At 67.2% G+C, this 56703-nt stretch carries 55 protein-coding genes (1 of these 55 only partly in view); 19 read left to right on the top strand and 36 right to left on the bottom strand.

All coding sequences use genetic code 11. The features are described 5' to 3' along the window. From BST15_RS07145 to BST15_RS07120, 6 genes are all read right to left on the bottom strand, one after another. Positions 1-780 carry the 5' portion of a GNAT family N-acetyltransferase gene (locus BST15_RS07145; protein WP_046187741.1) on the bottom strand. The gene continues 87 nt to the left of window position 1, outside the view, so only the first 780 of its 867 coding nucleotides appear in the window; it begins with the start codon at positions 778-780; its stop codon lies off the left edge, out of view. 171 nt (positions 781-951) lie between these two features. Then, positions 952-1680: an SDR family NAD(P)-dependent oxidoreductase gene (locus BST15_RS07140; protein ID WP_046187740.1), complete on the bottom strand. Its 729-nt coding sequence runs from the start codon at positions 1678-1680 to the stop codon at positions 952-954. Further along, a complete protein-coding gene (locus tag BST15_RS07135; protein ID WP_046187739.1) occupies positions 1677-2423 on the bottom strand; it encodes an SDR family oxidoreductase in 747 nt (248 codons plus the stop codon). Before BST15_RS07135 ends, BST15_RS07140 begins: the two co-directional genes overlap by 4 nt. 91 nt (positions 2424-2514) lie before the next feature. Further along, positions 2515-5295: an ATP-binding protein gene (locus BST15_RS07130; RefSeq protein WP_264002438.1), complete on the bottom strand. Its 2781-nt coding sequence runs from the start codon at positions 5293-5295 to the stop codon at positions 2515-2517. A gap of 11 nt (positions 5296-5306) precedes the next feature. Continuing rightward, positions 5307-6263, bottom strand: a complete 957-nt coding sequence (locus BST15_RS07125; RefSeq protein ID WP_046187738.1) for an electron transfer flavoprotein subunit alpha/FixB family protein — start codon at positions 6261-6263, stop codon at positions 5307-5309. Between the two features lie 38 nt (positions 6264-6301). Then, on the bottom strand, positions 6302-7093 hold the full coding sequence (locus BST15_RS07120) for an electron transfer flavoprotein subunit beta/FixA family protein (protein WP_046187737.1): 792 nt from the start codon (positions 7091-7093) through the stop codon (positions 6302-6304). A 197-nt stretch (positions 7094-7290) separates the two neighbouring features. Between BST15_RS07120 and BST15_RS07115 the strand changes: the two genes are divergently transcribed. From BST15_RS07115 to BST15_RS07100, 4 genes are read left to right on the top strand one after another with little or no spacing between them, the layout of a single operon-like run. Further along, positions 7291-8088 carry a methyltransferase domain-containing protein gene (locus tag BST15_RS07115; protein ID WP_046187736.1) on the top strand — a complete coding sequence of 266 codons (798 nt, stop codon included), beginning with the start codon at positions 7291-7293 and terminating at the stop codon, positions 8086-8088. Next, positions 8085-9620 carry a 1,4-alpha-glucan branching protein domain-containing protein gene (locus tag BST15_RS07110; protein WP_046187735.1) on the top strand — a complete coding sequence of 512 codons (1536 nt, stop codon included), beginning with the start codon at positions 8085-8087 and terminating at the stop codon, positions 9618-9620. Before BST15_RS07115 ends, BST15_RS07110 begins: the two co-directional genes overlap by 4 nt. A 55-nt stretch (positions 9621-9675) precedes the next feature. Then, complete coding sequence (locus tag BST15_RS07105; protein ID WP_046187734.1) at positions 9676-10920, top strand: glycosyltransferase family 4 protein; 1245 nt, start codon at positions 9676-9678, stop codon at positions 10918-10920. A gap of 10 nt (positions 10921-10930) precedes the next feature. Continuing rightward, positions 10931-12064 carry a Zn-dependent alcohol dehydrogenase gene (locus tag BST15_RS07100; protein WP_046187733.1) on the top strand — a complete coding sequence of 378 codons (1134 nt, stop codon included), beginning with the start codon at positions 10931-10933 and terminating at the stop codon, positions 12062-12064. A gap of 15 nt (positions 12065-12079) precedes the next feature. On the opposite strand, the gene BST15_RS07095 is transcribed toward BST15_RS07100, so the two are convergent. Together BST15_RS07095 and BST15_RS07090 are read right to left on the bottom strand one after the other, a co-directional pair. Then, positions 12080-13864: a flavin-containing monooxygenase gene (locus BST15_RS07095; RefSeq protein ID WP_234708180.1), complete on the bottom strand. Its 1785-nt coding sequence runs from the start codon at positions 13862-13864 to the stop codon at positions 12080-12082. A gap of 74 nt (positions 13865-13938) precedes the next feature. Further along, a complete protein-coding gene (locus tag BST15_RS07090; RefSeq protein WP_046187732.1) occupies positions 13939-14535 on the bottom strand; it encodes a TetR/AcrR family transcriptional regulator in 597 nt (198 codons plus the stop codon). A gap of 53 nt (positions 14536-14588) precedes the next feature. On the opposite strand from BST15_RS07090, the gene BST15_RS07085 reads away from it, so the two are divergent. Next, positions 14589-15176 carry a TetR/AcrR family transcriptional regulator gene (locus BST15_RS07085; protein ID WP_046187794.1) on the top strand — a complete coding sequence of 196 codons (588 nt, stop codon included), beginning with the start codon at positions 14589-14591 and terminating at the stop codon, positions 15174-15176. Here BST15_RS07085 and BST15_RS07080 read toward each other — a convergent pair. Beyond that, entirely contained in the window at positions 15173-15496 is a 324-nt protein-coding gene (locus BST15_RS07080; protein WP_046187731.1) for a TfoX/Sxy family protein, read from the bottom strand. The two genes, BST15_RS07085 and BST15_RS07080, sit on opposite strands and share 4 nt — an antisense overlap. Further along, complete coding sequence (locus BST15_RS07075) at positions 15496-16368, bottom strand: alpha/beta fold hydrolase (RefSeq protein WP_046187730.1); 873 nt, start codon at positions 16366-16368, stop codon at positions 15496-15498. The genes BST15_RS07080 and BST15_RS07075 overlap by 1 nt, the downstream gene beginning before the upstream one ends. Before the next feature lie 60 nt (positions 16369-16428). Here BST15_RS07075 and BST15_RS07070 point away from each other — a divergent pair, with 60 nt between their 5' ends. Continuing rightward, on the top strand, positions 16429-17088 hold the full coding sequence (locus tag BST15_RS07070; protein WP_046187729.1) for a winged helix-turn-helix transcriptional regulator: 660 nt from the start codon (positions 16429-16431) through the stop codon (positions 17086-17088). Here BST15_RS07070 and BST15_RS07065 read toward each other — a convergent pair. Further along, positions 17051-17998: an alpha/beta hydrolase gene (locus BST15_RS07065; protein WP_046187728.1), complete on the bottom strand. Its 948-nt coding sequence runs from the start codon at positions 17996-17998 to the stop codon at positions 17051-17053. The two genes, BST15_RS07070 and BST15_RS07065, sit on opposite strands and share 38 nt — an antisense overlap. Continuing rightward, entirely contained in the window at positions 17998-19467 is a 1470-nt protein-coding gene (locus tag BST15_RS07060) for an aldehyde dehydrogenase (protein ID WP_046187727.1), read from the bottom strand. Before BST15_RS07060 ends, BST15_RS07065 begins: the two co-directional genes overlap by 1 nt. 92 nt (positions 19468-19559) lie before the next feature. Here BST15_RS07060 and BST15_RS07055 point away from each other — a divergent pair, with 92 nt between their 5' ends. Next, positions 19560-20540 (top strand): LLM class flavin-dependent oxidoreductase, encoded by a 981-nt coding sequence (locus tag BST15_RS07055; protein WP_046187726.1) that lies wholly within the window; start codon positions 19560-19562, stop codon positions 20538-20540. Positions 20541-20575: 35 nt separating this feature from the next. Continuing rightward, positions 20576-21412: a class I SAM-dependent methyltransferase gene (locus BST15_RS07050; protein ID WP_046187725.1), complete on the top strand. Its 837-nt coding sequence runs from the start codon at positions 20576-20578 to the stop codon at positions 21410-21412. A gap of 16 nt (positions 21413-21428) precedes the next feature. On the opposite strand, the gene BST15_RS07045 is transcribed toward BST15_RS07050, so the two are convergent. The 3 genes from BST15_RS07045 to BST15_RS07035 are packed head-to-tail and all read right to left on the bottom strand — an operon-like array spanning position 21429 to position 23717. Continuing rightward, positions 21429-21827 carry a PPOX class F420-dependent oxidoreductase gene (locus tag BST15_RS07045; RefSeq protein WP_046187724.1) on the bottom strand — a complete coding sequence of 133 codons (399 nt, stop codon included), beginning with the start codon at positions 21825-21827 and terminating at the stop codon, positions 21429-21431. Then, entirely contained in the window at positions 21824-22966 is a 1143-nt protein-coding gene (locus tag BST15_RS07040; RefSeq protein ID WP_046187723.1) for an FAD-dependent oxidoreductase, read from the bottom strand. The genes BST15_RS07045 and BST15_RS07040 overlap by 4 nt, the downstream gene beginning before the upstream one ends. 10 nt (positions 22967-22976) lie before the next feature. Continuing rightward, entirely contained in the window at positions 22977-23717 is a 741-nt protein-coding gene (locus BST15_RS07035) for an acyltransferase (protein ID WP_046187722.1), read from the bottom strand. 91 nt (positions 23718-23808) lie between these two features. On the opposite strand from BST15_RS07035, the gene BST15_RS07030 reads away from it, so the two are divergent. Continuing rightward, positions 23809-25107, top strand: a complete 1299-nt coding sequence (locus BST15_RS07030) for an outer membrane protein assembly factor BamB (protein WP_046686346.1) — start codon at positions 23809-23811, stop codon at positions 25105-25107. A gap of 3 nt (positions 25108-25110) precedes the next feature. Here BST15_RS07030 and BST15_RS07025 read toward each other — a convergent pair whose 3' ends face one another. The 8 genes from BST15_RS07025 to BST15_RS06990 all read right to left on the bottom strand — a co-directional run bounded on the left by BST15_RS07025 (position 25111) and on the right by BST15_RS06990 (position 32959). Next, a complete protein-coding gene (locus tag BST15_RS07025; protein ID WP_046187720.1) occupies positions 25111-25809 on the bottom strand; it encodes an esterase in 699 nt (232 codons plus the stop codon). A 76-nt stretch (positions 25810-25885) separates the two neighbouring features. Further along, entirely contained in the window at positions 25886-27091 is a 1206-nt protein-coding gene (locus tag BST15_RS07020) for a THUMP-like domain-containing protein (RefSeq protein WP_157861714.1), read from the bottom strand. Beyond that, the gene (locus BST15_RS07015; RefSeq protein ID WP_046187718.1) at positions 27088-28056 is read right to left on the bottom strand and encodes a class I SAM-dependent methyltransferase; all 969 of its coding nucleotides are present in this window, start codon (positions 28054-28056) and stop codon (positions 27088-27090) included. The genes BST15_RS07020 and BST15_RS07015 overlap by 4 nt, the downstream gene beginning before the upstream one ends. Before the next feature lie 84 nt (positions 28057-28140). Continuing rightward, a complete protein-coding gene (locus tag BST15_RS07010; RefSeq protein WP_046187793.1) occupies positions 28141-29259 on the bottom strand; it encodes a histidine phosphatase family protein in 1119 nt (372 codons plus the stop codon). Positions 29260-29399: 140 nt separating this feature from the next. Continuing rightward, positions 29400-30410, bottom strand: a complete 1011-nt coding sequence (locus tag BST15_RS07005; protein ID WP_046187717.1) for a histidine phosphatase family protein — start codon at positions 30408-30410, stop codon at positions 29400-29402. A gap of 112 nt (positions 30411-30522) precedes the next feature. After that, positions 30523-31269, bottom strand: coding sequence for an enoyl-CoA hydratase (locus tag BST15_RS07000; RefSeq protein ID WP_083070878.1), 747 nt, complete (start codon positions 31267-31269; stop codon positions 30523-30525). Next, positions 31269-32090 (bottom strand): NUDIX hydrolase, encoded by an 822-nt coding sequence (locus BST15_RS06995; protein ID WP_046187715.1) that lies wholly within the window; start codon positions 32088-32090, stop codon positions 31269-31271. Before BST15_RS06995 ends, BST15_RS07000 begins: the two co-directional genes overlap by 1 nt. Beyond that, positions 32087-32959: an ABC transporter ATP-binding protein gene (locus BST15_RS06990; RefSeq protein WP_046187792.1), complete on the bottom strand. Its 873-nt coding sequence runs from the start codon at positions 32957-32959 to the stop codon at positions 32087-32089. Before BST15_RS06990 ends, BST15_RS06995 begins: the two co-directional genes overlap by 4 nt. A gap of 146 nt (positions 32960-33105) precedes the next feature. Here BST15_RS06990 and BST15_RS06985 point away from each other — a divergent pair, with 146 nt between their 5' ends. Next, positions 33106-34500: a PE-PPE domain-containing protein gene (locus tag BST15_RS06985; protein WP_046187714.1), complete on the top strand. Its 1395-nt coding sequence runs from the start codon at positions 33106-33108 to the stop codon at positions 34498-34500. A gap of 11 nt (positions 34501-34511) precedes the next feature. On the opposite strand, the gene serB is transcribed toward BST15_RS06985, so the two are convergent. Together serB and ctaD are read right to left on the bottom strand one after the other, a co-directional pair. Continuing rightward, complete coding sequence (serB, locus tag BST15_RS06980; RefSeq protein WP_046187713.1) at positions 34512-35738, bottom strand: phosphoserine phosphatase SerB; 1227 nt, start codon at positions 35736-35738, stop codon at positions 34512-34514. 52 nt (positions 35739-35790) lie between these two features. Continuing rightward, positions 35791-37515 (bottom strand): aa3-type cytochrome oxidase subunit I, encoded by a 1725-nt coding sequence (gene ctaD, locus BST15_RS06975; protein ID WP_046187791.1) that lies wholly within the window; start codon positions 37513-37515, stop codon positions 35791-35793. Positions 37516-37677: 162 nt separating this feature from the next. Between ctaD and BST15_RS06970 the strand changes: the two genes are divergently transcribed. Next, entirely contained in the window at positions 37678-38739 is a 1062-nt protein-coding gene (locus tag BST15_RS06970) for an iron-siderophore ABC transporter substrate-binding protein (RefSeq protein ID WP_046187712.1), read from the top strand. Positions 38740-38862: 123 nt separating this feature from the next. Next, positions 38863-39915: an NAD(P)-dependent alcohol dehydrogenase gene (locus BST15_RS06965; protein WP_046187711.1), complete on the top strand. Its 1053-nt coding sequence runs from the start codon at positions 38863-38865 to the stop codon at positions 39913-39915. Between the two features lie 96 nt (positions 39916-40011). On the opposite strand, the gene BST15_RS06960 is transcribed toward BST15_RS06965, so the two are convergent. Next, positions 40012-41265: a CynX/NimT family MFS transporter gene (locus BST15_RS06960; protein WP_109370677.1), complete on the bottom strand. Its 1254-nt coding sequence runs from the start codon at positions 41263-41265 to the stop codon at positions 40012-40014. Between the two features lie 48 nt (positions 41266-41313). On the opposite strand from BST15_RS06960, the gene BST15_RS06955 reads away from it, so the two are divergent. Then, positions 41314-41988: a FadR/GntR family transcriptional regulator gene (locus tag BST15_RS06955; protein WP_046187710.1), complete on the top strand. Its 675-nt coding sequence runs from the start codon at positions 41314-41316 to the stop codon at positions 41986-41988. Positions 41989-41993: 5 nt separating this feature from the next. Here BST15_RS06955 and BST15_RS06950 read toward each other — a convergent pair whose 3' ends face one another. Both BST15_RS06950 and nrdF (BST15_RS06945) read right to left on the bottom strand, forming a co-directional pair. Beyond that, entirely contained in the window at positions 41994-42407 is a 414-nt protein-coding gene (locus BST15_RS06950) for a DoxX family protein (protein ID WP_046187709.1), read from the bottom strand. Positions 42408-42446: 39 nt separating this feature from the next. Then, complete coding sequence (nrdF, locus tag BST15_RS06945; protein ID WP_109370678.1) at positions 42447-43421, bottom strand: class 1b ribonucleoside-diphosphate reductase subunit beta; 975 nt, start codon at positions 43419-43421, stop codon at positions 42447-42449. 223 nt (positions 43422-43644) lie between these two features. Here nrdF (BST15_RS06945) and BST15_RS06940 point away from each other — a divergent pair, with 223 nt between their 5' ends. Then, positions 43645-45039 (top strand): cellulase family glycosylhydrolase, encoded by a 1395-nt coding sequence (locus tag BST15_RS06940; RefSeq protein ID WP_052751349.1) that lies wholly within the window; start codon positions 43645-43647, stop codon positions 45037-45039. A gap of 9 nt (positions 45040-45048) precedes the next feature. On the opposite strand, the gene BST15_RS06935 is transcribed toward BST15_RS06940, so the two are convergent. After that, positions 45049-45783: a TetR/AcrR family transcriptional regulator gene (locus BST15_RS06935; RefSeq protein ID WP_046187708.1), complete on the bottom strand. Its 735-nt coding sequence runs from the start codon at positions 45781-45783 to the stop codon at positions 45049-45051. A 66-nt stretch (positions 45784-45849) separates the two neighbouring features. Here BST15_RS06935 and BST15_RS06930 point away from each other — a divergent pair, with 66 nt between their 5' ends. Both BST15_RS06930 and nrdF (BST15_RS06925) read left to right on the top strand, forming a co-directional pair. Next, positions 45850-47031 (top strand): NAD(P)/FAD-dependent oxidoreductase, encoded by a 1182-nt coding sequence (locus BST15_RS06930; protein WP_046187707.1) that lies wholly within the window; start codon positions 45850-45852, stop codon positions 47029-47031. A gap of 374 nt (positions 47032-47405) precedes the next feature. Continuing rightward, positions 47406-48365 carry a class 1b ribonucleoside-diphosphate reductase subunit beta gene (gene nrdF, locus BST15_RS06925; protein ID WP_046187706.1) on the top strand — a complete coding sequence of 320 codons (960 nt, stop codon included), beginning with the start codon at positions 47406-47408 and terminating at the stop codon, positions 48363-48365. A 13-nt stretch (positions 48366-48378) separates the two neighbouring features. On the opposite strand, the gene BST15_RS06920 is transcribed toward nrdF (BST15_RS06925), so the two are convergent. Next, positions 48379-49092, bottom strand: coding sequence for a LysR family substrate-binding domain-containing protein (locus BST15_RS06920; protein WP_046187705.1), 714 nt, complete (start codon positions 49090-49092; stop codon positions 48379-48381). A 28-nt stretch (positions 49093-49120) separates the two neighbouring features. On the opposite strand from BST15_RS06920, the gene BST15_RS06915 reads away from it, so the two are divergent. Together BST15_RS06915 and BST15_RS06910 are read left to right on the top strand one after the other, a co-directional pair. Further along, positions 49121-49507, top strand: coding sequence for a DUF5997 family protein (locus BST15_RS06915; protein ID WP_046187704.1), 387 nt, complete (start codon positions 49121-49123; stop codon positions 49505-49507). Between the two features lie 159 nt (positions 49508-49666). Continuing rightward, entirely contained in the window at positions 49667-50053 is a 387-nt protein-coding gene (locus BST15_RS06910) for a hypothetical protein (RefSeq protein ID WP_046187703.1), read from the top strand. A 51-nt stretch (positions 50054-50104) separates the two neighbouring features. Here the strand turns inward: BST15_RS06910 and BST15_RS06905 are convergent, their stop codons facing one another. From BST15_RS06905 to BST15_RS06885, 5 genes are all read right to left on the bottom strand, one after another. Then, the gene (locus tag BST15_RS06905; protein WP_082103978.1) at positions 50105-50488 is read right to left on the bottom strand and encodes a VOC family protein; all 384 of its coding nucleotides are present in this window, start codon (positions 50486-50488) and stop codon (positions 50105-50107) included. Between the two features lie 134 nt (positions 50489-50622). Next, positions 50623-50970 (bottom strand): GIY-YIG nuclease family protein, encoded by a 348-nt coding sequence (locus BST15_RS06900; protein ID WP_198528275.1) that lies wholly within the window; start codon positions 50968-50970, stop codon positions 50623-50625. A gap of 100 nt (positions 50971-51070) precedes the next feature. Continuing rightward, entirely contained in the window at positions 51071-53242 is a 2172-nt protein-coding gene (gene nrdE, locus BST15_RS06895) for a class 1b ribonucleoside-diphosphate reductase subunit alpha (protein WP_046187701.1), read from the bottom strand. Then, the gene (nrdI, locus tag BST15_RS06890; protein ID WP_046187700.1) at positions 53209-53667 is read right to left on the bottom strand and encodes a class Ib ribonucleoside-diphosphate reductase assembly flavoprotein NrdI; all 459 of its coding nucleotides are present in this window, start codon (positions 53665-53667) and stop codon (positions 53209-53211) included. The genes nrdE and nrdI overlap by 34 nt, the downstream gene beginning before the upstream one ends. 56 nt (positions 53668-53723) lie before the next feature. Beyond that, positions 53724-53963: a redoxin NrdH gene (locus tag BST15_RS06885; protein WP_046187699.1), complete on the bottom strand. Its 240-nt coding sequence runs from the start codon at positions 53961-53963 to the stop codon at positions 53724-53726. A gap of 557 nt (positions 53964-54520) precedes the next feature. Between BST15_RS06885 and BST15_RS06880 the strand changes: the two genes are divergently transcribed. After that, positions 54521-55699 (top strand): AAA family ATPase, encoded by a 1179-nt coding sequence (locus BST15_RS06880; protein ID WP_046187698.1) that lies wholly within the window; start codon positions 54521-54523, stop codon positions 55697-55699. Between the two features lie 13 nt (positions 55700-55712). On the opposite strand, the gene BST15_RS06875 is transcribed toward BST15_RS06880, so the two are convergent. Then, positions 55713-56588 (bottom strand): SDR family oxidoreductase, encoded by an 876-nt coding sequence (locus tag BST15_RS06875; protein WP_046187697.1) that lies wholly within the window; start codon positions 56586-56588, stop codon positions 55713-55715. Positions 56589-56703: the final 115 nt, after the last annotated feature.

Below are 56703 nucleotides of genomic sequence, written 5' to 3'. Positions count from 1 at the left end.
GGTGTCGGCCTCGCTGCGGCGCAGCAGGGCCGGAAAGTCCCCCACCCCGAAGTCCGGGTCGTGGGCCGGGTCACCGCAGACCCGTGCGCCCAGCCGAAGGTAGCCGCGCAGCAGCGGCGGCATGCTGGGGCGAGCCGGGGGCGCGATCTCATCGAGGCTCTTGCCGTCGACCACCACCTGCCGATAGGGGGTGACGCGGTGCGGAGAGGCGTGGCGCCGCCGTACGAAGTCACGGACCCCGCGAATCTGGCTGCCCGGAGCACCCTCGCCGCGTACCGGCACCGACACACAACCGGTGATGTAGTCGTACTGGTAGCGATCCAGATAGGCCAGGATCCCCGCCCACATCAACAGCACCACGGCGCCGTTGCGGTGACCGGGGCGCACCACGGCACGTCCCATCTCGACCAGGGACGGTCGCAGCGGATCCAGCGCGGTGACATCGAATTCGCTTGCACTGTATAGACCTCCGGCAGCGATCGCGCCGGTCGGCGGCAGCATGCGGTAGCAACCGACCAGGTCACCGCTGACCTCGTCACGCACCATCAGGTGGTCGCAGTACTCGTCGAATCGGTCGGCGTCCCGGCCGGGATGCTCGTCGGTGTCACTCAGGCAGAAGCCCGGCTCGGTGCTGAACACCTCGTACCGCAGCCGCTGCGCGGCCTCGATCGTGGCCGGGTCAGTGGACAGCAGTAGCGAATAGCGCGGATTGTCGGTCCCGGACGTGGCGGGAGAGTCGGTGGCGGGCTCAGGGGCGATGAGAACAGAACCAGTGCTCACACTCAGACACGGTCGCGTAGCCAAGCAGCGACCAGGCAAGCACCGCATGACTTGTCGGTGCACGCTTGGTGACGACTTGTGCTGCCGCAATTGACGCTGAGATTGCATTCAGGGTCGTGCCTTTACGGGCGTTGCGACCCTCGGCGCAATCTCAGCGCAGGCCGGGCCGACTCAGGCAGCGGCTCCGCCGCCATCGGCATGCAGCGTCGAGCCGGTGACGAAGCTGGACCGCGGCGAGGCGAGGAAGAGTACGGCTTCGGCGATCTCGCCGGCGCGCGCGGTCCGCCCGAGCGGAAGTGACCGGCCCAGTTCGTCATTGACGTCGCCCCATTGCGCGGCGACGCCCTCAGTGGCGGTCGGACCCGGTGCCACACTGTTCACCCGGACCCCGTGGGGACCGAATTCGGCGGCCCAGGTCCGTGTCAACGATTCCAGAGCGGCTTTGGAGGCGCTGTAGGTCGATGCGCCGGGAACACCCTTGTGCGCGACCATGCTGGTGACGTTGACGATGCTGCCCCGCCCACGGCTCAGCATCCCCGGAACCAACCCGGCGACCAGGAAATAGGCACCGCGCACGTTGGTGTCGAACGTCGAACTGAACGACGCCACGTCCTGTTCCACCGTGAGTGCACCGGGAAAGCTGGCGGCGTTGTTCACCACGATGTCCACGCCGTCGCCGCACTCCCGCACCAATGAGCTCACCGAATCCAGGTCGGCAAGGTCGGCGGCCACGAATCGCACCGCACCGCCGAGTTCGGCGACGGCCGCGGCACCCCGCTCCTTCGAACGGCCGGTGATGATCACCTCGGCGCCGTGGCGCACCAGCAGCCGCGCCGATTCCAGCCCGATGCCCGAGGTCCCGCCGGTCACCAGTGCCCGCTGGCCCGCCAGATCCTTCACCGGGCCGCCTCCTGCCAATCGGCCAGTCGGGTGGGTGCCAGGATCGCGTCGTCGCCGGTGACCAGTCCGGTGCGTCCGATCTCGGTGCCGAAATAGAGCGCCGACGGGTCGACGGTGATCGGCAGGGTTTCACCGCGTGCGGCCAACACCAGTGCGGCCAGTTCGGCGAAGGTGAGCTTCTCGGGTCCGCCGATGTTGACGATCCCGTCCGCGGGTGCCCCTTGAGCGGCGCGAACCACTTCGGCGGCCACCTCGGCGCCGGCGATCGGCTGGATCAGGCCTTCGGGGGCCCGCACCTCACCGTCGACGGTGATCGAGGCGACGATCCCGTCGGCGAACTCGTGGAACTGCGTGGCCCGCACGATCGTGTAGGGCAATCCGGAGCCGGCGATGATGCGCTCCTGAGCGACCTTGGCCCGCATGTAGCCACTGTCCGGCAGACCGTCGCAGTTCACGATGGACAGCGCGACGTAGTGACCGACGTCAGCGGCTTGAGCCGCGGCCACCAGATTGGTCGTGGACTTGGTGAAGAACTCCAACACCGGGCCATCGGCGAAGTCCGGCGAATTGAGCACGTCCACCAACACGTCGGCTCCAGCCAGGGCCTCGGCGAGGCCTTCTCCGGTGAGCACGTCGACTCCGGTATTGCGGGCCGCCGCCACCGTCTCGTGGCCTGCGGCGCGCAGCAGCTCGATGACTTTGGTGCCGATCTGCCCGCTGGCACCCATCACTGTGATCTTCATCCTCAACACCCTCTCGCTCAGCACGGATTGACTACCTCGACCCTGGCATCCGAGGTGGGCGGGGGAACCCTGGAAAGTCCGTAGTCTGGGCTCAGCGGTGCGTGGCGGTGGCGCGCAGTTCGCGGCGCGAGCGGATTCCCAGCTTGGCGAAGACCTTGCGCAGGTGCCATTCGACGGTGTGGGCACTGATGAACAGCCGCGCCCCGATCTCGGCATTGGTCAGACCCGCGCCGGCCAGGTCCGCGATCTGGCGTTCCTGGGGTGTCAGAACCTCACCGGCGGCCGCTGCGGCGGGGCTGGCCTTGTCCCCCAGCGCCTGCAGTTCGCGCCGGCTGCGCTGCGCGAAAGCCTGCGCCCCGAACTCGGTGAACATCGCGTGGGCCGTCCGTAGCTGAGCCCGGGCGTCCGTGCGTCGTTTCTCCCGGCGCAGCCATTCGCCGTACAGCAGGTGCGCGCGTGCGAGGTCGACGGCGATTCGGGTGCGCGTCAGCCGCTCAATCGCTTCGACGTAGTGCCCCTCGGCGGTCGCTTCATCGGCCGTCAGCGCACGCGAGCGGGCCAGCACTCCCAGGCCCCAGTCCGTCGCGCTGACCGTGGTGCGCTCCTGCAGCTGCGCCAGGGCACCGCCGGCCAGCTCCGGTTCACCCGCTCGAACGCCGGCTTCCACCAGTTCTGCCAGGTTCATCCCGTACAGGCCCAGATCTTCGTACTCCAGTGCACGGCAAAGGCTCTCGCAGGCAGACTGGTAGCGGCCCAGCCCGTTGTTCAGGATCGCCGATGCGTAGCCGATCAACGCGACGATCCGGCCCTCACCACGAGCCGCCCCGCTACGCGCCGTGGCCTCGATCAGTGCGCTCGCCTCAGCCTCGTGGCCAGTCCATGCCGCCAAAGTCAGGGCGTGATAGCGCACCGGTGTCTGGCCCGTCGCGGCCGCCAAGGCATCGGCGTCGGCCAGGAGCGCTCGTGCCGCGGCGAATTCCCCCGCCAGCACGTGCACCCCGGCCCGGGTGGCCAGCGCGGTCGGCATCATGCCCAGTGCGCCGGTGTCGGTCGCGACGCGCACGGCGTCGTCTGCGATCCGATGCCACGATTCGTCGTCCCACAAGTCGTGCACGGCGGCCTCGTGGCCCACCGGAAATGCTTGCCAGGACCAGGTTTGCGGGGTGATCGCCGCCACCGCCTCACGCAGGGGCACGTAACCGGCCTGTGCCCCTGCGCTGATCCTGGTGGTCAATGCCCGCAGTAGCAGATCCGGCGGCCGGCGCGGGAGCCGCTGCGATCCTGCGGCCAGTGCTGCGGCGGTGTGGCGGCGTACGTGGTCGCCGAAGGCCCGGCCGGCATACATCGCCGCGCTGACCGCCTCCAACAGGGTCTGCTGCGCCATCTCCGAATCGAGGGGCTCTAAATGACTTGCAGCGCTGAAGAACTGGTGTACGGATTCGAGGATGGTGGGCGCGTCCCCGCTGCCGCGGCCGCGGGTGAATGCCAGCTGAGCGCGCATCCGAGCCAGGCGTGCACGTTGCAGCTCGTCCAGCGGCGCCAGCTCGGCGGTGGCCAGCAGCTCACCGGCGCTATCGAATTCGGCCACGGCGATCTTGGCTTCGGCGGCTTCGAGGGCGCGGGCCCCGCGCTGGAATGCATCCGGAGTGAGCTCGGTGGCGCGGGCCAAGAACGCCGCCGCAGCGGCCGCTCCACCGCGCTGCGCCGCCCGGCCGGCACTACGGCCGAGTTCGGCAGCAACCGATTCGTCGGGACCGACCGCCGCGAGGGCACGATGCCAGGCTCGCCGGTCGGGGTCGTGCGCCGGATCAGTGGCCTGCGCCAGGGCACGGTGGGCGTCTCGCCGGTCCTGCAGGACCGCCGCACGGTAGATCGCCGAGCGCACCAGGGGGTGCCGAAACCGCACCCGCGCGCCCATCTCGACCAGGCCTGCCTCCTGGGCCGGGCCCAGGTCCGCCGCAGACAGTCCCAGCACCCGCGCGGCCCCCAGTAACAGCGCGGTGTCCCCCACCGGTTCGGCGGCAGCGACCAGCATCAGCCGTTGGGTGTCGTCGGGTAGGGCATGCATCCGCGCCAGATAGTGGCGTTCGATCTGGCCGGCGACCGGAACCACGTCCGGGCGCTGGTAGCCGCCGGCGAGCTCTGCCGCGGACAGTCCACCCGGCAACTCCACCAGCGCCAACGGGTTGCCATGCGTCTCCGCCACGATCCGATCGGCCACCTGGGGGTCGATCCGGCCCGGCACCGCCGACTCCAGCAGCGCCCGTGCGTGCGCCTCAGTCAGGCCGCGCAGCATGAGCTTCGGCAGACCGGTCAGGCCCTCGACCGGCTCACGCAGCGCGCACACCAGCACAATGGGTTCGGCCAGCAACCGGCGGGCGACGAAGCCCAGCGTCTGAGCCGAGACCCGGTCAAGCCACTGGGCGTCATCGATGAGACACACCAGGGGCTGCCGAGCGGCCACTCCGGCGAGCAGTCCCAGCACCGCCAGACCGACCAGAAACCGGTCGGGTGCGGCCCCAGTGCTCATGCCGAAGGCGATGGCCAGGGCTTCGCGCTGCGGTTCGGGCAGCGACTCGGACCGGTCTGCCAGCGGTGCGCACAGTTGCTGCAGCCCGGCGAACGCCAGCTCCATGTCGGATTCCACTCCGGCGGCCCGCACCACCTGGAAATCCGGAGCGGATTGCGCCAGGTAGTCCAGCAGGGCGGTCTTGCCGATCCCGGCCTCTCCCCGCAGGACCAGCACCTGACTGCGTCCTGCGCGGGCGGCGGCCAGCATCTCGCGCAGCTGCAGGCATTCGGCGTCCCGCCCCCGCAGAGACGGCAAAACCCCCGACACGCCAGGCGTGCGGGGGTTTTGACGAGTGCTCACGCAGAGTGAATTTAACCCTTGCGAGCCTTGACCGCCTCGGTCAGCTGCGGGGCGACCTTGAACAGGTCCCCGACGATGCCGTAGTCGGCGATCTCGAAGATCGGCGCTTCCTCGTCCTTGTTGACCACAACGATGGTCTTGGACGTCTGCATGCCGGCCCGGTGCTGGATCGCGCCGGAGATGCCCAGTGCGATGTACAGCTGCGGCGAAACCGTCTTGCCGGTCTGGCCGATCTGGAACTGACCCGGGTAGTAGCCCGAGTCCACCGCGGCACGCGAAGCGCCCACAGCAGCACCGAGCGAGTCGGCCAGTTCCTCGACCACCGAGAAGCTCTCCGCGCTGCCGACACCTCGACCGCCGGCCACCACGATGGGCGCCTCGGTGAGCTCCGGGCGGTCACCGGCCACGGCCGGCTGACGCGAAGTGACCTTGGTGGCGTTCTCGGCGGCGGCGGGCACCTCGACGGTGACCTGCTCACCGGCAGCCGCGGCCGGGGCGGGCTCAACGGCACCCGCCCGCACCGTGATGACCGGGGTGTCGCCGGTGGGCTCGGCCTCGACGGTGTAGGCACCACCGAAGATCGAGTGGAGCACCTTGGCGCCCGCCTTGACCTCGACCACGTCGACCAGCAGTGCCGAACCGATGCGGGCCGCCAGCCGGCCGGCGACCTCCTTGCCGTCGGCGTTCGCGGCGATCAGCACCGCGGCCGGGGCAGCGGACTCGGCCAGGCCGGCCAGCACGTCGACGACCGGGGTGAGCAGGTAGTTGTCCACCACGTCGGACTCGGCGACGTAGATCTTGGCGGCGCCAGCCTCTTTCAGGCCGTCCACCAGCGGCGCGGCGGTGCCGGGGGCGCCGACGACGACCGCGGACGGTTCGCCGAGTTCACGCGCGGCGGTGATCAGTTCGGAGCTGACCTTCTTCAGCGCTCCGTCAGCGTGCTCCACGAGCACAAGTACTTCAGCCATGTCTGTTTCTTCCGTCTTCTTCCAGGTCCGGGGAGCGCTTAGATGATTTTCTGGCCGACCAGGTACTCGGCGATCTTGGTGCCGCCGTCGCCCTCGTCGGTCACCTTCTCACCGGCGGTCTTCGGCGGCTTCGGGATCGAAGCGGTCACCTTGCAGCCGGCGTTGGCAAGACCGACCTCGTCGGCTTCGACGCCGATCTCGGCCAGCGTGAGCACAGTGACTTCCTTCTTCTTGGCGGCCATGATGCCCTTGAAGGAGGGGAAGCGCGGTTCGTTGATCTTCTCGGTGACGCTCACCACGGCCGGCAGCGAGGCCTCCAGGGTGAAAAGACCCTCATCGGTCTCGCGCTCGCCGGTGACCTTGCCGTCTGCGACGGTCAGCTTGCGCAGGTGGGTCAGCTGGGGCAGACCAAGGTACTCGGCGATGATCGCCGGAACCGCACCGCCGACGCCGTCGGTCGACTCGTTGCCGGCGATGACCAGCTCGGTGCCCTCGATGGCGCCCAGCGCGCGCGCCAGCGCCCAACCGGTCTGGATGACGTCGGAACCCTTCATGCCGTCGTCGAGGATGTGCACGGCCTTGTCAGCGCCCATCGACAGTGCCTTGCGGATGGCCTCGGTCGCCCGCTCCGGTCCGGCGGTCAGCACCGTGACGGTGCCTTCGGCGCCTTCGGCCTCGCGGATCTGCAACGCCTCTTCGACGGCCCGCTCGTTGATCTCATCGAGCACGGCATCGGCTGCCTCACGGTCCAGCGTGAAGTCGCCATCGCTGAGCTTGCGCTCCGACCAGGTGTCTGGGACCTGTTTGATCAGGACCACGATGTTCGTCATGAGTGTGGTTCGTCCTCCTCGAAGGGGTCCTGCAGCGGCGGGCTACAAGACTTCGGTAGCGATTCACGCAGCCGCACACGGATGTTACTCACCGGTAACTTAGTGCGGTTCGCCTGTACAGCGTAGCGGGTCGTGATATTGCCAGTGCGGGGTAGCCGGTTCGCGGACCACGCCCTTCGCGTTAGCCTGCCTGTGCGATGAAATCTACGAATCCCGCCGGAGACCCCACCGGCACGCTGCCCGGCGACGCCGCGCTGCCCCTGACCGGCGAGCGCACGATCCCCGGACTCGACATCGAGAACTACTGGTTCCGGCGTCACGAGGTGGTCTATCAACACCTGGCACCGCGCTGCAGCGGCCGCGACGTCCTAGAAGCCGGATTCGGCGAGGGCTACGGCGCCGACCTGATCGCAGGAGTGGCCCGGCGGGTGATCGGCGTGGATTACGACGATTCGGCAGTGGCGCATGTACAGGCCCGGTACCCGCGCGTCGAGGCCGTCCAGGGCAACCTCGCCGAGTTGCCCCTTCCCGACGCGTCCGTGGATGTCGTGGTCAATTTCCAGGTCATCGAACACCTCTGGGATCAGGCACAGTTCATCGCCGAATGCGCCCGCGTGCTTCGCCCCGGCGGCCTGCTGATGATCTCGACCCCCAACCGGATCACCTTCTCCCCCGGCCGCGATACGCCGATCAACCCGTTCCACACCCGCGAACTCAATGCGGCCGAACTGACCGAGATGCTGGTCGACGGCGGTTTCACCGTGGAGGGCATGTACGGGGTCTTTCACGGACCGGCGCTCGCCGAGATGGACGCCCGCCACGGCGGCTCGATCATCGACGCCCAGATCGCTCGGGCCGTCGCCGACGCGCCCTGGCCGCCCGAGCTGCTGGCCGACATCGCCGCCGTCTCCAGCGACGACTTCGATATTCTGAGTGCCTCGCAGCGCGAGATCGATGACAGCCTGGATCTGGTGGCGATCGCGGTGCGGCCGTGACCGAAGAATCCAACGGCTCGGTACCGGGCCTGTTCACCCTGGTACTGCACACCCATCTGCCCTGGCTGGCCCACCACGGCCGCTGGCCCGTCGGCGAGGAGTGGCTCTACCAATCGTGGTCGGCGGCGTACCTGCCCCTGGTCCGGGTGCTGCGGACGCTGGCTGCCGAAGGACGGCGGAACCTCCTGACCCTGGGCGTGACGCCGGTGGTCGCAGCCCAGCTCGACGACCCCTACTGCCTGGACGGGATGCATCACTGGCTGGCGAACTGGCAGCTGCGCGCCGCCCAGGCCACCACCTTGTCCGACATCCGCCCCTTCGGGCTGCATGAAAGCGCCGCGGCCGAACAGGCCCTCGAGGAATTCGCCCTGCTGTGGCGCCACGGCGCCAGCCCCTTGTTGCGGGAGCTGGTGACGGCCGAGACGGTGGAATTGCTCGGCGGTCCGCTGGCTCATCCGTTCCAGCCCCTGCTGGCCCCGCGACTGCGTCAGTTCGCTCTGCAGGAGGGTCTGGCCGACGCGCGGGCACGCTTGGCCCACACTCCCACCGGGATCTGGGCGCCCGAGTGCGCGTACACCCCCGGGCTGGAAACCGAGTACGCCGCCGCCGGGATCTCGCACTTCATGGTCGACGGCCCGTCGCTGCACGGCGACACGACCCTGGGCCGACCCGTCGGCGACTCCGATGTGGTCGCCTTCGGCCGAGACCTTGCCGTCAGTTACCGGGTGTGGTCACCGAAGTCGGGCTACCCGGGGCATGACGCCTACCGGGATTTCCACACCTACGACCATCGCACCGGGTTGAAACCGTCCCGGGTCACCGGCCGCAACGTCTCCCCCGAGCAGAAGGCGCCGTACGACCCGCAGCGCGCCGATGCCGCCATCGACGCTCACGTGGCCGACTTCGTCGGGGTGGTACGGGGCCGCCTCCAGGCCGAATCGGAACGGATCGGCCGCCCGGCCCACGTGGTCGCCGCCTTCGACACCGAGCTGTTCGGCCACTGGTGGTACGAGGGACCGACCTGGCTGGCGCGAGTCCTGCGGGCGCTTCCGGCCGCCGGAGTTCGCGTCGGCACCCTCTCCGATGCCATCAACGCCGGCTACGTCGGCGAGCCGGTCGAACTGCCGCCGAGCTCCTGGGGCTCAGGCAAGGACTGGCGGGTGTGGTCCGGCGAGCAGGTCGCTGACCTGGTGCAACTCAACTCCGAGGTGGTCGAGACCGCGCTGGGCGCCGTGGACAAGGCGCTGACGCAGACGGCGACGCCGTCCGGGCCCACCCCGCGCGACCGGGTCGCCGACCAGATCCTGCGTGAGGCGCTGCTGACGGTGTCCAGCGACTGGCCGTTCATGGTGAGCAAGGACTCCGCGGCCGACTACGCCCGCTACCGCGCCCAGTTGCACGCCCACGCCACCCGGGAGATCGCCGGCGCACTGGCGGGCGGCCACCGCGACACCGCGGTGCGTCTGGCCGACGGCTGGAATAAGGCCGACGGTCTGTTCGGCGCGCTCGATGCCCGTAGGCTGCCACGGTGACCCCCCGCTTCCGTACCTCGCATGGCGTCCGTGCGCGTCAGAACGGATCCGCCGCGTGAAGATCCTGATGGTGTCGTGGGAATACCCGCCTGTGGTGATCGGCGGACTGGGTCGCCATGTCCACCACCTGTCGACCGCGCTGGCCGCCGCCGGGCACGAGGTCGTCGTGTTGTGCCGACGGCCCTACGGCACCGATCCGAGCACACACCCCTCCTCGGACGAGATCAGCGAGGGTGTGCGGGTGGTCGCGGCCGCGCAGGATCCGCACGAGTTCTCGTTCGGCGACGACATGATGGCCTGGACACTCGCGATGGGCCATTCGATGGTCCGCGCCGGCCTGTCACTGAAGATGGACGGCGGCCAGAGTGTGTGGCGCCCCGATCTGGTGCACGCCCACGACTGGCTGGTGGCACATCCGGCGATCGCACTGGCCGAATTCTATGACGTGCCTTTGGTCTCCACGATTCACGCCACCGAGGCGGGGCGTCACTCCGGCTGGGTGTCGGGGAAGCTGAGTCGTCAGGTGCATGCGGTGGAGTCGTGGCTGGTCCTCGAATCGGACTCGCTCATCACCTGTTCGGCCTCGATGCGCGATGAGATCACCGACCTGTTCGGTCCCGGGCTGCCCGAGACCACCGTGATCCGCAATGGAATCGACGCCGCACGCTGGCCGTTCGCCCGCCGCCAGCCCCGCAGCGGACCGCCGGAGATCCTGTTCGTCGGACGACTCGAATACGAGAAGGGCGTCCACGACATCATCGCCGCCCTGCCGCGGATCCGCCGGGCGCACCCGGGCACCACGCTGACCGTTGCCGGCGACGGCACCCAGCAGGACTGGCTGATCGAGTGCGCCCGAAAGAATCGGGTGCTCAAGGCAACCCGGTTCGTCGGGCGGCTCGACCATGAGGAACTGTTGGCACGGCTGCACTCCGCCGATGCCGCAGCGCTGCCCAGTCACTACGAGCCGTTCGGGCTGGCGGCGCTGGAGGCGGCCGCGGCCGGAACCCCGTTGGTGGTGGCCAATGTCGGCGGCCTGGGCGAAGCGGTCATCAACGGCGAAACCGGGATGTCGTGCCCGCCGCGCGACGTGCCTGCCCTGGCCGCCGCGGTCTGCCACGTTCTCGACGACCCCGCCGCGGCACAACATCGCGCCGTGGCCGCCCGGGAGCGACTCAGCTCCGACTTCGACTGGCACACCGTCGCCGACGAGACCGCCCAGGTCTACTTGGCGGCCAAACGCCGCGAGCGGGAGCCGCAGCCTCGCCGGCCGATCATCGAGCACGCACTGCCGGACCGGTAGATCCGGCCAGATGCGAAGCCGCGCCGCGATCCTGCGCACCTACGGCGAGCCCTGGTCGGTCGAGGAGTTCGAGCTCGATCCGCCGCGCGCCGGCGAGGTTCTGGTCCGCATGGCCGCCGCGGGTCTGTGCCACTCCGACGAACACATCCGTCAGGGCCACCTGGCCCCACCGGATCAGGAGGCTCCCGGCGCGCCGACGATCGGCGGTCACGAGGGCTCGGCAGTGGTCGTCGAGGTGGGCGAGGGCGTCACCGGGTTGTCCCCCGGCGACCACGTGGTGACGTCCTTCGTCGCGGTGTGCGGTCAATGCCGTTGGTGTTCTTCGGGTATGGAGTACATCTGCGATGCAGGTGCCGCAACGATGCTGCCCGGAATGCCCACCGACGGCACCTTCCGCCACCACGGCTGCGACGGCCGCGATCTGGCGCACGTCTCCAAGATCGGCGCCTTCGCCGAGCACACCGTTGTGTCCGCCGCCTCGCTGGTCAAGATCGGCCCGCACCTGCCCCTGGTACCCGCCGCCCTGTTGGCCTGCGCGGTGCCGACCGGATACGGGTCGGCGGCCTATCGCGCTGGCGTGCGCGGCGGCGACACCGTCGTCGTCATTGGGGTGGGAGGCATCGGCACAGCAGCCGTCCAGGGCGCCCGCATCAACGGTGCCGCCCGGATTATTGCGGTGGATCCCGTTGCCTTCAAGAGGGATTCGGCCCGCACTTTCGGTGCCACACACACCGCGTCCAGCTCGGCGCAGGCCATCGAGATGGTGCGCGACCTGACCCGCGGGGTGATGGCCGACGCCGTGGTGCTGTCGCCCGCCGTCGTCACCGACACCGACGTCGAGGACGCGCTGCGACTGACCCGCAAGGCCGGGACCTGCGTGCTGACCGGCATGGCGGCGCAGGGCACACGCACGGGCCTCGATCCCCAGGACATGATGCTGATGAACAAGACGCTGTGCGGCACCGTCTTCGGCTCCTGCAATCCGCGGACCGACATCCCGCTATTGGCCACCCTCTACGAGGCGGGTCGCCTGCAACTCGCCGAGATGGTCACCAAGCGTTACCGGCTCGACGACGTGAACCAGGCCTACGAGGACCTAGCCGCGGGCGAATTGATCAGGGGCGTCATCGACTTCGACCTCTGACCGCATGCGCGCGCCTCATGGGCTGACGGCGAACCCTTCCAGGGTGCCGGATTCTCGCCACGCAGCCAGGATGTCGGCGTATTCGGTGGGGCTTCCGAAGAAGAAACTGTCCTGGCGCAGCCGTGCGCTCGCGTGGCCCTCGCGGTTGTAGTAACCGGGCGTGCACGTCTCGCGCCGGCCGGCGATGACGTCGGAACGGGCCACCACGGCATCGACCCAGCTCTGTTCCGCCTCCGCAGTGACCTCCAACGCGGCCACCTCCCGGTGCAACGCCTCGGCGATCACCCATGCCACGTGCCGCGCCTGGGTATCGATCAGATAGGGGAAGTTCACCGTGAATCCGGATTGGGCGATGCTCTCGATGAAGCAGTTCGGGAAGCCGCTCACGTGCAGGCCGTGGAAGGTGCGCACACCGTCGGCCCACCTCTCGGTCAGGGTCACGCCGCCGCGCCCGATGATCTCGAAACCGGTGCGCCGGCAGTAGTCGGTGCCCACCTCGAATCCCGTCGCGAAAATCAGGCAGTCCAGCCGATATTCGACTCCGTCGACCACCGCACCGGATGCCGTGATCTGCTCGACGCCGCGCCCCCGGGTGTCGACCAGGCTGACATTGTCACGGTTGAAAGCCTGCAGGTATTCGTCGTGGAAGCACGGCCGCTTGCAGTAGTACCCGTACCACGGCTTGAGTGCCTCGGCAGTAGCCGGATCGTCCACCAACGCGTCGACGCGGCCGCGGATCTCGTTCATCTTGGCGAAGTCGGCCATCTCGGCGGCGTTCGGGCCATCCTGGTCGACGATCGGCATCTGCTTGGCCAGGCTGGTCCACGCGTCGTCGACGAGGTCTTCGTCGGCCTGACCACCAGCGGTCAGGATCTGAAAGTTCTCCATACGACGCTGTTGCCAGCCCGGCGCCAACCCGGCAGCCCACTGCGGGTCGGTCGGCCGGTTGCCGCGTACATCCACGGTCGACGGCGTGCGCTGAAAGACGTACAGGTGACCGGCCGCCTGGGCCAGGCGAGGCACGCATTGGATTGCGGTGGCACCCGTGCCGACGATCCCGACCCGCTTGTCGGCGAGCTGCGCCAGGTCCGCTCCGGTGTAGTCGTAGTCCCAGCGGCTGGTGTGGAACATGCGGCCGCGGAACTGGTCGATGCCGCCGATACCGGGCAGCTTCGGCTTCTGCAGGTAGCCATTGGCCATGGAAACGAATCGGGCCCGGAATGCGTCGCCGCGATCGGTCGTGATCACCCAGCGCGACACCGTGGCGTCCCAACGTATTTCGGTGACCTCGGTCTGCAGGCAGGCATCGGAGTACAAGTCGTAGTGGCGGGCGATGCGCTGGCAGTGCGCGAAGATCTCCGGGCCCTTGGCGTATTTCTCGGTCGGGGTGTAGCCGAGTTCCTCCAGCAGCGGCATGTAGACGTAGGACTCCACGTCGCAGGCGATGCCCGGATACCGGTTCCAGTACCAGGTGCCCCCGACGTCGGCGGCCTTGTCGATCAGCCGAATGCTTTCCACGCCGAGCTCCCGCAGCCGGGCACCGGTCAGCAGCCCCCCGAAACCTGCTCCCACTATTGCGACGTCGACCTCGTCGAACAACGGCTCGCGGGTGAATCCCTGGTCCGCCCACGGGTCGTGCGCGAACCGGGCGAAGCGACCCGCCACCTCGACGTATTGGCCGATCCCGTCGTCGCGCAGTCGCCGTTGGCGCTCCCGACCGTACTTCTCACGCAGGGCGTTCGGGTCAAAGTCTTGGGCCGCCGCGGCGCAGCCCTCGTCCCGCTCCCGAATGTCGGTCACGATCGGGCACCTCCGGAACACCACACAGCCGGCTCAGGGACACCGATCAGCTTAGAATCAATCAGTTGATCATATCAATGGGCGATGAACAAAGTACCTCTGATCAGGCGCTTCGCGGCGGCCAGCGCTGCGTGATACGTCTCCGCCGATCCGGTGGCCGCCAACTCGGTCAGGCCATAGACCAGGGCATAGACCACCTCGACCGCCGGCCGCCCGCCGCCGGTGCCGTCATCGACGATCCCGGCGATGATGTCGCGCAGCGCCCGGAGCCCCTCGCCGCCGTCCTCGCCCGGATACACGGTGACGGCGTTCTGTGCGCGAATCGCCCACTCGAACGTCGCGAGATCCGGATGCTCACGCATGAGATCGCCGGACTCGTCCAGCACGGCCTCGATCCGTTCGACGACCGTGCCGGGGCGCTCGGCGGCGCGGCGCAGCCGCGGTAACGCGATCTCGGCGCGCGCGGCGATCGCGGCTGCCACCAGGTCGGCCTTGTTCGGAAAGTAGTTGTAGAGGTTGGCGCTGGTGACACCTGCCGTGCTCGCGATCTGACGGATCGTGGTCCGCGCGTAGCCCACATCGGCCACGCACGCGATGGTGGCGGAAATGATCCGCCGGCGAGTCTGACCGCCGTCTGCGCCGACCGGGCGGCCCAGCTGCGGTGTCGACATGCAGACATCCTCGCAGCCGTCGACGGCGGAAAGCGGACTAGTCTGAGGTGATCATGCCCCTGACGCCCTCGCCGCGGGGTCGACCGGCTGGAACCAGCAGCGCACAGACCCGCCAGCGGATCATCACCGCAACGATCCGGCGTGTCGCCACAGTCGGACCTTCGGGTGCCACCATCCGCGAGATCGCCACCGCCGCCGAGATGACCAGCGCCAGCCTGTACCACTACTTTCCGAACAAGGCCGAGCTGCTGGCGGCGGCCGTGACCGCCGCGAAAGAGATCGCGCTGCCCCGCCTGCACGCCGCGGCACAGCGCGGCGACACCGTGGCGGATCGGCTCGCCGCGGTTGTCGCCGAAGCCGATCGGGTGAGCCGGGACCACCCGCATCTGGCCGCCTTCGAACGCGCGGTCGGCGCCCCGGCGCCGTTGCGTGTTGTCCTCGGCGAGCTCGTCGACGAGGCTCGACGCGGCGGATCACTGGCGACAGAAGTCGACACCCAGGGCGCCGCCGATGCGGTGTACGCGTTGACGCGGGGGCTGACCGAGCAGGCCGCGCAGCTGTCGCCGGACGCCTACAGCGCCACGCTGAGCTGCGCCGAGGATCTGCTCCGCGGCACGCTGTTCTCCGCGCCCTGCTTCTAGGCGCTTGCGGCAGCAGCGATTCCGATGTCGAGCCATTCGGCGAGCTGATGCCGGCTCCCGACATGCTCACCATCGACATGGACCCAGCCGCGCATGGTCCGTCCGCCCATCTCCATGGGCTGGGCCGCGGTGGTGCGCACCAGCTCGTCGGCTCGTGCGACGCCGGCGCGCACCAGTAAGCCGCCGGCGATCGCAGCGACCGCGATCTTGCCTGCGACCATAAAGGCCAAGCCGCCAAACATCGCCTTCTCCAGCACCGGCGGACCATCGGAGGCCAATATCGCCCGCACACGCTCCGCCAACGCGGCGTCGTAGGCCACTATGGCCCCGGGTGCCAGGTGCGGATCGCCGCCGCGAACTGTTCGGGCGCATCCGAGGGAACGAAATGGCCGGCACCCGTGATGATGACGGTCTGGCGGTTGGTCAACGTCTGTTCCCACTGCCGCAACTCGCTGTCCCCGAAGGCGAAGTCGGCGTCGCCCCAGACGATCAACGCCGGGCGATCCGCTATCGCCGGCAACCCGGATGCGACGTCGGCGAGAAAGGCCCGGCTCGCGGTGATCTCGCGGGGAAAGACCGCTGCCGCCTCGCGCCGCGACGGGCTGTCCAAAGCGTTTTCGTAGTGAGCCATCTCCGCGCGGGAGGGCTTGGACAGCCGGTGGCCGACGGGGATCATCACCTTGACGAAGAGGTTGAACTGCCGGATCAACAGGCGTCCGATGGGACTACCGAACACATGGGACATGGCCTGGACCAGCGGTGCCCCGACCGGCCAGGCCCACGTGTTGGACAACACCAGCCGTTCGAAGATCTCGGGGCGCTGCTGCATCACCGCCAGCCCGATGGGCCCACCCCAGTCGTGCACCACCACCGTGACCCCGGTCAGCGCGAGCGCGTCGACGAACGCGCCGATCACCGCGGCGTGTTCGGTAGGCAGGTACCGATACCCCTGCGCTGCCGTGGACAGTCCGAAGCCGGGGTAATCCACGGCAATACAACGAAATTCCGAGCGCAGCTCCTCGATGATCTTGCGATAGTCGAATGACCAGGTGGGGTTTCCGTGCAGGAAGAGCAGCACCGGCCCCGATCCCTCGTCGATGTAGTGGACCCGGTTTCCGTCGAGGTCGAGGAACCGACTCTCGAACGGGAACAAAGTGTCGTCGACCCACGCGGGCCGTTCTGCGACCGTCATACCCGTCTCCCTCATCGCTTGATATAGTCAAGTGCACTTTAAATTAGCAAGTAGACGGTGATGAGTCGAGACTACGGTCAGTACTGCGGACTTGCCCGGGCCCTGGATGTGGTGGGTGACCGGTGGAATTTGTTGATCGTCCGCCAGCTCCTGATGGGGCCTGCGCGCTTCCAAGAGCTGCGCGACGGGTTGTCCGGGATCGCGACCAACCTGCTGACCGACCGGCTCCGCGATCTCGAATCCGCCGGGGTGGTGCAGCGGCAGTTGTCCGAGGGCGGTAGAGCCTCCTGCTACGCCCTGACGGACTGGGGTCAGCAGTTGCGCGAGCCCATCTACGCGCTGGTCCGCTGGTCGACCCCGCTGATGATCCGGGGACCCCAGGGCGACGAGTTCCGCGGCGAATGGCTGCGGCTGGCACTACCTGCCCTGTTCGCCGGCCGCGGCACCCAGGGGCGGTCGGTGGTGATCGGAGTGGCCGTGGACGGCACCATGGTTCAGCTGCACGCCACCCCGGACGGAATCGATGTCCGCGCACCGGACGGGTGCGCCCTCGATGCGGTCCTCACCGCCGAGGCTCCCCTCATCCTTGGGCTCGCCGCGGGCGCCCTAGCACTGGGCGACGTCAGCGCGCTGGTCGAGACCGAGGGCGACGAATCAGCATTGCGCGCCGTCTTCGAGGCGCCTACAACGCTGCCAGGAATCTCGCTCGGTGCGCGATAACCCGCTGTGACACCTCGGCATTGGGTGCCAGCAGGTCGAACGCATGCGGACAACCCGGGAACACGTGCAGCTCCACGGGGACGCCCGCGGCGATGAGCCGCTGAGCGAAAGCGACATCCTCGGACGCGAAGATGTCCAGTCCGCCGACATCGAGGTAGGTCGGCGGCAATCCAACCAGGTCGTCCGCTCGGGCCGGCGCGGCGTAGCGGTCGGCGCAATCGTCGCCCAGCAGCGCCGACCAACCGGTGACATTGTCGTCATAGCTCCAGGTGAGCAGCGTGGCCCCCGCGTCGCCGGCCGTGCGGGTGCGGTCGTCGAGCATGGGGTAGATCAGCACCTGCGCCGCGATCGCCGGTCCGCCCCGGTCGCGGGCCAGCAACCCCACGCCTGCGGCAAGTCCCCCGCCGGCGCTGTCGCCCATCACCGCCAGCCGCGACGCATCGACGCCCAGCTCATCGGCGTGGTCGACCATCCAGCGCAGTGCCGCATAGCAGTCCTCCAGCGGGGTGGGGTGCCCGAACTCCGGGGCGACCCGATAATCCACCACCAGCATGGGCACCCCGGAGGCCGCAACGTAGCCGCGTACCGCGGCATCATAGAGCGGACCCAGATGCCCCCAGTCCATGATCATTCCGCCGCCGTGCAGATACAGTGCCGCGCTGCCGCGCGCGTCCGCGCCGGATCGCCGATACCAGCGCAACCCCAGCGTTCCGCCGCCGTAAGTCAGCGAAAACTCTTGGGTCTCAATCCCGGTGATCGGTGGCCTCGTCGCCAGAACCCGAGTGAACAGCTGCCCGGCATTGCGTCGGCGGGTTGCGACGTCGCCTACCTGCGGCGCCGGGGCGGTGTCGGTAGCGTCGCGCATCGCCAGCAACGCCGCCAGCACCTGCGGATCGGGTGGGCCGGCCATCAACGCTGCGCCCCGGGGGCCGCAGTGGCCACCACCTTGGTCTCGAGGTACTCCTCGAAGCCGGCCAGCCCCATCTCCCGGCCCACCCCGGACTGCTTGTATCCGCCAAACGGCACGTCGGCGCAGTACCAGGTGCCGCCGTTGACATTGACGGTTCCCACCCGCAACCCTGCGGCCACCCGCGCGGCGCGCTCGCCCGAGCCGAACACGGTGGCGGACAGCCCATACGGCGAGTCATTGGCGATGCGCAACGCGTCGGCGTCACCGTCGTGGGCCAGCACCACCAGCACCGGGCCGAAGATCTCTTCTCGGGCCACCCTGGCCTCATTGGTCAGCCCGGCGATCACCGTCGGCTCGATGAAGAAGCCCCGGTCCAGGCCGGCCGGTCGGCCACCCCCACAGTGAAACGTCCCACCCTCGGCTATCGCCAGATCGAGGTAGGACTGCACCCGGGCGCGTTGCTTCGCCGAGATCAGCGGGCCGCAGAGTGTCTTCGGATCGTTGGGGTCGCCCACGGCGATCCGCGACATGGCCGCAGACACCATGTCCAGTGCATCGCTATAACTTTCGCGCGGCACCACCAGCCGAGTCGTCAGCGCACAGCCCTGCCCGGCGTGCATCGCCACCGTCGACGCGGCCGCGGCGCATGCGGCGGCCAGGTCGGCATCATCGAGGACCACGAACGCTGATTTGCCGCCGAGTTCGAGGAAGACCTTCTTGATGGTCTGGGCGGCCGCAGCCATCACCGAGCGGCCGGTGGCCGTCGAACCGGTGAAGGAGACCGCGTCCACTCGCGGGTCTTGCGTGAGCTGCGCGCCGATGCGGTGATCGGATGCGGTGACGATATTGATCACCCCCGGTGGAAAATCGGTCTTCTCGGCAATGATCCGGCCGACTTCGGCTGCGCACCAGGGTGTATCGGGCGCCGGTTTGAGCACGACAGTGTTGCCCGCCGCCAACGCCGGGCCGATCTTGGCGAAGGTGACCTGGTGGGGAAAGTTCCACGGCGTGATGGCCCCGACCACGCCGTAGGGTTCACGCACCAGGGTGCGCAGGGTGGGCACACCCATCGGCGCCGCGATGCCCAGATCCACCTGCCAGGGGTAGCTCTTGGCGGTGGCCGCGGGAAATCTCAAGTCGTCCACGGGGGTTTGCAGCTGGCCGCGGTGGGTCAGCGCACGCGGCGCGCCGACCTCGGCGATGGTGATCTCCCGAAGCGTCTCGATCTCGGCGTTGAGCGCGTCGCGCAGCTGGTCAAGGCAGTGCACCCGCAGCGCGGTGTCACGGCACCAGTCCGAGGAGTCGAATGCCGTTCGGGCGGCACCCACAGCACGGTCGAGGTCTGCGGTATCACCGTCGGCGGCCACACCGATGGGCTCTTCGGTGGCCGGATTGATTGTGGGAAAGACTCCCCCACCGCCGCCGACCAGCGCACCGCCGATCAACAGTGGGGTCGGCGCGCCGGTCACAGCCCTTAGGCTAGCGGCGGGGCGCCGACATAATCAATCGATTGATCACTTCGTGCGCTACGGTGACGCGCAGGAGGTGACAGGCCGATCCCATGCCACTGTTGAGCGCCCTGCGCCTGAACATGACCAGCGTGCCCGGCGCCCCCGGCGATGCCGAGCGATATCGGGCGGCGCTGGAGATGGCTTCCTACGCCGATGCCCACGGCGTCACCGCCGTGGGCTGCGAAGAACATCACCTGGCAGCCACCGGCTGGCTGCCCGCACCGCTCCTGATGGCCGCCGCGGTTGCGGGATGCACCACCACCATCCGCATCAGCATCAACGCCTTGCTGGTTCCGCTGTATGACCCGGTGCGCCTGGCCGAGGACATCGCGGTACTCGATCACCTGTCCGCGGGGCGGGTCAGCTATGTGGCGGGTATCGGCTACCGCGAAACCGAGTACCACGCCGTCGGTAAGGACTTCCGGCGTCGAGGCCGGTTGATGGACGAATGCCTCGAGGTGCTGTTCAAATCCTGGCGCGACGAACCCTTCGAACACCACGGACGGTTGATCGATGTGACGCCCAAGCCCCGCACCAAGCCGCATCCGATGTTGTTCATCGGGGGCATGACTGCCGCGGCCGCCCGCCGAGCCGCCCGCTTCGGACTGCCCTTCTCGCCCCCGATGCCGATGCCCGAGATCGAAGCGGTATACCGAAATGAGCTGTCCCGCAGCGGCAAACAGGGATTTGTTTTCAGCCCCGAGAATGGCAACACCGTGACACACCTGACCACCGACCCAGAGGCTGCGTGGGAGCGCTGCGGTGACCACTTCCTGCATGAGGCGGCCGAGTACAGCTCCTGGGCAGTTCCCCAGGTACCGCGCCCCAACGAGAGTCCGGCCGCGACGGTCGATGACCTGCGCATGTCCGCGAAAGTCGAGGTGCTCACCCCCGATGAGCTCATCGCACAGTGCCGCGCCGGACGCACCGGGGTGACCCTGCACCCGTTGATCGGCGGATTGCCGCTGGACCAGGGCTGGGAAAGCCTGCGCCTGCTGGTCGAACAGGTGCTGCCCGCAGTGAATCCGTAGCTGCGGCGGCGCCGCGCTCCGATACCATCGGAGCGATGGACGGTCCCGGCCAAGCCAAGATCGACGCCCGCGCGCTCAACGGAGTGTCGGAGACCGCTCTGATGACGCTCTACGGGCGGGCACACCAGGCGGCGCTGCCCGATGCCATCCTCGATGATCCGGAGGCGATTCGACTCGTCGAGTCCATCGCGTTCGACTTCGACAAGTTCGGTCGCCGTGGCCAAGAGATGGCGTTGCGGTCGCTGGCCGTAGACAGCTGCGCAAAGGCCTATCTTGACCGGCACAAAGGCGCGACGGTCGTCGCCCTTGCCGAAGGCTTCCAAACCAGCTTCTGGCGCCTCAACAGTGCACTGCCCAATGCGGATTTCACCTGGGTGTCAGTCGATTTGGAGCCCGTGATGCGGCTTCGTGAGAAGTTGCTGCCCTCCTCACCGCGCATCACCAACGTCGCACAGTCGGCGTTGGACTACAGCTGGATGGATCGGATCGACGCGCGCGCCGGTGTCTTCATCACCGCCGAGGGCCTGCTGATGTACCTGGAACCACACCAAGCCCTAGATCTCATCGCAGCCTGCGCCGCACGATTCCCCGGCGGGCAGATGTTCTTCGACCTCCCGCCCACCCTGGTCAAGAGACTGGCTCCGCGCGGCATGCGGGCCTCCAAGCACTATCGGGTCCCGCCGATGCCGTTCAGCCTGTCCAAGCGCAGGCTTGCCAAGCTGCCGCAGACGGTGCCCGGCATCACCGCCGTGCACGACGTGCCCATGCCCAAGGGGCGTGGCCTGTTCTTCGGGACCCTCTTTCCAGCTATCTGGCGCTGGGGTCCCACCCAGAACCTGCGGGGCGCCTACACGCTCCTGGAATTCGGCTGAGCCGCCCGGACCGGGATCAGGTACTCGCAGGTGGGGCCGTGATCTCCAGGCCGACATGCACCTTGTCGATTCCGCCGCGCACGAGCGAATGCGGGACAAACCACCAGGCGTGCCACCAGAATCGCTTGACCACGGCGTCATAGACCCGGCGGGTCTCGCTCTTGGGCAGCACCCGCGCAACCGCCTCCACCGGCTCACCTTTGGGTTTGCCCAAGACTCCGCACTTTTGAATGGTGACGCGCGGGGTGTTCTTGATCCGCTTGGTCTTCCACGACCCGTCGTCGGTGATGACCAGCAGCCGCCCATCGACGGGCACACCCCACACGGCAGTCGGCTTAGGCTTGCCGTCCTTGGTGAACGTCGTCAGCAGCAGATATTTTTCCCGGTACACATCGGAGAAGGCCGGTGTCGTCATGAGTCGATTGTTGCAGCATCGAGCGGATCGTTGGGCCGTACGCCTCGGTAGATGCCCCGCCGGACGATCCAGGGATAGAGCACCCGGTCGATCGACCAGGCCGGGAACCGGAATGCCCGTCCCGACGGCGCGAACACCTCCAGGCCCTCGGGCTGAGCCCCGAGCACCGATCCCCAGCGCCCCGTGGCCGGCTGGTACTCACGGAGCGGGCGGCCGGCGAAGGTGGCGCGGACGTTGCGAGCCAGCAGACCGTCGGCGCGGTTGCGGGCCGAGCTGCGCAGCGGATCGGTCGCCGCAACGTCGCCGATGGCGAACACGCCCCGTTGCCCCGGGACCCGCAGGTCGGGCAGGACCCGGACGAAACCGTCGTCGTCGAGCAGCTCGGCGGGCAGCCACCCGGTGTTCGGCCGCACTTTTCCGATCGCCCACAACACGGCGTCAGCCGACGCCGGTTCCTGCCCGGTGCTCCAGTGCACCGGTTGATCGGAGATGTGGTCGCACTCGAAATCTGCGGGCACCACGGCGCGGTGTCCGGCGTGCAGCACCACTCCGGCGCCGGTCAGCCTGCGCTCGAGGGTGTTCCAGACCCGCGGGTGGTGTTCACGCAGGGGTCGTTGCCCTGGGTAATACAGGTCCACCCGGGTGCCCGGCCAGGTGCGGGCGATGTTGGCGGCGCTGCTGATCGCCGCGGCGCCGCCGCCCACCACGGCCACCGAACGCGCGCCGGCCAGCCGATGATGAGCCGCGGTCAGCTCCTCGGCGATGTCGCCGGCGGACTGCACCGTGGGTCGGCGCCAGAATCCATTGCTGACCCCGGTGGCGATGATCAGCACGTCGTAGGGTTCGGCGCGGGTGGAACCATCGGCCGCGGCGACGGTCAGCACTTTGTCGTCGAGATCGACGCCGGACACTGCGCCGTGCACGGTGCGCACCGCATCCAGGCGAGGCAGCCGGTCAAACGGCAGCCAGTAGTCGCGCGCCCACTGGCGCGGGCGGGACAGCCGCAGGCCCAGCTCTTGCCCACTGACCAGGGCCGGCTTCACCGAAATTCCGACGACATCGGCATGCTTGGCCAGCCGGATCGCGGTGAGAATCCCGCTGTCGCCCAGTCCGGCTATCACCACCCGTCGTCGGGTCATCGGCACGACCTCAGCCCTGGGCGGCCTTCTTCCGTTCGATATCGGCCAGGGCGGCGGCCAGCTCGGCCCGCTCGGCGGCCGAGGTCTCCCAGGCCAGCTTGCGGTTCTTGACGACCTTGGCCGGTGCCCCCACCGCGATCGAGTAGTCGGGAATGACGCCCTTGACCACCGCGTGCGCGCCCAGGACGCAGCCGCGGCCGACGCTGGTGTCTCGCAGGACGGTGACTTTCGCCGCGATCCAGGTGTCCGGGCCGATCCGCACCGGGCTTTTGATGATGCCCTGGTCCTTGATGGGCACGGTGATGTCGTCCATCTTGTGGTCGAAGTCGCAGACGTAGCACCAGTCGGCCATCAGCACCGAATCGCCCAGTTCGATGTCGAGGTAGGTGTTGATGACGTTGTCGCGTCCCAGCACCACCTTGTCGCCGAACCGCAGCGAACCTTCGTGAGCACGAATGGTGTTCTTGTCGCCGATGTGCACCCAGCGGCCGATCTCCATGTACGACATCTCCGGTGTCGCCTGGATCTCCACACCCTTGCCCAGGAAGACCATGCCGCGGGTCACGATGTGCGGGTTGGCCAGTTTGAATTTCAGCAGGCGCCAGTAGCGCACCAGGTACCACGGTGTGTAGGCCCGATTGGCCAGCACCCAGCGCAGCGAGGCCAGCGTGAGGAATCTGGCCTGGCGCGGGTCCCGCAGCCGCGAGCCCCGCCAGCGTTTGTGGATCGGAGCACCCCACATCGTCGTCATGGCCGGAAAGCCTACGCGAGCGCGTTCGTGCCACGCGCTACCCTCACCTGGACTCGTTCACACGCCCGGCCGAGGATTGGGGAGTGCCACTGTGTTGCGGCGACGTGGTGTCCTGGCCGGAATCGCAACGGTGACACTGGCGGGGTTGCTTGGCGGCTGCGCCAACACCGATTCGTGGGTGGATGCCGCGCCCGCGCCGGGCTGGCCCGCGCAATACGCCGACGCCGCCAACAGCAGCCACACCGACACCGCCGGGGCCACCGATCTGCAGTTGGACTGGATCCGTTCGGTCAAGGGCGAGTTGGGAGCGCAGCCTGCCCTGGGCGTCCACGGCTGGATGATGCTCAACGCGCAGACCGAAGACGGTTGTTCGTTGATGCAGTGGGAGAACGCCGACCGCGGTCGGCAGCGCTGGTGCACCCGACTGCATCAGGGCGGCGGGTTCTTCGGCCCGCTGATCGACGGCTTCGACAACGTGTATGTGGGGCAGCCCGGCGCCATGCTGTCGTTTCCGCCCACCCAATGGATCCGCTGGCGGGCCCCGGTGATCGGAATGCCCTCGACACCGCGGATCCTCGGGGATGGTCTGGTGCTGGTCGTGACACACCTGGGTCAGGTACTGGTGTTCGACGCACATCGCGGCACCGTGGTGGGCACCCCGTTGGATCTGGTCGACGGAATTGATCCGACAGATTTCCGGCGTGGACTGTCCGACTGCGCCGCGGCTGGACCAGACTGCCCCGTCGCGGCCGCTCCGGCATTCTCCGCGGAGAGCGACATGGTGGTGGTGAGCCTGTGGCGGCCCGGCGCCAAGGAGTCGGAGCTGGTGGGTCTGCGCTACCACCCTGGCGGTTCCCCATTGCTCACCCAGGTGTGGAACAGCGACGCCGTAGCGGCGGGAGTGCTGGCCAGCCCCGTACTGTCCGCCGACGGCGCGACGGTCTACGTCAACGGACGCGACCAACGTCTGTGGGCGATCAACAGCGCCGACGGCAAGGCGAAGTGGTCCGTGCCGCTGAAGTTCTTGGCACAGACGCCCCCCGCGGTGACGCCCGGCGGATTGATCGTCTCCGGCGGCGGCCCCGACACCGAACTGGTCGCCTTCGCCGATCGCGGTGACTACGCCGAGCAGGTGTGGCGCCGCGAGGATGCGGCGCCGCTGTCGTCATCGAGCCTCGCCGGGAAGGCGGGCTATACGGTGGTCGCGGGCACCAGCCTGGGCCCTGCGGGTTTGTCGCTGCTGGTGTTCGACCCGGCCGACGGGCACACGTTCAACAGCTACCCCCTGCCCGAGGCGCGCGGGTTCCCGGTCGGGGTGTCGGTGGGCCACGACCGGCGGGTGGCAGTCGCCACCAGTGCCGGCCAGGTGTTCAGCTTCGCCCCGGTCTAGATTTCACAGAGCCAGCGGCGGGATCGCCGTGCGCGGCACCTTCACCGAGGTGGCGCCGGCGCTCATCGGCAACAGTTCGCCGGGCGCGAAGTAGAAGATCACCTCGTCGTTGGTGATCGCGAAGTTCTGATAGTGCGCCGGGTCCAGCCCCGAGCCCGGGGAGATCAGGATCGCCGGCACTCCGGTCTGGCGTTCGAGATCGCGCTGCACGACCGGGAAAATGACCTCCAGCGCCTTGCTGTTGGGCGCGAACAGAGTCTCGAAGGTGATGGGCTTGCGCGTCGCCAGATCGTAGTTGAAGGACTGGTACCAGGTGGACGGCTGCGGGCCACCCAGATCCTGGAAGATCTTGAGCACGACGCTCTGAGTGCCTTTGGGCGCCTGCCCCGAACGGTGCTGCTCAGATGTGGCGTCCATTTCGTAGGGCATATCCCGTGTTCCGGGCGATTTGGCCACGGTCAAAAACCCGTCGCGGTTCTGCACCAGGTACTCGGTCAGGCTCGCCTGATCCGGATAGTCCACGGGAAACCGCATGTCCAGGGTGTAGCTGGCGTTCGACGAGTGGACGTGACACTGGCCGGAGTCCAGCGTGCCGCCCAGCTCGGCACAGGGCGAAATCGCAGTAGCCGACGGTATGCCCGCCGTGCCCAGCCAGCTGCTCAGTGCACCACCCGCCACGAGAGCGGCAACCAGAATGCGCATTGTCGGTGTGTCTCGCTTTGTCTCGACTTGCCGTGGCAAGCAGGAATGGCCCCGAGACGACAGCCTACCGGGCCGGTCAGCGCGAGGGGCGGCAGATGAATGCAACCGCCCGGGCCGCGGCTCCCGTCCCGATCCGGGTGATCACGACTGACAGCGCCGCCGCCCCGCGTAGGCGCAGCCGGCGGCGCAGCGCGTCGGGATCGGCCTGCACGTCGCGCACACCCCGAACCAGGATCTCCAGCGCGCCGCAGTCACGGGCGATCAGCACCTGGCGAAGACGCTTCTCGCTGTAGGCCAAGGTCTCGAGCACCTCGAATCCGCGCACTCCCTCGGGCAGGTGGTCGCCGGAGAGGTAGGCGATGTCGGGGTCGAGCTGCCAGAGTCCGTGCCGGGCGCCGTAGTGGCGGACCAGTCCGGCCCGCACCACGGCGCCGTCCGGATCGATGATCCAGCGCCCTGCCGGGCGGACGTCGCAGTCGGGCGGATCGGCGTCGGTGATCTGCTCGTCGCGGTCCAAGATCGTCGCCCGACGGCGTACGCCGGGTTCGGTCATTCCGGGCGACCACAGGCAGGCCTCCCGTACCGACGCGCGCCAGGAGGTGACTTCGATCTCGCCGTGAAATCCGAGTTGCCCGACCTTGTCGAAATCTATGCCGGGAGCTGCCTTGACCACGAGTTCGCGGTCCCGGTAGGTGTCCAGCAAGCCGTCCAGTGCGGGCTGGTAGTCGGCCGGATCGAAGCGCCGCCGTCCCCCACCACGCCGGCCCGGATCGGCCAGCACCACGGTGCCACGGCTCACTGGTGCCAGCGCATCGGCGCGGACGACACCCGCACCACCCACATTGCGGCGCGCCATCGCCAGCCGCACCGGATCCAGGTCGCTGCCCAGCACCCGGGCCTCCAGCTCGACCAACGTGGCCAGTTCGGTGCCGATCGAGCAGGTCACGTCGTGTACGGCGGAGCCCGCTGCCACGCGCACGATCCGGCGGGCCCGGTGGCGTGCCACCGCTGCGGCACTGGCCTGCTGCAGCGCTTCGTCGGTGAACAGCCACGATGCCGTGCCGGGAAGCTCGGCGAGCTTGGCGCCGGCACGGCGCCGCAGCAAGACGGTCTCGACCAATGCGGGTGTCCGGTCGCCGAATCGGACGCGCAGTGCGGCGATGTCGGCGATTCGGGTGACGTCGGTGAGCGCGAAGTCGGCGACCTCGGCCAGGGCCGCGGTGCCGGTCGCCGAACTCAGGTAGCCGACGTCGCCCAGGGTGAAGCGGAAGCCACCGGTCAGGAGGGCTTCACCCCGGTGATCATCACGTTGTAGAACCAGCCCTTGGGCACGACGCGGCTCAGGATGTTGGCGTCAACCCAGCTCAGCGTTGTCCAGCTGCGGAAGGCGAATCTCGCCCACTTCCAGCCCAGCTTGCCCGGCGGCACGGTGGACTCGAAGGTGCGCACCGGCCAGCCCAGCATGGCGGCGGTGAATTCTTCGCTCGCGGTGCGCACCTCGACCGCCCCGGCGTTGGTGGCCATCCGCTCCAGGTCACCGGGCTCGAAGGTGTGCAGGTCGACGATCCATTCCAGGGCCGCTGCCCGCGAGTTCTCGTCGAGCTCCTCCTGCGGCCGACGCCACGAGCCCATACCGGGCAGCTTCATCGCGGCCACCGTGGTCTTCCAGGTCAGGTCGGCCAGCCGGCGCGCATAGAAGTTGCCCACGGTGGTGGGCTCACCGGCGAAGATGAACCGGCCGCCGGGCTTGAGCACCCGGACCACCTCACGCAGCGACAGTTCGACGTCGGGAATGTGGTGTAGCACCGCGTGCCCGACCACAAGGTCGAAGGTGTTGTCCTCGTACGGGATGCCTTCGGCGTCGGCGACCCGGCCGTCGACCTCCAAGCCCAGGGCCTGACCGTTACGGGTGGCGACTTTGACCATCCCGGGTGACAGGTCGGTGACCGAGCCCCGGCGCGCGACTCCGGACTGCATCAGATTGAGCAGGAAGAACCCGGTTCCGCAGCCCAGTTCCAGCGCCCGGTCATAGGGCAGGTTGTCGCGGTCGGCGGCAGGCACGATGACATCAAAGCGGCCCCGGGCGTAGTCGATACAGCGCTCGTCGTAGGAGATCGACCACTTCTCGTCGTACTGCTCGGCCTCCCAGTCGTGGTAGAGCACCTGGGCAAGCTTGCTGTCGTGCCGCGCGGCCTCCACCTGTTCTGCGGTGGCGTGCGGGTTCGGCGTGGGGTCCGTACTGGTCATGGTAGGTCAGCCTAATAGGTGGTATCGGCACGGTGAAGCCGGGCGCAGCGGTGCAGATGCCACGCCCGGCTTCCACCTGCCAACTCAGATCGCCAGGGCGGTCAACAAGTCGCCCAGCACCTCTGTGGCGTCGGCGCTGCCGACGTCGCCCAGGGACCCGACGATGGTGTCGAACACCGCCTGCGGGAACTCCACGAGTGCCGCGAACACGTCGCTGAAGCCGGTCTGCAGCGCGGCGAGGATGTCGGCGGGGTCACCGCCCAAGATGGCCTCCCAGACGTGCCAGCTCGCCATCTGCGGCACGGTGATCAGGTCACGGAAGTCGACGAACAGCCCGGTGAGCAGCCCCGGATCTTCTGCGACCTCGGTGCCGTTCCAGCTGACCAGCGTCCAGCCGTCGGTCGGGTTGCCCTCGACCACGACCTGGCCCGTGTTGGGCAGCCCGCGGTCGCCGGCCAGCGTCTCCAGGAACAAGCCCCAATCGGGGTTCTTGACGTTCATCATCGTCCACGCCATGATCGCCGCGCCGTGCGAGAACGCGACGTCGGGTCCGGCGCTGTCGGGGTTCGCCTGGCTGTTGTCGTAGATGGTCTGGATGGCGCCGCTGTAGTTGTCCTGGAACGCCATGCCGTTGGGGTTGACGCTCGAACCCAGCATGGGCACCCAGTACGACCCGGTCATCCACGCGATGGTGGGCAGGAGGTAGAGCAGGCCCGGGATCGTGCCGCTCTGCCCTTCGAGCCACCCGGCGTTGATCTCACCGAGCCCGGACAGGATCTGGCTCGGGTCCAGCAGCGGGGTGGGGCCACCCGGAATCTCGTTGTAGTCACTGTTGCCCGCCAGCAACTGAACCAGCGGCCACGCCGTCTGCTGCGCTCGCAGGAACTCCGATGCGTACACCGCGCTGATGTCGTTGTCGCCACCGTTGTACAGCTGCTCACCGACGGTGATCGCCTGCTGCTCGCCGATCTCGGTGAGCGGGGCACCCGGCGGTGTCGTCCCGAGGTAGCTGGTGACGTTCTCCGTCGATTCCCCGTGCCGGATGAGATCCAGCACGATGTCCGCTGCGGTCAGCTGGATCTCGAAGGCGCGGGCCGCCGGCCCATGTACCTCGGGTAGGACCACGGTGACCGGGGAGACGGCGACGGCACTGGCGCCGACGAGAGTCAATCCGGCGGTGATCCACGGGCGGGTGTAGTGCATGGCGTTCCCCTTCAGCGAGTAGGTTCCGTTACGCTCCGACGCGTAGCGCAATACTTAGCTGAAAGTAAACCGTTGTTTTTCCTATGTCAATGCTTAATCCGCGGGACCGCTGAGATTCGCCAGGCGGCCCCGCCGGCACGCTAGCCGAGCAGCGCGCCGGTGATGGTGTCGAAGACGGCCTGCGGGAACGCCGCGAAGGCCGCGAACACGTCGTTGAATCCGGTCTCCAGCGCGGCGGCGATCTCCGCCTGGTCGCCACCCTGCAGCGCCTCCAGGATGTGCCACGTCGCGATCTGCGGCGCCACGTTCAAGTCCCGCCAGTCGACGAACAGCCCGGTCAACAGGTCCGGGGTCGCCGAGACTTCCTGGCCGCCCCAGCTGACCAGTGTCCAGCCGTCGGTGGGGTTGCCCTCGATGACGACCTGGCCGGTGTTGTCCAGCGGGTTGTGGGTGTCGAGCAGTTGGCTCAGGACCAACCCGAAGTCGGGGTTCTGGACGTTCATCAAGGTCCAGATCGAGATCGTTCCGGCGTGCGCGAACACCGCATCGGCGAGCGGGTTCTCCGGGTCGGCGACGGTGTTGTTGTAGATGGCGTCGATCGCATCGGTGACGCGGTCGTTGAACGCCACGCCGTTCGGGTCGATCGACGAGCCCAGCATGGGCACCCAGTAGTGGCCCAGTGCCCACATGAAAGTGGGCAAGGCGTAGGCGATCTGGGTGATCAGGTTGAGTTCCTGGCCCTCGAACCATCCGGCATTGATCTCGTTGAGCCCGGAAAGGATGTTGACGTCCATGCCCAACAGCTCAGCCAGCGGCAGCGCGGTGTCCTGCGCCCGGATGAACTCCGAGGCGTAGATGCCGGCGAGCCCGCCCGGGAACGCGGCATCGATCAGGGGCGCCACGGCCTCGGCCTGCTCCTGCCCGAGTTCGGTGAGCGCGGCGCCCGGCGGGATGGTGCCCAGGATCCCCTCGAAGTTGTCCACTGACTGGCCGTGGCGAATCATGTCGATCGTGATGTCCTGGGCGGCCAGCAGGATGCCTACCGAGACCGCCGCGGCCTGCGGCACCACAACCGGAGTGGCCGCTATGGCACCGGCGCCCATCAGCGCGACGGCGGCGGTGGTCAAGGGACGGATGGCAACTGACTGCATGGTGTGTTCCTAACGCCGACATCGTGGCGGCCTTCGCCGCTGATGACTGGACGTTAGCTGATAAAAACGTGAAAGGAAACCGATACTGCGCCAAGCCTGGTGGGCGTGGCGGCTACTGCCCGCGCGCGGAGGATTCCATTCCGGTGCCGAACAGTTGGCCGTAACGCCGTTGGTCGGCGACCGCCCGCTCGGCCGGCGGAACCGTCCCGAGGGAATCGATGGAGGTCTTGACCGCGGCCAGCGCCGACGCCGACGTGTCGACAAAACGGCGCGCCCAGCCGACGGCGGCGTCGTAGACCCCGTCGGGGGCCACCATGTCGTCGACCAGGCCCAGGGCCAGCGCCTCTTCGGCATCGAAGAACCGGCCACTGTAGGCCAGTTCTTTGGCCCGGCTGGCGCCGACGGTCTGGGCCAGGCGCGCCAGGCCACTGCCGTCGGGAGCGAGGCCGGCCAGAATCTCGGTGGCCCCGAACTTGACGTTGTCGCCACTGACCCGCCAGTCCGCCGCCAGCGCCAGCGCCAGACCACTGCCCAGCGCATAGCCGGTGAGAGCTGCCACCGTCGGCTTTCCGATTGCCGCGACAGCGGCAACGGCCTCGTGCCGCACCCGGGCGAATACCTGCGCCTCGGCCGCGATCAGGGTCCGCAGTTCAGGGACGTCGTCGCCAGCGCAGAAGATCTCGTGACCGCCGTACAGCACCACTGCGGCGACGTCGTCGCGGGCCGACACCTCGGCCGCTGCCGCGGCGATCTCCCGGTAGACCTGCCGGGTCATCGCATTGGTCGGCGGCCGAGAGATCAGCAGCGTGGCGATCCGGGGTTCCTCGGGATCGCCGTGCACCGAAACGAATTCACTCATCAGGGCCAACGCTTCCCACGAGCGGCGTTGTAACGCTCGGAGTTGAAGAACTCGATCTCCCAGTTGTCACCGCGGCGAGCCAGGTTCGGCTGCACCACCACGATCTGGCGTTCCACCGCCATCACCGCCTCCACGCTGCGGCCGACCAGCGAATCAAGCTGCGTCCAGGTCGGCGGCAACAGGAAGCTTCTGCCCGCCGCGAAATCCTCGATCGCGGCCTCGGGAGTCAACCAAGCGGCGTGATCGGACTCGGTGTTCTCGCCGTCCGCGCGCTGCCCGACCGGCAGTGCGCCGACAAAGAAGTACGTGTCATAGCGGCGGGTGCGCTCGGCCTCTGGGGTCACCCAGTTCGCCCAGGGCCGCAGCAGTTCGGCATGCAGCATCAGATTCTCGCCGCGCAGGAAGTCGGCGAATGACAGCTCCCCGGCGGCCAGCGCACGTCGGGAATCGGCATACACCGAGGCATCGGAGACGACCCGGTCGGAGGCATCGGCGGGACCGGCGAACAGCACCCCGGATTCCTCGAACGTCTCCCGCGCCGCGGCGCAGACCAACGCGGCGGCCAGATCGACATCGACGCCGAAACGCTGCGCCCACCAAGCCGGGTCCGGCCCGTGCCAGGCGATGTCGGTGCTGCGATCGCGGTCGTCCACGCCGCCGCCGGGAAACACCATGACTCCCGCGGCGAACTCCATCGCGGCATGGCGGCGCATCAGGAACACGTCGAGGCCGCCGTGTCCCGGGGCAGCCGCATCGGCGCGCACCAACATGACGGTCGCGGCGGGCCGAGCCGGCAGTGGAGGTTGCTGGGGGTCGTTCATACGCGCCTCCGGTGAGCGGCTCGACTACGGGTCCGGCGCGCGAAATAGCGGCCATCGATGACGTCCACCGAGATTGATTGACCGAACGTGGCCGAGAGATTCTCGGCGGTGAGCACATCCTCGAGCAGCCCGGCGGCCACGGCACGGCCCTCGGCCAGCAGCAGGCAGTGACTGAAACCGATCGGTATCTCCTCGACGTGGTGGGTCACCAGCACGATCGCGGGTGCGTCGGGGTCGGCGGCCAGATCACCCAGGCGTGCCACGAGTTCTTCGCGCCCACCCAGGTCCAGCCCTGCCGCCGGTTCGTCGAGCAGCAGCAGCTCGGGATCGGTCATCAGCGCGCGAGCGATCAGCACTCGCTTGCGCTCGCCTTCGCTCAACGTGCCGTAGGTGCGATCGGCCAGGTGTTCGGCGCCCAGGCTCTCCAGCAGGTCGACTGCGCGCTCATGGTCGACGGCGTCGTAGCGTTCGCGCCAACGCCCCAACACGGCGTAGCCGGCTGAGATCACCAGGTCACTGACCGTCTCCCCGCCGGGTATCCGCTGCGCCAGAGACGACGAACTCAAGCCGACCCGGGCCCGCAGCTCGGTGGTATCGACCCGGCCGAGCTGTTCACCCAACACGTAGGCCACACCCGAGGACGGGTGCTCGGTCGCGGCGGCGATCCGCAGCAAGGACGTCTTGCCCGCGCCGTTCGGCCCGATGATGACCCAGCGCTCGTCGAGTTCGACCGACCAGTCCAGCGGCCCCACCAGAGTGCGCCCGTCACGGCACAGCGATATGCCCTCAAAGTGGATCAGCAGATCCTGATCGGCCCCGGTTGCGGGTGCGAAACGTCCGGTGTCGGGCACGGCCCTATCGTGCCGCATCGCGGCTCCTTGGCCACCGACCGGGGTGCTGGTAGTCGGGAAGTTCTTGGCGCTGAACTTCTCCCAGCACATTCACAATTGCGCTGTTGTAACGTCTGGCACGGCTGCCCCACATTGTCTTTTTTGCCTTACCTCAGGGAGATCTGATGTCCCGGATGTTCAGTGCGCTCGCGATCGGCGTTGTCGGCACCGGCCTTCTCGCCGGCCCTACTCCTGCCGACGCCGCGGCCCATGCCGTCCAGCCGATTCAGCTCACCGGCGCCGACTCGCCGCTCGGCGGCGGAACTGCTCTGATCATGGGTGGCAGCGGCATGCCAACACCGGGACCCGGCTACGCGGACCTGGTCAATGAGCTCTACCTGGCACCGCTCGGTTTCACCGGCGCCACCCAGATTCTGACCACCCCCGAAACGCTCTACCCCTTCCTGGGCGCCTTCACCGGGACGTTCGACAGCTCCGTGGAGCAGGGCACCCAGATCCTTGAGGCCGCGATCCTCGACCAGATCGCCGGTGGCCAGGTCGACGCCGACAATCCCGTCGTCGTGTTCGGCTGGTCGCAGAGCGCGGTGCTCTCATCGCTGATCATGCAGCGACTCGCCGATCAGGGCGTGCCCAGCGATTACCTACATTTCGTACTGATCGGCGACGAGAGCCTCCCCAATGGCGGAATGCTCTCCCGCTTCGACGTGCCTACAGGCAGCTACCCCGAATTCCCCAGCGTCGGATTGACGTTCAGCGGGGCAGCGCCCGCCGACCTGTACCCCACCACCGTCTACACCAACGAGTACGACGGCTTCGCCAACTTTCCGCAGTATCCGATCAACTTCTTGTCCACCCTCAATGCCGTGATGGGCATCATCTTCGCCCACACGACCTACCTGGGGCTGAGTCCCGACGACATTGCCAACGCGGTGCTCCTGCCGACCTCGAGCCCCGACCTGCTCACCGACTACTACATGATCCCGGCCACCACACTGCCTCTGCTGGCTCCCCTGCAGCTGCTGCCGTACATCGGAAATCCGTTGGTGGATCTGCTGGAGCCGGCGCTGCGTGTGCTGGTGAATCTGGGATACGGCAGCATCGAGCACGGCTGGAGCCCCGGATTCGCCGACGTACCCACGGGAGTCGGATTCCTGCCGGAGCTCGCTGTCCTGCAACAGGTTCCAGAAGCACTCGTGGAGGCCGTGCACAAGGGCATCACAGATTCCCTCGACACCCTGATGGATCCATCGAACTACGCCTACACGGTGCCGGAGTGGGCCGAGCAGCTGATGAGTCTGGGCGGTGTGCTGGACGGCGGTGAGACCTCCGCCGGGGTCACGGTGCCCACCACATGGGATGACCTCTTCGGGACATTCCCTCCGCACACGGGCTACCCGCCGTTGGACATGCTCAGCGCCGTGTTGTTCAACCTGCCTCAGTACAACTACGACATATTCACGGCCGAATTGGCCGACGGCAACCTGTTGGACGCGATCGGCGTCCCGCTTGCCGCCGACATCGGCCTGCTGCCGTTGGTGCTGCTCGGCGCCCTGCTCTGAACCGCGAGCCGCTAGGGAATCTCGACACGGCGCAGCAGGCCGTCGTGTGCGTCGGCCGCCTCGATCTCTGCGCGCGTGACGCCGAGCAGGAACAGCACGGTGTCCAGGTACGGATAGCTCAGCGACGCATCGGCAACCTCGCGCAGCGCCGGCTTGGCATTGAACGCCACGCCCAGCCCGGCAGCGGACAGCATGTCGATGTCGTTGGCGCCGTCCCCGACAGCCACCGTCTGTTCCAGGGGCACGCCGGCCGCAGCGGCGAACTCCCGCAACGACTCAGCCTTCCCGGCCCGGTCCACCACCGGGCCGGTCACACGGCCGGTGAGTCTGCCGTCGACGATCTCCAGCTCGTTGGCCGCCACGAAGTCCAGCTGCAGCTCGGCCGCCAGCGGCTCGATCACCTGCCGGAAGCCGCCGGACACCACGCCACATTTGAAGCCCAGCCGGCGAAGGGTCCGAACCGTGGTGCGCGCACCGGCAGTCAGCTCGATCTGCTCGGCCACCTCGTCGACCACACTGGCGGGCAGGCCGGCCAGGGTAGCCACCCGGTGGTGCAGCGACTCGGCGAAGTCGAGTTCGCCGCGCATGGCGGCCTCGGTGATCGCCGCGACCGCGTCCCCGGCGCCGGCCCGCTCGGCCAGCATCTCAATGACTTCGCCCTGAATCAGCGTGGAATCGACGTCGAAAACAATCAGACGCTTGGTCCGGCGCGACAGGCTGGCATCCTGAAATGCCACGTCCACCTGCTGCTGCGCGGCGACCCTGCTCAGCGCGGACTGCAACCGGCCCGCTGCGCCGTCCGGCACTGAGATCCGTAGTTCCAGGCCCGTGACCGGATAGTCGGACACGCCCCGGATCATGTCGATGTTGGCGTCGATCTCCGCGATCTCGTGCGCCAGTGCCCCCAGCGCGGTGGCCGCCACCGGCCGGCCCAGCACGACGATCCGATGGGTGGACGGCGCGGCGATGATCGGTGCGTCGTCGCTGCGTTCGATCGTGACGTCCAGGCCGACGCCATGAATCGCCTCGGAGACCTCGTCGGCAAGCACTTTTCCGTCGGCGACCTCCGGCGATACCGCTACCAGCACACCGAGGGTCAGGCGGCCCCGCACCACGACCTGTTCGACGTTGAGTAACTCGACCTGGTGTCGCGACAGGACCTCGAACAGCGTGGATGTCACGCCAGGCTGATCGACACCGGTGACGGTGATCAGCACTGGCACCTTGGGTGCGCTCACCCGCGGCGGGCGCCCGGAACGGCCGGGCGCCGCCTCTGCACCACCGGGCTCATCAAGCGTGCGCGGATTCTTGCAGCTCTTCGCCGGCGTGACGGCCGACGTGAGCCTCGGCGCGCAGCCGATCAACCATGTGCGGGTAGTGCAGCTCGAACGCCGGACGCTCCGAACGGATCCGGGGCAGCTCGGTGAAGTTGTGCCGAGGCGGCGGGCAGCTGGTCGCCCACTCCAGGGAGTTGCCGTAGCCCCACGGGTCGTCGACCGTGACGACCTCGCCGTAACGCCAACTCTTGAAGACGTTCCACGTGAAGACGATCATCGACGACCCGAGGATGAAGGCCCCGACGGTGGAGACGATGTTGAAGGCGGTGAAGCCGTCGGTGGGCAGGTAGTCGGCGTAGCGCCGCGGCATGCCCATGTTGCCCAGCCAGTGCTGGATCAAGAACGTGGTGTGGAACCCGATGAAGGTCAACCAGAAGTGCAGCTTGCCCAGCCGCTCATCGAGCAGCCGCCCGGTCATCTTCGGGAACCAGAAGTAGATCCCGGAGAACGTCGCGAACACGATGGTGCCGAACAGCACGTAGTGGAAGTGCGCGATCAGGAAGTAGCTGTCGCTGACATGGAAGTCCAGCGGCGGGCTGGCCAGCATGACACCGGTCAGACCACCGGCCATGAAGGTGACGATGAAGCCGATGGCAAACAGCATCGGGGTCTCGAAGGTCAGCTGCCCTCGCCACATGGTGCCGATCCAGTTGAAGAACTTCAGGCCGGTCGGGATGGCGATCATCAGCGTCATCAGGGAGAAGAACGGCAACAGCACCGCGCCGGTGGCGAACATGTGGTGGGCCCACACGGCGACCGACAACCCAGCGATGGCCAGCGTTGCGTACACCAGCGTGACGTAGCCGAAGATCGGCTTGCGCGAGAAGACCGGGAACACTTCGCTGACGATGCCGAAGAACGGCAGCGCGATGATGTACACCTCGGGGTGCCCGAAGAACCAGAACAGGTGCTGCCACAGCAGCACACCGCCGTTGGCGGAGTCGTACACGTGCCCGCCCAGGTGCCGGTCGACGGCGAGGCCGAACAGCGCCGCGGTCAGCAGCGGGAAGACGATCAGGACCAAGATCGAGGTCACCAGGATGTTCCAGGTGAAGATCGGCAGCCGGAACATGGTCATGCCGGGGGCACGCATGCAGACCACGGTGGTGATCATGTTCACCGCACCCAGGATGGTCCCCAGACCACCGACCGCCAGGCCCACGATCCACAGGTCACCGCCGGCGCCCGGCGAGTGCACCGCGTCGCTGAGCGGGGTGTACGCGGTCCAGCCGAAGTCGGCGGCACCACCGGGGGTGATGAAGCCGGCCAGCGCGATGGTCGCACCGAACAGGAACAGCCAGAACGAGAACGCGTTGAGGCGCGGGAAGGCCACGTCCGGGGCGCCGATCTGCAACGGCAGGATCAGGTTCGCGAACCCGAACACGATGGGCGTGGCGTAGAACAGCAGCATCACCGTGCCGTGCATGGTGAACAGCTGGTTGAACTGTTCGTTGGACAAGAACTGCAGGCCCGGCACCGCCAGCTCGGTACGCATCAGCAGCGCGAGCAGGCCACCGATCAGGAAGAAGCCCATGCACGCGACGACGTACATGATGCCGAGCAGCTTGTGATCGGTGGTGGTGAGCACCTTGTAGATGAGGCTGCCCTTGGGGCCCATCCGCGCAGGGAAGGGCCGACTGGCCTCGAGTTCTGCGCGCGGGGGTGCTTCGGCGGTCAAGATTCCTCCAAACATGGGCAACCCGGGAAACTTGATCGAATCCTAACCCCGCGCGCAGTCCCCTCGGTATAGGCCTCCTACAAACCGTCGTATTCGGCTTCTCGAGGGACCTGCCGCCGCGGGTGTTAACGTCACCGCGTGACCAGGGTGGACCGGCGAGCGATGTCAACGGCGACACTTGCCGTGATCTTTCTCACGGCCGCCGGCTGCGCGGGCGAAAAGCCAGAAACCTCCCCCACCTCGGTGTCCACCACCACGACGATGGTCGCGGGGGCCGGTGTTCTCGGCAATGACCGGCGGCCCGACGAGGCTTGCGCGGCCGAGCCCGCGAACCCAGATCCCGGTCCCCCGATGCGTTGGGTCCACAACGCTGCCGAGGTGCAGCCCTCCGGCGTCGAGGTCCCCGAGCAGCCCGAGCGCATCGTGGTGCTCTCCGGGGACCAGCTCGACACGCTGTGCGCCCTGGGACTGCAGTCTCGCGTGGTCGGCGCCGCGCTGCCCGACGACAGGCAGAGCCAGCCCTCGTATCTGGGGGCCGTGCTGCACGGTGTTCCGGCGGTGGGCTCGCGCAGCACGCCCGACACCGGCGCCATCGCCGAGTTGCACCCGGATCTGATCCTGGGCGCCCAGGGCCTGACGCCGGGCTACGAGGAACTGGCCTCGATCGCACCCACCGTGTTCACCGGCGCACCGGGTGCGGCCTGGGAGGACAACGTGCGCGGTGTCGGCGCGGCGACCGCGCGCACCGAGGCCGCCGACCACGTGCTGGAGAAGTTCAGCGCGGACGCGGCCGAGACCCGTGAGGTCAGCGACGCGACTCACTTCCAGGTGTCGGTGGTGGAGCTCACCGACAGCAGCCTGCGGGTGTACGGGGCTTCGAGCTTCGCCGCCAGCGTGCTCAAGTCCGTCGGCGTGGACCGGCCGCCGCTGCAGCGATTCACCGACCAGCCCTACATCGAGATCGGCGCCAGCGAGTCCGATCTGGCCGGCCGCGCAGATTTCTCGGCGGCCGACGGCGACATCGTTTACGTGTCCTTCGCCTCACCGGCAGCCAAGGCCCGCGCGGCGACGGTGTTCGACAGTGTCGCCTGGCGGCGGCTCGCGGCCAATCGCGACAGCCGGGTCTTCGTCGTCAACAACGAGGTCTGGCAGGCCGGACAGGGCCCGATCGCCGCGCGCGGAGTGGTCGAAGACCTGCGTTGGGTGAACGCTCCGATCAACTAGCCGGCGACGTACCGCGAAGTTCCTGCGGCTGCCGCGGTGAGCAGGGTCACCGCATCATGGCAAAGAACTTTGCTAGACTATCTTTTTTGATTCCCGCGCAGATCCGAAGAGGTTTATTCGACGATGAGCACCGTTTCCGCCTATGCCGCCACCGCGTCCGACGCGCCGCTGACCAAGACCACCATCACCCGGCGGGACCCCGGTCCGCACGATGTTGCGTTCGACATCGCGTTCGCCGGTATCTGTCACTCCGACATTCACACCGTCAAGGGTGAGTGGGGCCGCCCGCGCTATCCGGTGGTGCCCGGCCACGAGATCGCCGGCGTCGTGACCGCGGTCGGGTCCGAGGTGACGAAGTTCAAGGTCGGTGACCACGTCGGCGTCGGCTGCTTCGTCGACTCCTGCCGCGCATGTGCCAGTTGCGAGGCCGGGCTGGAGCAGTACTGCACCGGTAGCGGAATGGTGGGCACCTACAACGCCGTGGGCCGCGACGGCCAGCCGACCTACGGCGGCTACAGCGGGGCGATCGTCGTCGATGAGAGCTACGTGTTGCGCATCCCCGACGGCATCCCACTCGATGCCGCCGCACCGCTGCTGTGCGCCGGTATCACCCTGTATTCGCCGCTGCGGCACTGGAATGCCGGCCCCGGCAAGCGGATCGCGGTGATCGGACTGGGCGGCTTGGGCCATATGGGCGTGAAGCTCGGCGTCGCGATGGGCGCCGAGGTCACGGTGCTGTCGCAGTCGCTGAAGAAGATGGAAGACGGCTTGCGTCTGGGTGCGCAGCACTACTACGCCACCTCAGACCGCGACACCTTCAAGAAGCTGCGGATGAACTTCGACGTCATCCTCAACACCGTCTCGGCCAACCTGGACCTGGGCGCCTACCTGAATCTGCTCAAGGTCGACGGCACGCTGGTGGAGCTGGGCATGCCCGAGCACGACATGTCCGTGCCGCCGTTTCCGCTGGCGGGCATGCGGCGCAGCCTCTCGGGATCGATGATCGGCGGCATCGCAGAGACGCAGGAGATGTTGGACTTCTGCGCCCAGCACGATGTGCGCCCCGAGATCGAGGTGATCGAGCCGGACTACATCAACACCGCCTACGAGCGGGTCCTGGCCTCCGACGTGCGCTACCGCTTCGTCATCGACACCGAGTCGTTGCGGAGCACCTAGCACCCGAGCTTCACCCAGCCCCTCGCCGAACGTGCACTGAGACCGAAATATTCGCGCAATCGCCGGTCTGAGTGCACGTTCGGTGAAGTGCGTCGCTTACACGTAGCGGTTACGTCCGGCCAGTGCGCCCGCCAGGGTCTGCACCAGGTAGACGGCCAGCATCATCAACCAGGGCACGGTCCACCCGCCGCTCACATGATGGAGCAGGCCGAACAGGAACGGGCCGATACCGGCAAGCAGATAGCCGAAGCCCTGCGCCATGCCCGACAGGTTCGCAGTGTCCTGAGCGTCGCGGGCGCGCAGCGCAATCACGGTGAGCGCCAACGAGAAGACGCTCATCCCCAGGCCCACCAGCACGCTCCACAGCAGGGGTGCGGCCGCCGGCGCGATCAGCAGGCCGAGCATGCCCGCAATTCCGAGGACACCCAGCCCGACGATCCAACCGCTCTGGCTTTCACGACGTGCGGCCAGCGGCGACACGATCAGACTGATCGGCACCGCAATCAGCGAGATGAGCCCGAGCAACAGGCCGGCGCGCGTCTCGCTGGTTCCGTTGTCTATGAGCACCTCGGGCAGCCAGCCCATCACCACGTAGGCGAGGAACGATTGGGTGCCGAAGAACAGGGTGACGGTCCAGGCCAGTTTGCTGCGGAGCAGCGATCGCCCCTTGGCCAGCGCCGTCGGCGCGGACGCGTCAGGCCGCTCGAAGCCGCGGGCGCCGACCACCCAGGCGGCCAGCGCCAGCAAGGCCAGTGCACTCCACGCTCCCAGAGCCGATCGCCAGCCCCCCAGGGCGCCGTCGAGGACGGGGGTGACCGCCGAACCCAGCGCCCCTCCCCCTTGCAGTGCCGCGGTGTAGATCCCGGTCATCAACCCGACCTGCGCAGGAAAAGACCCTCGAATGATCACGGGGATCAACACGTTGATCAACGCGATTCCAGCGGTCGCCACGAGGGTGCCGCCCAGGACCACCAGGGGCCCATCGCACACCCGGATCAGCAGTCCTGCGACGAGCGTGAGCAGTGCCGCTGAGACGGTGCGGCCCAATCCGATCCGGCGGGACAGCCAGGGCGCCGCCAGGCCGGCTCCGGCGAAACACAGGCCCGGCAATGTGGTCAGAACCCCGGCCCACGTGTCGGAGGTGCCCAACGCGGCCCGGATCTCGGGGAGCAGCGGGCCGACGCTGGTGATGGCGGGGCGCAGGTTGAGCGCGGTCAACACCACCGCGACGGTCAGCAGAGCGCCGCCGGCCACCTTCGTCGCAGGCCGGAACTCGGCGGCGCCCTCGAGCTCCAGTTCGAGGTCATGTTCGTAGCCGCCGCGCGTTTCGGTGCGGGGTGTGCGGGTCACCTAACGTAGGATCGCATACATCCGATGATTGGATGAAGGGAGGACGCTGTGCCGTTGGTCACCACCCGCCGCACCGGTCTGGTAGATCAGGTGATCGAACAGCTGCGCGCCTCGGTCACCGGCGGCGAATGGCCGGTCGACTCACGTATCCCGCCAGAACCCGAGCTCGCTGAGGCGCTCGGCGTCGGCCGCAACACCGTGCGCGAGGCGGTGCGAGCGCTGGCCCACAGCGGCATCCTGGAGGTTCGTCAGGGCGACGGGACCTACGTACGTGCGACCAGCGAGGTCTCCGGCGCCGTGCGCCGGCTGTGTGGCCCCGAGCTGCGCGACGTCCTACAGGTGCGACGTTGCCTGGAGGTGGAGGGCGCGCGCCTGGCCGCAGCCGCCCGCACCGAGGAGGATCTGGCCGAGCTGCGCACATTGTTAGACCGACGCGACGACTATCAGCAGCAGGGTCGGCACGACGACTTCGTCCGCGCCGATACCGATTTCCATCTCGCGGTGGTCCGGTGCTCGCACAATCCGGTGTTGACGGAGTTGTACTGCGGGCTCACGGAGGTGCTGATGGCCAGCGTGGCCACGACAAGCGCAAAACCGGTGGAGGCCGACCAGATTCGGCATCGGGGCCTGGTCGAGGCTATCGCCGCCGCGGACGTCGAAGGCGCCGGGCGCGAGGCCGGCGGCTTCCTCGACGAACTGTTGGAGCAATTGCCGCCGGACTGAGTCGCTCAGTCGCGCCGCAGCCCCAGCACGCTCAGCAACTCCGGGCGCCGCAGGATCAGCCCGATCCATGTCAGCACTCCGATACCCACCGCCATCACGATCGGAACAACCGGCAACTCGTCGGCATGCAGGTTGATCGTCACCGCGCCGCCAAGGTATGCGGTCAGGCCCAGCGCCCCCAGCACCGCGGTGCGGGGAATCAGGAAGAGAACCAGGCACACCAATAGGACCCAGCCGATCACCGCGGTCTTGTCCGGGGAGAAGCCAAGTCCTTCCACGGCTTCGCGGGCAAACGACACACCCAGAATCTTCGGGATGGCGTCGAAGGCGAAGAACACCCCCAGCAGGCCCGTGATCACCGCTCCGGCGATCCACGCCCGGGAACGGCGCGGCGTGGTGTGGTCAACGTTGGTGCTCATGATGGCCTCCTGATCTCAAGAGCCGACCTGTGCCGTCGCTCAGAACTCCCAGTCCTCGTCTTCGGTGACCACGGCCTTACCGATGACGTACGACGATCCCGAACCAGAGAAGAAGTCGTGGTTCTCGTCGGCGTTGGGCGACAGCGCCGACAGGATCGCCGGGTTCACGTCGGTCTCCTCGCGCGGGAACAGCGCCTCATAGCCGAGGTTCATCAGCGCCTTGTTGGCGTTGTAGCGCAGGAACTTCTTGACGTCCTCGGTCAGGCCGACGTCGTCGTAGAGGTCCTGGGTGTACTCGACCTCGTTCTCGTAGAGCTCGTAGAGCAGGTCGTAGGTGTACTCCTTGAGCTCCAGCTGCTTGGCCTCGTCGACCAGGGCCAGGCCCCGCTGGTACTTGTAACCGATGTAGTAGCCGTGCACCGCTTCGTCGCGAATGATCAGCCGGATCATGTCGGCGGTGTTGGTCAGCTTGGCACGGCTCGACCAGTACATCGGCAGATAGAAGCCCGAATAGAACAGGAAGCTCTCCAGCAGCGTCGAGGCCACCTTGCGCTTGAGCGGCTCGTCGCCCCGGTAGTACTGCATGACGATCTCGGCCTTGCGCTGCAGGTTCGGGTTCTCCTCCGACCAGCGGAACGCGTCGTCGATCTCGCTGGTCGAGCACAGCGTGGAGAAGATCTGGCTGTAACTCTTGGCGTGCACCGACTCCATGAACGCGATGTTGGTGTAGACCGCCTGCTCGTGCGGGGTCAGCGAGTCCGGGATCAAACTCACGGCGCCAACGGTGCCCTGGATGGTGTCCAGCAGGGTCAGCCCGGTGAACACCCGCATGGTGAGTTGCTTCTCGTGGTCGGTCAGGGTTCCCCACGACGGCAGGTCGTTGGAGACCGGCACCTTCTCCGGCAGCCAGAAGTTGCCGGTCAGGCGGTCCCAGACCTCGGCGTCCTTGTCGTCGTGCACTCGGTTCCAGTTGATGGCCGAAGTGCGGTCGATCAGCTTCACATTTTCGGACACCAGAACCCCATTTCACCTGCGGAAAATCTAGGCTTTCGACACTACCCCTGGGGTGAGACGACGGGCCGCAACACAAGTTCTTGTGTTGCCGTGTCGCTTCTCCGATTCCGGACACCAGCCCGCCACACCCTGGACGCAGCTGAGATTACCGTCAGCTTGGCCTGAAATTCCGGCGGTATCGGCGATACGCTCACCGTGACCATCGACTGTCGAGGCGGTACCTGTGTTGAGATCCCTGCGCCGCATCCACACGGCACTGGCCGCGGCCCTGCTGGCCGTCTCCACCCTGACCGGGGCCGCCGGCGTCGTACCGCCAGATCCGGTCACCGCCTCACCGATCACGGCACCGCAGGCGATCCACCTCGAGACGATCACGCTCGTCAACGCCGAGACCACTGACGTCGCCACCCAAGTTTTCGGCGTCGCGGACTCCAACCTGTACACGCTGAACGAGGCAGATCTGGTCGCCCAGCTCAGCCAGATACGCGATCTCGGGGTCACCGACCTGCGCTTGGGCGTGCCCTGGATCTACATCCAGCCCACCGCCACCACCTATGACTGGAACCAGATGGACAGCGTGATCAACACCGCGCATTCCATGGGTTTCTCCATCACCGCCGCGATCACCGGGAATCCCGTCTGGGGAGGGACGCCGATCGCGGGAGCACCGGACCCGGCGGCGTATGCCGCGTTCGCCGCGGAGGTCGCGCAACGCTACAGCGGCGAGATCTCGACCTATGAGATCTGGAACGAGCCCAACGGGGTGATCTTCTACGCCCCGGTCAGCGCCGAGACCTACACCACCGTGCTCCAGGCCGCCTATACCGCGATCAAAGAGGTAGACCCCGATGTGACCGTGCTGGCCGGTGCATTGGGTGCGACCACCACCATCGCCGGGCTCAGCGTCAGCCCCCAAGAGTTCCTTGAGCAGATGTATGCCAGTGGGGCGCAGGGCTATTTCGACGCGGTCAGCTACCACCCCTACCACTACACGCTGCCGTTCTCCGCAGGGGTGGGAGTGACCAACTCGCCCTGGGAACAGGTCCAGGCATTGAACGCCATCATGGCCGCCAACGGTGACGGCGATCTGAAGATCTGGGCCACCGAGTATGGCAACGCCACCACCCCGGTCTTCGGTGTGAGCGAAGACGTACAAGCCAATTTCCTCGAAGACTTCCTGGTCGCTTGGTCCAAGCTCCCGTTCGCCGGACCGGCCTTCATCTACAGCGGCCAGGACGTCGCCACCGGAATGCTCAACCATGAGGCGAATTTCGGTCTGTTCACCGACGACGGCACGCCCAAGTCAGCTGCCGAGGTGTTGGCCGCCCTGATCGCGGCCAAGGACAGCGGCGCCCTGCCTGACTACAGCGCGCCGCTGCTGCCCGAGGCCGAAGTGGTTTACCTGCAGCTGGCCTCGATCGCCGCCGGCCTGATCAATCAGGCCCTGATCATTCCCAACGCGATCTTTGAGGCGTTCTACCAAGTGTTGCCCGAGCCCTTGCAGCAGGCGTTCACCGCGATGTCGGACTTCATCACGGCCTCCACCACCGAATTCCTGGAAGCCACCAAACCGCTGGCCCTGGATGCCATTGGCGTGTTGCTGGACCTGGGCTTCTGATCAAGCAGCTCAGGCGGTCTGCTTGTGCCCGGCCTGGTGTATCGGCTGATCGGGGTCCATGACGATGCCGAGATTCTCGGCGGTACCGGCGACGACGCTGATCATGATCGTCGTCAGGTAATCGACGAATGTGTCGCGGGGCATGCGCCGCGGGCTGTCCAATTCCGGACCCAGCCACCAGTCGGTCGCCGAGGTCGCGCTGCCGAAAGCCGCGAAGGCGGCCAGCTCCAGAGCCCCTCGATTGAGTTCCAGATCCTGCAGCTCGCTGTTGATCATCTCGGCCATCGCCAAAGTGATCGTCCGGCCTTCGTTGAGCGCCCGCACCCTCGACTCGGACTGAGCGCGCGCCCGCCCCTGAATGAAGAACCGCAGCACGTTGGGGTGCTCGTCGACCAGGGTCACGTATTCCTCGACGCTGCGCCGAACGATGTCGCGCAGTGAGTTGGTGGCAACATCGATGGAGGCGAAGATCGCCGCCCAGAGGTCGTCACGCAGCCGCGCCCCGACCGCCTCGAACAGGTCATCCTTGTCGGCGAAGTGCCGGTAGATCTTGGGCTTGGCGGTTCCGGCTTCCTCGGCGATCTCGCGCACACTGACGTCGGGTCCGAGCCGGTCGATGGAGCGGAAAGCGGCGTCGACAATCTCCCTGCGAACCTTCTTACGGTGCTCGCGCCAACGCTCACTACGCGCATCGACCTTCTGCCCACCGTTTTCGGCCGGCTTGGGTCTCGTCGTTCCGCGCACGTCAAGCACCTTACAGCGTTGCCGCCGCTGACCTGGGCAGACCGGCCGTCGGCTACCATCGCCGCTGTGGTGCAGCGATTCGACCTTGCGGTAGTCGGCGGAGGTCCAGCGGGGTCAGCGGCCGCCTGGCAAGCAAGGCAGGCCGGCGCGAGTGTCGTGGTCTTGGACAAGGCCGAGTTCCCGCGGGACAAGCCCTGCGGTGACGGCCTGACCGCGCGCGCCGTGAGCTACCTGCAACGGATGGGGCTCGCCGAGCAGGTTTCCCAGTTCCACCGGGTCAATCGGGTGAAGGTGTTCAGCCCGAGCGAGTGGGAGCTGTCGTTCCCCCGCCGGCCCGGCATGCCCGACCACGGCTACGTGGCACGGCGCCCGGAATTGGACACGCTGCTGCTCAAGCACGCCGAGGCGGCCGGAGCCGAGATCCGACAGTCCGCTGAGGCCGCGGGCCCGGTCCTCGACGACACGGGCCGGGTGACCGGGGTGCTGCTCAAGGGCGGCGAGAAGGTGCTCGCCGATGCGGTGATCGCCGCCGACGGCGCCTACTCCCCGATCAAGCGGGCACTCAAACTCGACTCGGCTTACAACGGCTATTCGGCGATCGCGATCCGCGCCGAGATGCCGGCCGTGCGTCCCGACGTCGATTCGCTCGATATCTACCTGAAGCTGCTGTTTCACGGCGACCAGCTGCCCGGCTACGGCTGGGTGTTCCCGCTGGGTGGGGGCCGGGTCAATATCGGCTTGGGCTACGTCAACAGCTACAAGAACTGGCAGGCCATCAACGCCACGCATTTCCTTGGCGAATTTCTGGAGACGTTGCCCCGCGATTGGGAGCTGCCCTCGATCACCGAGCTCAAGCAGTCCAAGACGGTGCGCGCCTGGCGACTGCCGATGGGATTCACCGCGTGGCCGCCGTGGCGCCCGGGGGTGCTGTTCACCGGCGACTCCTTGGGTGCGGGCCGGCCGACTTCGGGTGCGGGAATCTCCAAGGCTCTGGAATCGGGGTTGGCCGCCGGCGAGTGCGCGGTCGCGGCGCTGGCCAACGGCGGGCCGGATGACTTCACCAACTACGCCCAGCGCATGGAAGCGGCCTGGGGCCAGGAATACAAGCGCGGCCGCTTCTTTCACAAGCTGGCGGGCAACCCGTCGGTGGCCAAGGCCGGTCTCAAGCTGCTCGACAACGCACGGTTTCGCAACATGCTGCTGACCCGGCTCTACAAGGGCCAGGAGGGGCCGGCGCACCGGTTCTAAAGTTCGGATCGGCGGGCGAAGGCCCTACCGCCCCGGTCGAGTGTGCCGTTTGGGCGGCCGTCCCCGCGCCGCCGCCACGGAATCCGCACGCTCGACACATTTACCCCGACACGGCGGCCTCCGGCACCCACTGGGTGTCCGCGAACCCTTGGCGCTTCACCAGGTATTTGCGGGTTACCAAAAGTATTTGTTCGGCTTGCCGAATTCCGGCTACGGTAGTGAACACAGAGCCCTGTCCGCACGAGGAGAGCCACGCCATGCCCGTGTACCGAACGCCAGATTCCACCCCCGACTTCGGCCATCGCCACTCTGCTGTTCGCTCCCCCGACACCCATGGCGCGACCTGTCCGGCACGCGGGCTCGAGGGCTGAACCGTGACCGCAGATCCGATCGAGGCCATCAACTGGAACGAGATCGCCGACCAGCGTGACCTTGACGTATGGAACAGGCTCACCGCGAATTTCTGGCTCCCGGAAAAAGTGCCGCTGTCCAATGATCTGCCCAGCTGGCACACGCTGACCCCCGAGCAGCAGACCCTGACCATCCGGGTCTTCACCGGCCTCACCCTGCTCGACACCATGCAGGGCACGGTCGGCTGCATCGAGATGCTCGCCGACTCCGCCACCCCGCACGAGGAGGCGGTCTACACCAACATGGCGTTCATGGAGTCAGTGCACGCCAAGAGCTACAGCTCGATCTTCTCCACCCTGTGCTCGACTCCTGAGATCACCGCGGCGTTCGCCTGGTCGCGGGAGAACCCCTTCCTGCAGCGCAAGGCTCACATCGTGCGCGACTTCTATCGGGGCGACGACCCGCTGAAGAAGAAGATCAGCTCAGTGATGTTGGAGTCGTTCATGTTCTACAGCGGCTTCTATCTGCCGCTGTACTGGGCCTCGCGTTCGATCCTGACCAACACCGCCGACATCATCCGGCTGATCATCCGCGACGAAGCGGTGCACGGCTTCTACGTCGGCTACAAGTTCCAGCAGGGAATGCAGATCGCCACCGCGCAGCGCCGCACCGAGTTGGCCGACTTCGCCTACTCGATGCTCACGGAGCTCTACGACAATGAGATCGACTATGCGCGAGACCTTTACGGTCCGCTCGGCATGACAGAGCCGGTCCTTCCCTACATGCGCTACAACGCCAACAAGGCGCTGGCCAACCTCGGTCTCGCGCCGCTGTTCCCGGCCGATGACACGCGGGTGCCGGCCGAGATCATGTCTGCCTTGGACCCCGGGGCCGCCGAGAACCACGACTTCTTCTCCGGTTCCGGCAGCTCTTATGTGATCGGCTCGCAGCAGCCCACGACCGACGACGACTGGGACTTCTGAACGCGGCGACGTTTCAGCGTCGCCCGCGCCGGGTGCCGCCCGATTGACGCGCCACCTTGCCCGCAGCAGCGCGGGCGGCCTGTTTTGCCAGGGTCTTCTCCCGCGCGCTGCGCTTGGGCGCCGGTTGCGCCTGGCCCCGTGACGAGCCCGCCTTGCGGCCGCGCACCACGCCGACGAACTCTTCGACCAGCGTCGCCGCGGATCCCTCGCTGAATGCCAGTGCTACCGGGCAGGTGGGAGCATCGGCGATCGGGCGGTAGCAGAGATCTTTGCGGAGATACAGGCGCGCCAAGGACTGCGGAACTATCAGCGCACCCAACCCGGCGGCGACGAGTTCTATTGCATCCATAGTTGTTTCGGGACGGTGATCCAGCAGCTGCCCCGGAGCGTGCGCCCAACCGACGACGTCGTCGGCAGGAAGCAATACGGGCTCTTCGTGGAGATCGGCGACAGTGATCTCATCGACGGCGGTGAAGACGTGATCTTTGGGCACCACCGCCACCGTCGTCTCCTCGTAGAGGGGGATGACCGAGAGCCCAGAAACGTCCGGCGGTGGCCGCAGCAACGCCACATCGACGGTGCCTGCTCGCACCGCGTCGGGCGCGTCCGCCGCGTCAATGGCCTGGAGCAGCAGGGGGACGGCCGGATGACGCTCCGCCCAGACCCGCGCCCACTTCGCCGGTGTCGCACCGGGGACGTAGCCGAGGGTGAGGGAAGGCGGATTCACCGCATCAGGCTACCGATAGGCTGGTGCCATGAGCAGGCCGAACGCACAGTCCATGAAACCCGCCACGGCGGCCAAGAAATTGGATGTGTATCTGCCGGCGACACCAGCGGAGTTCCAAGAGAACGCGATCACCCGTGCCGAGCTCGCCGCCCTGCAGGCGGACCCGCCCCAGTGGCTCAAGGACCTGCGCAAAAACGGACCGCACCCCAAGAACCTGGTGGCCGCCAAGCTGGGCATCTCAATATCGGGGCTTACCCGCGGCGACGTCGACAAGGCAATGACGACTGAGCAGATTGATCAGCTGCTCAACGACAAGCCGGCGTGGCTGGTCGCCGAGCGTGAGAGCTACCAGGAAGTCCTGCGTGAGCAACGCCGTATCAAAGCGCTGCATGCCGACCAGGCTCGCGAGAGCTGATTCACGAGCCGCAACGCGATTCGCCAAATCGACTGTCTCCGTTGCTCATTCGAGCCAAGACATCGCGCACTGAAGTCGATCAGCCTTGGCGATGCCGGGCACACTGATCTTGTTTCGGGTAGCGTGGCGAGAGATCACCCCCCACCAGAAAGGCATGACATGCACGGCCAACGCCGCGTCACACATCGTCTGGTTCTGGTTGCCACGGCAGTCGCCGCCTTGGCGATCGCGCCCACCGTGGTGGCGCCGAACGCCCACGCCGAGATCTGCCCAGGCATCCTGGGACCCGTCGTCGTGCCCGGCCCCTGCGGCCCGGGCCTGCTGGGCGCGCTGGTGAATGACGCTGTCATCGGCGCCACTGCCGGCGCCGTCGGCGGCGCGATCGACGCGCCGCACGCGACGCGTGAGGACATCGCCGCGCAGCAGAGCGCCGGCTTGCCGCCCTGCTACACCCCTTCGGGCCAGCCCTTCTATACCGCCGCTGGTGAGCCCTGCCCGGCGGGCATGGAACACCCCCCGGCCGCCAAGCCGGCACCTGCGCCGTAGACCTGACGAGCACCGCGCCGGCCGCATTGGCCTGACCTGAAGCTGCCCACCTCAGGGCAGGTTGAGCTGCCAGGACACGCCGAATCGGTCGTTGAGCCAGGCGAACGCGGTGGAGAAGCCGTAGTCGCCGAGCGGCATCAAGGTGGTGCCGCCCTCCCCCAGCTCGGCCACCAACCGCTCCAGCTCCGCACGGTCGGCGACGTCAACGAATAGCGAGCTCGACGGGGTGAAGTCGAAGCCGTGGTCAATCGCACTGTCGCTGACCAACACACGCAGCCCGGCCAGGTCGAGTTCGGCCAGCATGATGCCGGTGGCCGGTTCGGGGTGCGGGGTCGACGAGACCACCGATGCTCCCGGGATCGCGGCCAGGTACATCTCGATCGCGGCGGCGGCGGTGCCTCCCTGAAACATGAGAAAGGGTCTGATGCGGGTCACCTGTTTCTCCTATGTCAAGCCACTGCCGCTTGGCAAGGCGTGGCCGGGTTTGGTGGTCGACCCAACTTCTACACCTCCGGCGCGACCTCGTCGTGGATGCGAGCCGGACGTTTGCACCTTCCAACGATGACTAATCAGACAGCTATGGCCGCTGCTCGGCGGTCTGCTGACACCTTCCGGCCGGTAGATCGGATCCTCGCCGCCTCCCGCATCTCCGCGGTCCATTCCACGCCCGTCGGCCCAAGCCCACCGGCCGCGATGTTCTGCAAGGGCTGGCCCTCATGCCGAAGGAGAGCGATCCAAGCGATCTCGGCCTCACCGAGTTCGTTGAGGCCGTCCGCCCAATCGAGCTGATCCACGATCACGTTGTCGCGATCCTGCTTACGCAACCAGTCGTAGAACGGCGTCTTCCTCCCGGCGGCGGCCTCCTTCAGGTGCTGAACGAAGTCGTACTTGCGAGCTTTTCGTCGTGAGGCCGACATAGCGGTACCGCGGATCTGATCGGAGCCTGACCCCGTAGATCAGGCCTCCGTCCGGTGATCCGAGGGGTACCAAAAGTCCCGGCCTTTCAGAGACCAGTGGTCACAACATGCAGCTGACGCAGCCTTCGACCTCGGTCCCCTCCAGCGCCATCTGCCGCAGGCGGATGTAGTACAGCGTCTTGATTCCCTTGCGCCACGCGTAGATCTGCGCCCTGTTCACGTCACGGGTGGTGGCGGTGTCCTTGAAGAACAGCGTCAGGCTCAGTCCCTGATCCACGTGCTGGGTGGCCGCGGCATAGGTGTCGATGATCTTTTCGTAGCCGATCTCGTACGCGTCCTGGTAGTACTCCAGGTTGTCGTTGTTCATGTAGGGCGCCGGGTAGTAGACGCGCCCGATCTTGCCTTCCTTGCGGATCTCGACCCGCGCCACGATCGGGTGGATCGATGACGTCGAGTGGTTGATGTAGGAGATCGACCCGGTGGGCGGCACGGCCTGCAGGTTCTGGTTGTAGATCCCGTGAGTCATCACCGATTCCTTGAGCCGGAGCCAGTCGTCCTGGCCCGGAATCCGGATGCCTGCGTCGGCGAAAAGCTCAGCAACCCGTGCGGTCTTGGGCTCCCAGACCTGCTCGGTGTACTTGTCGAAGAACTCTCCGCTGGCGTACTTGGAGGCCTCGAAACCGGCGAAGGACTGACCCCGCTCCAAGGCAAGGCGGTTGGAGGCCCGCAGTGCGTGGTAGAGCACGGTGTAGAAGTAGATGTTGGTGAAGTCGATGCCCTCTTCGGAACCGTAGAAGATGCGCTCCCGGGCCAGGTAGCCGTGCAGATTCATCTGCCCCAGACCGATGGCGTGCGACTCGTTGTTGCCCTGTTCGATCGAGGGAACCGACCAGATGTGTGTCTGATCCGAGACCGCGGTCAGCGCCCGGATGGCGACCTCGATGGTCTGACCGAAGTCGGGCGAGTCCATCGCCTTGGCGATGTTCAGCGAGCCGAGGTTGCAGGAGATGTCCTTGCCCACCTTGGAATACGACAGGTCGTCGTTGAATTCCGACGGGGTGGAGACCTGCAGGATCTCCGAGCACAGGTTGGAGTGGGTGATCTTGCCGGCGATCGGGTTCGCCCGATTCACCGTGTCCTCGAACATGATGTAGGGGTAGCCGGACTCGAACTGCAGCTCGGCCAGGGTCTGGAAGAACTCCCGTGCCTTGATCTTGGTCTTACGGATGGCCGAGTTGTCGACCATCTCGTAGTACTTCTCGCTGACGGAGATATCGGCGAACGGCACCCCGTAGAACTTCTCGACGTCGTAGGGCGAGAACAGGTACATGTCCTCGTTCTTCTTGGCCAGTTCGAAGGTGATGTCGGGGATCACCACGCCCAGGCTCAACGTCTTGATGCGGATCTTCTCGTCGGCGTTCTCCCGCTTGGTGTCCAGGAAGCGGTAGATGTCGGGGTGGTGGGCGTGCAGATACACCGCCCCGGCGCCCTGACGTGCCCCCAGCTGGTTGGCGTAGGAGAACGAGTCCTCGAGCAGCTTCATGATCGGGATGACCCCGGAAGACTGGTTCTCGATGTTCTTGATCGGGGCACCGTGCTCGCGAATGTTGGTCAGCAGCAACGCCACTCCCCCGCCACGCTTGGACAGCTGCAGAGCGGAGTTGATCGAGCGACCGATGGACTCCATGTTGTCCTCGATGCGCAGCAAGAAGCAGCTGACGGCTTCGCCCCGTTGCTTCTTGCCCGAGTTCAGGAAAGTCGGGGTGGCGGGCTGGAACCGGCCGTCAATGATCTCATCGACCAGCTGTTCGGCGAGCTTGGTGTCACCGGCAGCCAGGGTCAGGGCAACCATGCAGACGCGGTCCTCGAACCGCTCCAGGTAGCGCTTACCGTCGAACGTCTTCAAGGTGTACGAGGTGTAGTACTTGAATGCGCCCAGGAAGGTCGGGAACCGAAACTTCTTGGCGTAGGCGCGATCCAGCAGTGACTTCACGAAGTTCCGCGAGTACTGGTCGAGCACTTCGCGCTCGTAATACTCCTTTTGGATCAGGTAGTCGAGCTTCTCATCCTGATTGTGGAAGAACACCGTGTTCTGGTTCACGTGCTCCAAGAAGTACTGACGGGCGGCCAGCACATCCATCTCGAACTGGATCTTGCCGTCGGCGTCGTACAGATTGAGCATCGCGTTGAGCGCGTGGAAGTCCAGCTCGCCCACCGGAACGCTGCGGGTGTTTGCGGTTACCTGCTCTGCAGTTGCAGCGGTCGGTGGCATGCCTCGTCCTTCCAGAATTCAGCCAAGCCCGCGCGGACGGCTTGTACGTCCTCGTCGGTTCCCATCAATTCGAATCGGTACAGGTACGGCACCCCGCACTTGCGGGACACCACATTGCCCGCGTAGCAGAACTCCGCACCAAAGTTGGTGTTGCCGGCCGCGATCACGCCACGCAACAACCCTCGGTTGTGTTCGTTGTTCAAAAAAGCGATGACCTGCTTCGGCACATAGCCGCCCTCGTTCGCGTCGGGCTGCTGACGTCCGCCGCCGTAGGTCGGCAGTACCAATACATAGGGGTGGTGGACCTCGATGCGTCCGTGCAGCGGGATCCGTATTGCCGGAAGGTGCAGCTTCTGCACGAATCGGTGGGTGTTCTCCGACACCGAGGAGAAATACACCAGGCTGCAGTCAGAATCCGCAGACATGGCGACCCCCTTCAGCTCTCAGTCAGACTCCACCCGTACCCGACTCTTGCGCCCGGCTACGCGCTGAGCGCGGTCGCCGTCAGCGCCTTGATGCGGTCCGGCCGGAAGCCCGACCAGTGCTCGTCACCGGCGACCACGACCGGCGCCTGCAGGTAACCCAGCGCCATCACGTAGTCGCGGGCGTCGGGGTCCAGCGAGATGTCGACCTTCTCGTAGGGGATGCCCTCTTTGTCCAACGCCTTGTAGGTGGCGTTGCACTGCACGCACGCGGGCTTGGTGTAGACAGTGATGCTCATGGCGGCAGGCTCCTCAGCGAATCGTCGACATCGAACGGATGACGGGTGGGGCACTACGTTCAGTGGGCCGCCAGAACTTCAGTCTTTCCAGCTCCCGAGCCGTGGCAGAGGCACCCAATAGGTGCCGATTGCCGCGGCCCGAACGACTGGAAGATCCCGGGCCTGTCGGTCCCCCGAACACTACACCTAGTGGTCATCCCTTGGGCTCAATACTAGATGTTCTGAACGACATTGTTGAAATTCGCTGGTCGTAAGCCTGTGAACACGTCCGCTTCGGCGTGTCGCATCTCACAATCTTGCAATCGGCTCCTCATAACCGCAGGTCTACCACTAGGCACCGACAAGTGGCCGGGCCACTCGACCGCCAGCGGCCGGCCAGCAAACCTCGCCGAGCCCCGATACGGAGCATCGCGGCAGGTACGGGTTCCGGCGGCTCCCCGGCGGCGACGGGCGCCTCCTCCTGGTCGTTCCCGTGCCGACGACAACACGTCCGACCCCGCGCCCCGCCGGGCCGTGAGATTGCCCGCCCGTCGGGGGGACCCGCTAGCGTTCCGGGCATGCTGTCGACGCTGGCCGTACGCGGGTACCGGTCGCTGCGCGATGTCGTGCTGCCACTGCGCCGCCTGACCGTCGTCACCGGGGCCAATGGCACCGGCAAGACCTCGCTGTACCGGGCGCTACGACTGTTGGCCGACTGCGGCCGCGGCGAGGTGATCGGCTCGCTGGCTCGCGAAGGCGGCCTGGAGTCGGTGCTGTGGGCCGGACCCGAACAACTCGGCGAAGCGCGCCGCAGCGGTTCCGCCCAGGGCAGCGTGCGCACCCGAGTGGTCTCGCTGGAGATGGGTTTCGCCTCCGATGACTTCGGCTACCTGGTCGATCTGGGACTGCCACAAGACCCGGCACAGGCGTCGGCGTTCGCCCACGATCCGGAGATCAAACGCGAGATCGTGTTCGCCGGACCGGTACCGCGGCGCGGTGCCACCCTGGTGAGCCGCACCCGGGCTTTCGCGCAGGCCAACACGGACTCCGGTGTCGAGGAACTGTCCCGGACCCTGCCCACGTATCGCAGCGTGCTCGCCGAATTCGCCCACCCCGCCGCACACCCGGAGCTTGCTGCGGTGCGCGACCGGCTGCGGGACTGGCGCTTTTACGACGGCTTCCGGGTGGACGCCGCCGCGCCGGTGCGAAGGCCCCAGGTCGGCACTCGTACCCCGATCCTGGCCGGTGACGGCGCCGACCTGGCCGCGGCGGTGCAGACCATCATCGAGTCCGGTGACGACGAGCTGGACCGTGCGATCGCGGCCGCCTTCGACGGGGCAACACTGTCGGTCAGCTCCCACGACGGCATGTTCGACCTTCACTTGCGCCAACGGGGCATGCTGCGGCCGTTGCGCGCCGCCGAACTGTCCGATGGCACGCTGCGGTTCCTGCTGTGGGCTGCCGCCCTGCTGAGCCCGCAGCCACCGTCGCTGATGGTGCTCAACGAGCCGGAGACGTCGCTGCATCCCGACCTGGTGGCGCCGCTGGCCGAACTCGTCCGCGCCGCGGCCGCCAGGACACAGGTCGTGGTGGTCACCCACGCGCGCACCATGCCGGAACTGCTCGCCGCCGTGCCGATCGCCGAGGCCGACCCTCACGACACCGCAGAGATAGAGGTCTATAAAGACTTCGGCGAGACGCGGGTCGCCGGTCTGGGCCTGCTGACCACTCCGCCCTGGGATTGGGGCAGCCGCTGAGCCCTATGGCGGCTCAGGAGCTGCGCAGCGAGGCCTTCGACGGCCGCAATGCCCGGCTGAACAGCACGTTGGCCTGACGCATGGCCACGCTGTAGGGCAGCCAGGCCAGCCGCTTGAACGCATACAACGCCCTGATGTCACCGGAGGTGTAGACCAGGTAGCGATTGCGCGCCACCCCGGCCAGGATCTTGTCCGCCGCTTTCTCCGGCGACACGGCATGGCCGGCAAAGCGGCCCACCCATTTCTCCACCTGCGGATCCTCGCGGTCCACGCCGGCAATCTCGACGGTGTGGACCAGCCCGGTCTTGACCGCGCCGGGTACCACCACGGAGACCCCGATGCGGTGGCGCGCGAGGTCGAACCGCAGCACCTCCGATACGCCACGCAGGCCGAACTTGCTGGCGGAATAGGCCGCATGCCAGGGCAGTGCGACGATCCCCGCCGCCGAGGAGACGTTGACCAGGTTTCCGCCGCGGCCGGCGGCCACCATCTGCGGCAGGAAGGACTCGATGACGTGGATGGGGCCCATCAGGTTGATGTCGACCATCTTTCGCCACTGCTCGTGACTCAACCGGTCCACCGTGCCCCACGCCGACACCCCGGCGATGTTCATCACGACGTCCATCGGCTCATGTCGGGCGTGAATGTCGGCGGCGAAGGCGGCGACGTCGTCATAGTCGGCGACGTCGACCACCCTATGCTCGGGCACCAGCGCGCCCAGTGCTTGTGCGTCGGCGACGGTCTGCGCCAGTCCCTCGGCGTTGCGATCGGTCAGGTACAGCTCCGCGCCGTGCTCAGCCAGGCGTAACGCGGTGGCCCGCCCGATCCCGCTCGCCGCTCCGGTGATGAAGCACCGCTTGCCCCGGTAGTACTGCGCTACGCGTGTCATGGATGCAGACGATACCGGCGGTACCGCGCACCGCTCATGCAATCCCCGCTGGGGAGGCTGGGCTAGCTGTTGTGACCTGAGAGGTTGGGTACGCGGCTGGCGGGTGGTTGGCCTC

This window comes from Mycolicibacter arupensis (genome assembly GCF_002086515.1).
GTDB classification, from domain to species: Bacteria; Actinomycetota; Actinomycetes; order Mycobacteriales; family Mycobacteriaceae; genus Mycobacterium; species Mycobacterium arupense.
Note: the sequence above shows the minus strand (reverse complement) of the source record. Positions and strands in the feature narration are given on the sequence as shown.

Excerpts from the sequence above, each read along its gene's own strand:
- BST15_RS07135 (WP_046187739.1), bottom strand. The coding sequence starts at position 2,423 with ATGAAGATCACAGTGATGGGTGCCAGCGGGCAGATCGGCACCAAAGTC.
- BST15_RS07125 (WP_046187738.1), bottom strand. The coding sequence starts at position 6,263 with ATGGCTGAAGTACTTGTGCTCGTGGAGCACGCTGACGGAGCGCTGAAG.
- BST15_RS07120 (WP_046187737.1), bottom strand. The coding sequence starts at position 7,093 with ATGACGAACATCGTGGTCCTGATCAAACAGGTCCCAGACACCTGGTCG.
- BST15_RS07115 (WP_046187736.1), top strand. The coding sequence starts at position 7,291 with ATGAAATCTACGAATCCCGCCGGAGACCCCACCGGCACGCTGCCCGGC.
- BST15_RS07100 (WP_046187733.1), top strand. The coding sequence starts at position 10,931 with ATGCGAAGCCGCGCCGCGATCCTGCGCACCTACGGCGAGCCCTGGTCG.
- BST15_RS07090 (WP_046187732.1), bottom strand. The coding sequence starts at position 14,535 with ATGTCGACACCGCAGCTGGGCCGCCCGGTCGGCGCAGACGGCGGTCAG.
- BST15_RS07085 (WP_046187794.1), top strand. The coding sequence starts at position 14,589 with ATGCCCCTGACGCCCTCGCCGCGGGGTCGACCGGCTGGAACCAGCAGC.
- BST15_RS07075 (WP_046187730.1), bottom strand. The coding sequence starts at position 16,368 with ATGACGGTCGCAGAACGGCCCGCGTGGGTCGACGACACTTTGTTCCCG.
- BST15_RS07070 (WP_046187729.1), top strand. The coding sequence starts at position 16,429 with ATGAGTCGAGACTACGGTCAGTACTGCGGACTTGCCCGGGCCCTGGAT.
- BST15_RS07065 (WP_046187728.1), bottom strand. The coding sequence starts at position 17,998 with ATGGCCGGCCCACCCGATCCGCAGGTGCTGGCGGCGTTGCTGGCGATG.
- BST15_RS07055 (WP_046187726.1), top strand. The coding sequence starts at position 19,560 with ATGCCACTGTTGAGCGCCCTGCGCCTGAACATGACCAGCGTGCCCGGC.
- BST15_RS07050 (WP_046187725.1), top strand. The coding sequence starts at position 20,576 with ATGGACGGTCCCGGCCAAGCCAAGATCGACGCCCGCGCGCTCAACGGA.
- BST15_RS07045 (WP_046187724.1), bottom strand. The coding sequence starts at position 21,827 with ATGACGACACCGGCCTTCTCCGATGTGTACCGGGAAAAATATCTGCTG.
- BST15_RS07040 (WP_046187723.1), bottom strand. The coding sequence starts at position 22,966 with ATGACCCGACGACGGGTGGTGATAGCCGGACTGGGCGACAGCGGGATT.
- BST15_RS07035 (WP_046187722.1), bottom strand. The coding sequence starts at position 23,717 with ATGACGACGATGTGGGGTGCTCCGATCCACAAACGCTGGCGGGGCTCG.
- BST15_RS07025 (WP_046187720.1), bottom strand. The coding sequence starts at position 25,809 with ATGCGCATTCTGGTTGCCGCTCTCGTGGCGGGTGGTGCACTGAGCAGC.
- BST15_RS07015 (WP_046187718.1), bottom strand. The coding sequence starts at position 28,056 with ATGACCAGTACGGACCCCACGCCGAACCCGCACGCCACCGCAGAACAG.
- BST15_RS07010 (WP_046187793.1), bottom strand. The coding sequence starts at position 29,259 with ATGCACTACACCCGCCCGTGGATCACCGCCGGATTGACTCTCGTCGGC.
- BST15_RS07005 (WP_046187717.1), bottom strand. The coding sequence starts at position 30,410 with ATGCAGTCAGTTGCCATCCGTCCCTTGACCACCGCCGCCGTCGCGCTG.
- BST15_RS07000 (WP_083070878.1), bottom strand. The coding sequence starts at position 31,269 with ATGAGTGAATTCGTTTCGGTGCACGGCGATCCCGAGGAACCCCGGATC.
- BST15_RS06995 (WP_046187715.1), bottom strand. The coding sequence starts at position 32,090 with ATGAACGACCCCCAGCAACCTCCACTGCCGGCTCGGCCCGCCGCGACC.
- BST15_RS06990 (WP_046187792.1), bottom strand. The coding sequence starts at position 32,959 with ATGCGGCACGATAGGGCCGTGCCCGACACCGGACGTTTCGCACCCGCA.
- BST15_RS06985 (WP_046187714.1), top strand. The coding sequence starts at position 33,106 with ATGTCCCGGATGTTCAGTGCGCTCGCGATCGGCGTTGTCGGCACCGGC.
- BST15_RS06970 (WP_046187712.1), top strand. The coding sequence starts at position 37,678 with ATGTCAACGGCGACACTTGCCGTGATCTTTCTCACGGCCGCCGGCTGC.
- BST15_RS06965 (WP_046187711.1), top strand. The coding sequence starts at position 38,863 with ATGAGCACCGTTTCCGCCTATGCCGCCACCGCGTCCGACGCGCCGCTG.
- BST15_RS06950 (WP_046187709.1), bottom strand. The coding sequence starts at position 42,407 with ATGAGCACCAACGTTGACCACACCACGCCGCGCCGTTCCCGGGCGTGG.
- BST15_RS06915 (WP_046187704.1), top strand. The coding sequence starts at position 49,121 with ATGAGCAGGCCGAACGCACAGTCCATGAAACCCGCCACGGCGGCCAAG.
- BST15_RS06910 (WP_046187703.1), top strand. The coding sequence starts at position 49,667 with ATGCACGGCCAACGCCGCGTCACACATCGTCTGGTTCTGGTTGCCACG.
- BST15_RS06900 (WP_198528275.1), bottom strand. The coding sequence starts at position 50,970 with ATGTCGGCCTCACGACGAAAAGCTCGCAAGTACGACTTCGTTCAGCAC.
- nrdE (WP_046187701.1), bottom strand. The coding sequence starts at position 53,242 with ATGCCACCGACCGCTGCAACTGCAGAGCAGGTAACCGCAAACACCCGC.
- nrdI (WP_046187700.1), bottom strand. The coding sequence starts at position 53,667 with ATGTCTGCGGATTCTGACTGCAGCCTGGTGTATTTCTCCTCGGTGTCG.
- BST15_RS06885 (WP_046187699.1), bottom strand. The coding sequence starts at position 53,963 with ATGAGCATCACTGTCTACACCAAGCCCGCGTGCGTGCAGTGCAACGCC.
- BST15_RS06880 (WP_046187698.1), top strand. The coding sequence starts at position 54,521 with ATGCTGTCGACGCTGGCCGTACGCGGGTACCGGTCGCTGCGCGATGTC.
- BST15_RS06875 (WP_046187697.1), bottom strand. The coding sequence starts at position 56,588 with ATGACACGCGTAGCGCAGTACTACCGGGGCAAGCGGTGCTTCATCACC.